At 40.4% G+C, this 56174-nt stretch carries 52 protein-coding genes; 17 read left to right on the top strand and 35 right to left on the bottom strand.

Annotation, left to right across the window (positions count from 1 at the left end; genetic code table 11):
* Positions 1 to 1312: 1312 nt before the first annotated feature.
* Positions 1313 to 2014, bottom strand: a complete 702-nt coding sequence (gene deoD, locus AAEY57_RS08115) for a purine-nucleoside phosphorylase (protein WP_008110728.1) — start codon at positions 2012 to 2014, stop codon at positions 1313 to 1315.
* A gap of 64 nt (positions 2015 to 2078) precedes the next feature.
* A complete protein-coding gene (locus AAEY57_RS08110; RefSeq protein ID WP_008110730.1) occupies positions 2079 to 3296 on the bottom strand; it encodes a phosphopentomutase in 1218 nt (405 codons plus the stop codon).
* 192 nt (positions 3297 to 3488) lie between these two features.
* Here AAEY57_RS08110 and udk point away from each other — a divergent pair, with 192 nt between their 5' ends.
* Entirely contained in the window at positions 3489 to 4118 is a 630-nt protein-coding gene (gene udk, locus AAEY57_RS08105) for a uridine kinase (RefSeq protein ID WP_008110733.1), read from the top strand.
* A gap of 17 nt (positions 4119 to 4135) precedes the next feature.
* The gene (locus AAEY57_RS08100; protein ID WP_350607377.1) at positions 4136 to 5359 is read left to right on the top strand and encodes a NupC/NupG family nucleoside CNT transporter; all 1224 of its coding nucleotides are present in this window, start codon (positions 4136 to 4138) and stop codon (positions 5357 to 5359) included.
* 497 nt (positions 5360 to 5856) lie between these two features.
* Here the strand turns inward: AAEY57_RS08100 and AAEY57_RS08095 are convergent, their stop codons facing one another.
* The 13 genes from AAEY57_RS08095 to AAEY57_RS08035 form a co-directional block, all read right to left on the bottom strand.
* Positions 5857 to 6615 (bottom strand): substrate-binding periplasmic protein, encoded by a 759-nt coding sequence (locus tag AAEY57_RS08095; protein ID WP_008110737.1) that lies wholly within the window; start codon positions 6613 to 6615, stop codon positions 5857 to 5859.
* A gap of 203 nt (positions 6616 to 6818) precedes the next feature.
* Positions 6819 to 7028 carry a cold-shock protein gene (locus tag AAEY57_RS08090; RefSeq protein ID WP_008467029.1) on the bottom strand — a complete coding sequence of 70 codons (210 nt, stop codon included), beginning with the start codon at positions 7026 to 7028 and terminating at the stop codon, positions 6819 to 6821.
* A 259-nt stretch (positions 7029 to 7287) separates the two neighbouring features.
* Positions 7288 to 7995, bottom strand: coding sequence for a hypothetical protein (locus AAEY57_RS08085; protein ID WP_008110739.1), 708 nt, complete (start codon positions 7993 to 7995; stop codon positions 7288 to 7290).
* Positions 7992 to 8732 (bottom strand): FTR1 family protein, encoded by a 741-nt coding sequence (locus AAEY57_RS08080; RefSeq protein ID WP_008110740.1) that lies wholly within the window; start codon positions 8730 to 8732, stop codon positions 7992 to 7994. Before AAEY57_RS08080 ends, AAEY57_RS08085 begins: the two co-directional genes overlap by 4 nt.
* Entirely contained in the window at positions 8719 to 9072 is a 354-nt protein-coding gene (locus AAEY57_RS08075; RefSeq protein ID WP_350607373.1) for a cupredoxin domain-containing protein, read from the bottom strand. Before AAEY57_RS08075 ends, AAEY57_RS08080 begins: the two co-directional genes overlap by 14 nt.
* Positions 9065 to 10366 carry an ATP-binding protein gene (locus tag AAEY57_RS08070; protein WP_350607371.1) on the bottom strand — a complete coding sequence of 434 codons (1302 nt, stop codon included), beginning with the start codon at positions 10364 to 10366 and terminating at the stop codon, positions 9065 to 9067. The genes AAEY57_RS08075 and AAEY57_RS08070 overlap by 8 nt, the downstream gene beginning before the upstream one ends.
* 62 nt (positions 10367 to 10428) lie before the next feature.
* On the bottom strand, positions 10429 to 11088 hold the full coding sequence (locus AAEY57_RS08065) for a response regulator (protein WP_350607368.1): 660 nt from the start codon (positions 11086 to 11088) through the stop codon (positions 10429 to 10431).
* A gap of 11 nt (positions 11089 to 11099) precedes the next feature.
* Entirely contained in the window at positions 11100 to 11747 is a 648-nt protein-coding gene (locus tag AAEY57_RS08060) for a tetratricopeptide repeat protein (protein WP_350607366.1), read from the bottom strand.
* 14 nt (positions 11748 to 11761) lie between these two features.
* Entirely contained in the window at positions 11762 to 12532 is a 771-nt protein-coding gene (locus AAEY57_RS08055) for an SDR family oxidoreductase (RefSeq protein WP_350607364.1), read from the bottom strand.
* The gene (locus AAEY57_RS08050) at positions 12529 to 13218 is read right to left on the bottom strand and encodes an iron-containing redox enzyme family protein (RefSeq protein WP_138570305.1); all 690 of its coding nucleotides are present in this window, start codon (positions 13216 to 13218) and stop codon (positions 12529 to 12531) included. The genes AAEY57_RS08055 and AAEY57_RS08050 overlap by 4 nt, the downstream gene beginning before the upstream one ends.
* On the bottom strand, positions 13211 to 14689 hold the full coding sequence (locus AAEY57_RS08045) for an AMP-binding protein (protein ID WP_350607362.1): 1479 nt from the start codon (positions 14687 to 14689) through the stop codon (positions 13211 to 13213). Before AAEY57_RS08045 ends, AAEY57_RS08050 begins: the two co-directional genes overlap by 8 nt.
* A complete protein-coding gene (locus AAEY57_RS08040; RefSeq protein ID WP_350607359.1) occupies positions 14686 to 15342 on the bottom strand; it encodes a thermostable hemolysin in 657 nt (218 codons plus the stop codon). Before AAEY57_RS08040 ends, AAEY57_RS08045 begins: the two co-directional genes overlap by 4 nt.
* Positions 15343 to 15429: 87 nt before the next feature.
* Positions 15430 to 16998: a sensor domain-containing diguanylate cyclase gene (locus AAEY57_RS08035; protein WP_502935492.1), complete on the bottom strand. Its 1569-nt coding sequence runs from the start codon at positions 16996 to 16998 to the stop codon at positions 15430 to 15432.
* 247 nt (positions 16999 to 17245) lie between these two features.
* Here AAEY57_RS08035 and AAEY57_RS08030 point away from each other — a divergent pair, with 247 nt between their 5' ends.
* The 3 genes from AAEY57_RS08030 to AAEY57_RS08020 all read left to right on the top strand — a co-directional run bounded on the left by AAEY57_RS08030 (position 17246) and on the right by AAEY57_RS08020 (position 21966).
* Positions 17246 to 19057 (top strand): glycoside hydrolase family 3 protein, encoded by a 1812-nt coding sequence (locus AAEY57_RS08030; protein WP_024602420.1) that lies wholly within the window; start codon positions 17246 to 17248, stop codon positions 19055 to 19057.
* Between the two features lies 1 nt (position 19058).
* Positions 19059 to 19793: a 5-oxoprolinase subunit PxpA gene (locus AAEY57_RS08025; RefSeq protein WP_024602421.1), complete on the top strand. Its 735-nt coding sequence runs from the start codon at positions 19059 to 19061 to the stop codon at positions 19791 to 19793.
* A gap of 154 nt (positions 19794 to 19947) precedes the next feature.
* Positions 19948 to 21966 carry a S9 family peptidase gene (locus AAEY57_RS08020; protein ID WP_024602422.1) on the top strand — a complete coding sequence of 673 codons (2019 nt, stop codon included), beginning with the start codon at positions 19948 to 19950 and terminating at the stop codon, positions 21964 to 21966.
* A 696-nt stretch (positions 21967 to 22662) separates the two neighbouring features.
* Here AAEY57_RS08020 and AAEY57_RS08015 read toward each other — a convergent pair.
* On the bottom strand, positions 22663 to 24264 hold the full coding sequence (locus AAEY57_RS08015; protein WP_013462827.1) for an isocitrate lyase: 1602 nt from the start codon (positions 24262 to 24264) through the stop codon (positions 22663 to 22665).
* A 239-nt stretch (positions 24265 to 24503) separates the two neighbouring features.
* Here AAEY57_RS08015 and AAEY57_RS08010 point away from each other — a divergent pair, with 239 nt between their 5' ends.
* Positions 24504 to 26696 carry a malate synthase G gene (locus AAEY57_RS08010; protein ID WP_350607355.1) on the top strand — a complete coding sequence of 731 codons (2193 nt, stop codon included), beginning with the start codon at positions 24504 to 24506 and terminating at the stop codon, positions 26694 to 26696.
* Between the two features lie 170 nt (positions 26697 to 26866).
* Here the strand turns inward: AAEY57_RS08010 and AAEY57_RS08005 are convergent, their stop codons facing one another.
* The 4 genes from AAEY57_RS08005 to AAEY57_RS07990 form a co-directional block, all read right to left on the bottom strand.
* Entirely contained in the window at positions 26867 to 27592 is a 726-nt protein-coding gene (locus AAEY57_RS08005; RefSeq protein ID WP_350607353.1) for a YebC/PmpR family DNA-binding transcriptional regulator, read from the bottom strand.
* A gap of 510 nt (positions 27593 to 28102) precedes the next feature.
* Positions 28103 to 28720, bottom strand: coding sequence for an HAD family hydrolase (locus AAEY57_RS08000; RefSeq protein ID WP_076922561.1), 618 nt, complete (start codon positions 28718 to 28720; stop codon positions 28103 to 28105).
* Positions 28721 to 28970: 250 nt separating this feature from the next.
* The gene (locus AAEY57_RS07995; protein WP_350607350.1) at positions 28971 to 29465 is read right to left on the bottom strand and encodes a DUF6702 family protein; all 495 of its coding nucleotides are present in this window, start codon (positions 29463 to 29465) and stop codon (positions 28971 to 28973) included.
* Between the two features lie 2 nt (positions 29466 to 29467).
* On the bottom strand, positions 29468 to 31912 hold the full coding sequence (locus AAEY57_RS07990; protein ID WP_350607347.1) for a M1 family metallopeptidase: 2445 nt from the start codon (positions 31910 to 31912) through the stop codon (positions 29468 to 29470).
* Positions 31913 to 32339: 427 nt separating this feature from the next.
* Between AAEY57_RS07990 and AAEY57_RS07985 the strand changes: the two genes are divergently transcribed.
* From AAEY57_RS07985 to AAEY57_RS07970, 4 genes are all read left to right on the top strand, one after another.
* Entirely contained in the window at positions 32340 to 32576 is a 237-nt protein-coding gene (locus AAEY57_RS07985; protein WP_350607345.1) for a hypothetical protein, read from the top strand.
* A 66-nt stretch (positions 32577 to 32642) separates the two neighbouring features.
* Positions 32643 to 33890 (top strand): exonuclease SbcCD subunit D, encoded by a 1248-nt coding sequence (locus AAEY57_RS07980; protein WP_350607342.1) that lies wholly within the window; start codon positions 32643 to 32645, stop codon positions 33888 to 33890.
* Positions 33887 to 37537, top strand: a complete 3651-nt coding sequence (locus AAEY57_RS07975; protein ID WP_350607340.1) for an AAA family ATPase — start codon at positions 33887 to 33889, stop codon at positions 37535 to 37537. Before AAEY57_RS07980 ends, AAEY57_RS07975 begins: the two co-directional genes overlap by 4 nt.
* Positions 37538 to 37546: 9 nt before the next feature.
* Complete coding sequence (locus AAEY57_RS07970; protein WP_076922557.1) at positions 37547 to 38203, top strand: class I SAM-dependent methyltransferase; 657 nt, start codon at positions 37547 to 37549, stop codon at positions 38201 to 38203.
* Positions 38204 to 38304: 101 nt separating this feature from the next.
* Here the strand turns inward: AAEY57_RS07970 and AAEY57_RS07965 are convergent, their stop codons facing one another.
* From AAEY57_RS07965 to AAEY57_RS07955, 3 genes are all read right to left on the bottom strand, one after another.
* Positions 38305 to 38514 (bottom strand): cold-shock protein, encoded by a 210-nt coding sequence (locus tag AAEY57_RS07965; RefSeq protein WP_007377377.1) that lies wholly within the window; start codon positions 38512 to 38514, stop codon positions 38305 to 38307.
* A gap of 184 nt (positions 38515 to 38698) precedes the next feature.
* Positions 38699 to 38908, bottom strand: coding sequence for a cold-shock protein (locus AAEY57_RS07960; RefSeq protein ID WP_008463923.1), 210 nt, complete (start codon positions 38906 to 38908; stop codon positions 38699 to 38701).
* A gap of 289 nt (positions 38909 to 39197) precedes the next feature.
* Complete coding sequence (locus AAEY57_RS07955; RefSeq protein WP_013462814.1) at positions 39198 to 39650, bottom strand: Lrp/AsnC family transcriptional regulator; 453 nt, start codon at positions 39648 to 39650, stop codon at positions 39198 to 39200.
* 114 nt (positions 39651 to 39764) lie between these two features.
* Between AAEY57_RS07955 and AAEY57_RS07950 the strand changes: the two genes are divergently transcribed.
* Entirely contained in the window at positions 39765 to 40409 is a 645-nt protein-coding gene (locus tag AAEY57_RS07950) for a LysE family translocator (RefSeq protein WP_350607336.1), read from the top strand.
* Positions 40410 to 40423: 14 nt separating this feature from the next.
* Here AAEY57_RS07950 and AAEY57_RS07945 read toward each other — a convergent pair whose 3' ends face one another.
* Together AAEY57_RS07945 and AAEY57_RS07940 are read right to left on the bottom strand one after the other, a co-directional pair.
* Positions 40424 to 40960: a DUF6942 family protein gene (locus AAEY57_RS07945; RefSeq protein WP_350607334.1), complete on the bottom strand. Its 537-nt coding sequence runs from the start codon at positions 40958 to 40960 to the stop codon at positions 40424 to 40426.
* A 1-nt stretch (position 40961) separates the two neighbouring features.
* A complete protein-coding gene (locus tag AAEY57_RS07940) occupies positions 40962 to 41417 on the bottom strand; it encodes a YaiI/YqxD family protein (RefSeq protein WP_058155619.1) in 456 nt (151 codons plus the stop codon).
* Between the two features lie 68 nt (positions 41418 to 41485).
* Here AAEY57_RS07940 and AAEY57_RS07935 point away from each other — a divergent pair, with 68 nt between their 5' ends.
* Complete coding sequence (locus AAEY57_RS07935; protein ID WP_350607330.1) at positions 41486 to 42019, top strand: lipocalin family protein; 534 nt, start codon at positions 41486 to 41488, stop codon at positions 42017 to 42019.
* 205 nt (positions 42020 to 42224) lie between these two features.
* Here AAEY57_RS07935 and AAEY57_RS07930 read toward each other — a convergent pair whose 3' ends face one another.
* From AAEY57_RS07930 to AAEY57_RS07915, 4 genes are all read right to left on the bottom strand, one after another.
* Positions 42225 to 42566, bottom strand: a complete 342-nt coding sequence (locus AAEY57_RS07930; protein WP_016899981.1) for a DUF3325 domain-containing protein — start codon at positions 42564 to 42566, stop codon at positions 42225 to 42227.
* Entirely contained in the window at positions 42563 to 44152 is a 1590-nt protein-coding gene (locus AAEY57_RS07925; protein WP_350607327.1) for a PepSY-associated TM helix domain-containing protein, read from the bottom strand. Before AAEY57_RS07925 ends, AAEY57_RS07930 begins: the two co-directional genes overlap by 4 nt.
* Positions 44149 to 44493, bottom strand: a complete 345-nt coding sequence (locus AAEY57_RS07920; RefSeq protein ID WP_262976778.1) for a hypothetical protein — start codon at positions 44491 to 44493, stop codon at positions 44149 to 44151. The genes AAEY57_RS07925 and AAEY57_RS07920 overlap by 4 nt, the downstream gene beginning before the upstream one ends.
* Before the next feature lie 888 nt (positions 44494 to 45381).
* The gene (locus AAEY57_RS07915; RefSeq protein WP_076922552.1) at positions 45382 to 45951 is read right to left on the bottom strand and encodes a short-chain dehydrogenase; all 570 of its coding nucleotides are present in this window, start codon (positions 45949 to 45951) and stop codon (positions 45382 to 45384) included.
* Positions 45952 to 46123: 172 nt separating this feature from the next.
* Between AAEY57_RS07915 and arfB the strand changes: the two genes are divergently transcribed.
* Positions 46124 to 46537 carry an alternative ribosome rescue aminoacyl-tRNA hydrolase ArfB gene (gene arfB, locus AAEY57_RS07910; RefSeq protein WP_013462803.1) on the top strand — a complete coding sequence of 138 codons (414 nt, stop codon included), beginning with the start codon at positions 46124 to 46126 and terminating at the stop codon, positions 46535 to 46537.
* A gap of 119 nt (positions 46538 to 46656) precedes the next feature.
* Here arfB and AAEY57_RS07905 read toward each other — a convergent pair whose 3' ends face one another.
* From AAEY57_RS07905 to AAEY57_RS07880, 6 genes are all read right to left on the bottom strand, one after another.
* Positions 46657 to 47706, bottom strand: coding sequence for a DUF2955 domain-containing protein (locus tag AAEY57_RS07905; RefSeq protein ID WP_350607322.1), 1050 nt, complete (start codon positions 47704 to 47706; stop codon positions 46657 to 46659).
* Positions 47707 to 47717: 11 nt separating this feature from the next.
* On the bottom strand, positions 47718 to 48782 hold the full coding sequence (locus AAEY57_RS07900; RefSeq protein WP_350607320.1) for an HlyD family secretion protein: 1065 nt from the start codon (positions 48780 to 48782) through the stop codon (positions 47718 to 47720).
* Positions 48783 to 48784: 2 nt separating this feature from the next.
* Positions 48785 to 49261 (bottom strand): MarR family winged helix-turn-helix transcriptional regulator, encoded by a 477-nt coding sequence (locus tag AAEY57_RS07895; RefSeq protein ID WP_262977357.1) that lies wholly within the window; start codon positions 49259 to 49261, stop codon positions 48785 to 48787.
* A 91-nt stretch (positions 49262 to 49352) separates the two neighbouring features.
* Complete coding sequence (locus AAEY57_RS07890; RefSeq protein ID WP_350607316.1) at positions 49353 to 50066, bottom strand: type 1 glutamine amidotransferase; 714 nt, start codon at positions 50064 to 50066, stop codon at positions 49353 to 49355.
* A gap of 71 nt (positions 50067 to 50137) precedes the next feature.
* The gene (locus AAEY57_RS07885; RefSeq protein ID WP_350607314.1) at positions 50138 to 51040 is read right to left on the bottom strand and encodes a spermidine synthase; all 903 of its coding nucleotides are present in this window, start codon (positions 51038 to 51040) and stop codon (positions 50138 to 50140) included.
* Positions 51033 to 51653: a fused MFS/spermidine synthase gene (locus AAEY57_RS07880; RefSeq protein WP_024602440.1), complete on the bottom strand. Its 621-nt coding sequence runs from the start codon at positions 51651 to 51653 to the stop codon at positions 51033 to 51035. The genes AAEY57_RS07885 and AAEY57_RS07880 overlap by 8 nt, the downstream gene beginning before the upstream one ends.
* Before the next feature lie 162 nt (positions 51654 to 51815).
* Here AAEY57_RS07880 and AAEY57_RS07875 point away from each other — a divergent pair, with 162 nt between their 5' ends.
* The 4 genes from AAEY57_RS07875 to AAEY57_RS07860 all read left to right on the top strand — a co-directional run bounded on the left by AAEY57_RS07875 (position 51816) and on the right by AAEY57_RS07860 (position 56051).
* Complete coding sequence (locus tag AAEY57_RS07875) at positions 51816 to 53891, top strand: TonB-dependent siderophore receptor (protein ID WP_350607312.1); 2076 nt, start codon at positions 51816 to 51818, stop codon at positions 53889 to 53891.
* Between the two features lie 252 nt (positions 53892 to 54143).
* Complete coding sequence (locus AAEY57_RS07870; RefSeq protein WP_350607310.1) at positions 54144 to 54752, top strand: hypothetical protein; 609 nt, start codon at positions 54144 to 54146, stop codon at positions 54750 to 54752.
* A 237-nt stretch (positions 54753 to 54989) separates the two neighbouring features.
* Positions 54990 to 55463 carry a hypothetical protein gene (locus tag AAEY57_RS07865; protein ID WP_350607308.1) on the top strand — a complete coding sequence of 158 codons (474 nt, stop codon included), beginning with the start codon at positions 54990 to 54992 and terminating at the stop codon, positions 55461 to 55463.
* Positions 55464 to 55475: 12 nt separating this feature from the next.
* Positions 55476 to 56051, top strand: a complete 576-nt coding sequence (locus AAEY57_RS07860) for a DUF6843 domain-containing protein (RefSeq protein ID WP_350607305.1) — start codon at positions 55476 to 55478, stop codon at positions 56049 to 56051.
* Positions 56052 to 56174: the final 123 nt, after the last annotated feature.

The following is a 56174-nucleotide window of genomic DNA, read 5'->3' as shown; positions in this document are numbered from 1 at the left end:
TTGAATCCTGAGAAAAAAGAAGAAATGCGGGCGGCATAAAATTTAACTTGAGGCGACAACTAACTTGAAAAACTCCGATACTTAATGACCTAAATCTGACGCGATATAAAATCGCTGCTACGAAAGACATTTATTACTAAAAACAATTTTTCACCACAGAGGTTCCCGAGGCGCTTTGCGCTACACAGAGGAAGATTGGTATTTTTTAAACATTTCTCTGTGAACTCTGTGTTCTCGGTGGTAAATACATATCTGACGCGATATAAAATCGCTGCTACGAAAGGCACTTACTGCTAAAAACATTTTTTCACCACAGAGGGTTCCGAGGCGCTTTGCGCTTCATAGAGGAAGATGGGTGTTTTTTAAGCATTTCTCTGTGAGCTCTGTGTTCTCGGTGGTAAATATTTATTTTTAATTAATGACTTTGCACGGCATAAAGCCCGCCTACATTAAATTCAGAAGGTAACCATATCAGTAGTCGGGAGTTTACCTCGCGTATTTGTGTTTAATATCCTAGACCTGACGCGATATAAAATCGCTGCTACGAAAGGCACTTACTGCTAAAAACAATTTTTCACCACAGAGGGTTCCGAGGCGCTTTGCGCTGCACAGAGGAAGATGGTTTTTTTTAAGCATTTCTCTGCGAGCTCTGTGTTCTCGGTGGTAAATATTTTTTAAATTAATGACCTTGCGCGGCATAAAGCCCCGCCTAAAGTAAATTTTGAAGGTAACCATATTAGTAGTCGGGAGTTTACCTCCCGCATTTGTGTTTAATATCCTAGACCTGACGCGATATAAAATCGCAGCTACGAAAGGCACTTACTACTAAAAACAATTTTTCACCACAGAGGATTCCGAGGCGCTTTGCGCTACACAGAGGTGGATTGGTATTTTTTAAGTATTTCTCTGTGAGCTGTGTGTTCTCGGTGGTAAATATTTTTTAAATTAATAACCTTGCGCGGCATAAAGCCCCGCCTAAAGTAAATTTAGAAGGTAACCATATCAGTAGGCGGAAGTTTACCTCGCGCATTTTAATCTGACATCTAAAGTCTAATTTCTTGTTTAAACACAGAGAAGTGAACGAGAGTAAATGAGAAAACAACGGGCTTCGAGTGACGAGCTGCGAGCTACTGCTAAAACCTTTGACCTAGTACCTGAAACCTAGGAACATAAAGCTCGTAGCCCGTAGCTCGCATCAAAATCTCAGGCATAAAAAAAGCCGCATAAAATGCGGCTTTGGGGGTTTAGTCTCACTTCACTTTGGGCGTGTCTCCAAAACTTAGTGAATACGTTACCAAGGAACTGTTTAAGACTAGATAGACTCTAATGCAATTTTAACCATTTCGTTGAACGTGGTTTGACGCTCATCTGCAGGTGTTGCTTCGCCGGTGATCACGTGATCGCTTACGGTGAATAATGCCATTGCTTTTGCGCCATACTCTGCAGCTACACCGTATAGGCCAGCTGTTTCCATATCAACCGCAAGTACACCTAGTTTGTCTAGGTCTTTGTAGAAAGTGTCATCAGCTTGATAGAAAGTATCGGTAGTAAATACGTTACCTACTTTTGCATCAATGCCTAAATCTTTAGCCGCATTAACGCCGTTTAAAAGTAAATCAAAGTTAGCAATCGCTGCAAAGTCAGTACCACGAACACGGGCACGGTTCACGTTAGAATCAGTGCTTGCACCTTGTGCAAAGATTACGTCGCGAATTTTAATATCGCTGCCAATACCACCACAGGTACCAATACGGATAATATTTTTAACGCCAAAACTAACAATAAGCTCACGAGCATAAATTGACATTGAAGGAATGCCCATGCCAGAACCCATAATGCTCACTGGCTTACCTTTGTAAGTTCCAGTAAAGCCGTACATGTTACGTACGCCAGTTACTTGCACTGCATCATCTAAAAAGTTTTCAGCAATATATTGTGCGCGTAGCGGATCGCCTGGCATTAATACTGTTTCGGCAAAATCACCTACGTTTGCACTGATATGCGGAGTACTCATTGATTGTTTTCCTTTTGTTTGGCTAAAAGCCCTATTACTTTAAAATAGCGAGCGTATTTCTAAGTTATTTAACTGTGTTCAGCTTATCAATAAAGCCATCACCATATTCTAACGCTTTAAGGTTAAACCATTGCGCAAGTGTTTGACCGATATCAGCAAAGCTATTGCGTTCGCCCAGTGGCATGTTGTTCATTCCTGGCTGGTAAGCAATAACTGGCACATATTCACGTGTGTGCTCAGACCCTGGAAAGGTCGGGTCACAGCCATGATCGGCGGTGATCATTAATAAATCATCTGGCTTTAGCTGATCTAAAATAGTTGGTAAGTAATCATCAAACTCTTTTAGCGCTTTAGCATAGCCAACAGGATTTCTGCGATGGCCAAACTTTTCATCAAAATCAACTAAATTGGTAAAAATTAAACTGTGATCCTGCGCAGTGGCCATCACTTCACTGGTTTTTTCTAGCAAGTTCATTAACCCTGGCGCTTTATGCTTTTGGGTAATGCCTTGGTGCGCATAAATATCTGAAATTTTACCAATACTGATTACTTCGCCACCGTCTTTTGCAAGTACATCAAGCAATGTTGGCGAAGGCGGTAATACTGAATAATCACGACGATTACCGGTTCTGGCAAAGTCTTGACTATTTGAACCCAAAAATGGCCGCGCAATCACTCGTCCTATATTCATTTCATCAAGCAGCGCCCGTGCGATTTCGCATACTTGATAAAGCTTCTCTAGACCGAATGATTCTTCATGCGCGGCTATTTGAAACACACTGTCAGCTGAGGTGTAACAGATTGGTTTACCTGTTTTTACGTGCTCTTCACCTAGCTGCTCTAAAATGGTGGTTCCCGATGCATGGCAATTGCCTAAAATGCCCGGAATACCTGTGCGAGCAATAAACTCGTCTACAAATTCTTGTGGGAAACTCGGTTGTGTTTTTGGGAAATATCCCCAATCAAATAACACTGGCACGCCAGCCATTTCCCAATGACCCGATGGCGTGTCTTTACCGCTTGAAAGCTCTTTTGCATAACCCCATGCACCTTGTGGCTCATTTCGGTCAGCAATTAAACAGGGTTCTTTACCAGCGGCTTCACATGCATCAACTAACCCTAATTTTGAAAGGTTAGGAAGCGAAAGCTTACTGCCAGTTTCGTCATAATATGCCTTGAGTAAATGTGCGAATGTATTAGCACCTACATCACCGAATTTATCTGCATCGGGTGCTGCGCCAATTCCTAAACTATCCGCCATTAAGATAATTGCTCTTGCCATTGTGACCTCACATCTGTTCTAGGTGGTTACTTTATCTGCTCTTCGATTTTTCCGTACAGGACATAAGTCCTGTTTCATAAAACCTAAACATTATAAATTTGCACTCTTAAGCGAAGCAAAAGAGATTAATCGTGTCTTTTTTGCTATTGTGATCTACCAACAATATATCCTTCTGTGTGGGTGAGAACTTTAGTGACACGAACTATTATAGCTATTGCAGGCGCATCGGCGTCCGGCAAATCTCTATTTAGCCAAACAATTTATAATGAATTGGTAAATGAGCTTGAACCAGGCGCTATCGCCATTATTGAAGAAGATGCTTATTACAAGGATCAATCGCATTTGCCGATGGCACATCGTACGCAAACGAATTACGACCATCCTGATGCATTTGAACACGAACTAATGCTTGAGCATTTAACACAACTTCGTAATGGCCACTCTGTTGAAGTACCAACTTATGATTATGCCCAACATACACGCAGCGATAAAACACGCCGTGTGGCTTCGGCTAAAATACTCATTGTAGAAGGTATTTTATTACTGAGCGATAAAGCGCTTAATAAAGAATTTGATATCAAGGTGTTTATAGATACACCGCTAGATATTTGTTTAATGCGCCGAATGCAACGCGACATGGAACAAAGAGGCAGAACATTACAATCTGTTGTTGAGCAATATCAAGCAACTGTTAGACCGATGTTTTATCAATTTATTGAGCCTTCAAAGCATAACGCTGATTTAGTTGTGACTCGAGGCGGTATGAATCGCGTTGCGATTGATATTATAAAAAGTAAAATAAAGTACATTTTACAAGAATAACAACGGGAAACGTTTGTATGACAACATTTATGAGCTTAGTAGGCATGATGGTGCTACTAGGCATTGCCTTTGCAGCCTCAACTAATCGCAAAGCAATAAAACTAAGAACCGTGGGTATCGCATTTTTAATGCAAATTGTGATCGGCGGATTTGTACTGTTTTTTGAAGCAGGCAAAAATGTATTAGCGAGTATGTCTCGCGCCGTTTCATCGGTTATTGGTTACGCCAACGATGGAATTAGCTTTTTATTTGGCCCATTAGCTTCGCAAGATACGCTAGGGTTTATTTTTGCAATTCAAGTATTGCCCGTTATTGTGTTTTTCTCAGCGTTGGTCGCTGTGTTATACCACCTAGGCATTATGGATTGGATTATTAAAATTTTGGGTGGCGGTTTACAAAAATTATTGAAAACCTCACGCACCGAGTCGCTTTCAGCCACAGCAAACATTTTTGTTGGCCAAACTGAAGCACCTTTAATTGTTAAACCGTTTATTGCAACCATGACCAAGTCGGAATTGTTTGCTGTAATGGTGGGTGGCTTAGCCACCGTAGCAGGCTCTGTAATGGCCGGTTATGTAATTATTGGTGTAGACCTTAAGTATTTAATTGCAGCCAGCTTTATGGCAGCACCAGGTGGTTTCTTAATGGCAAAAATGATAGTGCCAGAGACAGAAACACCTAAAGATGATTTAGCCGATATAGATTTAGGCGACGATAAACCGGTTAATGTTATTGACGCAGCAGCATCAGGCGCAGCAAACGGTATGCACTTAGCATTAAACGTAGGCGCTATGCTTCTGGCATTTGTTGCACTGATTGCGTTATTAAACGGTTTATTAGGCGGTATTGGTGGGTTGTTTGATTACCCTACATTAACGCTACAAGAAATTTTAGGCTACTTGTTTGCCCCTGTTGCATGGCTACTCGGTGTACCGTGGAATGAGGCAATTTTAGCCGGCAGCTTTATTGGTCAAAAGTTAGTAGTAAATGAATTTGTTGCTTACTTAGACTTTATAAATTATCGCGATACGTTAAGTGCGCATACACAAGCAATTGTTACTTTTGCATTGTGTGGCTTTGCTAACTTATCATCGATAGCCATTTTACTAGGTGGATTAGGCGGTATGGCGCCTAGTCGGCGAAAGGATATCGCACGCTTAGGGCTCAGAGCAGTGTTAGCAGGATCTATGGCTAACCTTATGAGCGCAGCAATTGCTGGGTTTTTCCTCTCGCTAGCTTAGAAACTTAATGAGATGATCCATCTGTTGCAAAACAATAGGATAGCGCTTTAAGGGGTTAAAGCACTATCTGACTTGAACGATACTTCACCAAGGGCCGCAAGGCCCTTTTATCGTTTTAGTACCTCTACTTTTTAAATCCTTTTAATATCTTCGTTAATTCTCACGTTCTCTCTACGATTAATACCAATTCGCTTAGTTAAGTAGTCTATTTTGAGGCTGGAAAACGTATTGATAGCAAGGCAGAAAATTTGTTATTTAGTTGTTCTCGGCAATTGCTCCTGCATTGCTCTACCTTCTGCATCCATGCAGTCGTAAATGAGAATTTTTTAACGCAGGTAGCGACACGTTTAGCCCCGTAAAATGATTAAGTATTATTCAGCACAGGCAGAGTGTTAAGGTCATTATGCCGTGCAGTTAATAACGGTGAAGAAATGCCTGAGAGACTAACGAGCAGTGAAATGCTATGCGTTTAGCTATGATGTCGGATAGCGATGAATTTAATTTTTAACGTAACGGTTAATGTAAGGTTTATACTCAGATTCAGCTTTAAGTTGCTTTAATGCTTGATTAAAACGTTCCACCACCACGGGTGAGGCAGCCTTATTAAAACCAATATAATTGCCTTTTAGCTCATCTACATGAATTTGTTTAAGCTTTACTACGTCATCCCTTGAATAGCCAAATGGTTCAGTTTGGTGGCCTATGGTAAAGTCAGATCCAATAATTAAATCGATACGTTTTTTAAAAAACAGACGCATAAATGAGTCTGCTTCACTAAATAGCAATAAGTTTTTATCAGCTACAAACCCAAGTCGACGCACCAGCATTTCATAAATATCGCCTCGTACTATGCCTAGCGAGTAGTTTTTAGCTTGGGTGATATCGTCCATGACAATATGTTCACTGGTTTTTAATTTATAAAAATAGGTTTGATTTGACACCAAGGGTCCAACCCATTTAAAAAGAGGCTCTCGCTCTTGCGTTTTTGCCAAAGAAAAAATGGCTGACTGCGGGTTACTTTGCACTAAGTGGTAAGCACGCTTCCAAGGTAGCATTATAAACTCGCACTCTAGCGCTGCACGGGCACAGGTATCTTTTACTATGTCATGATTGATACCCACCAATTGGCCAGTGCCATCTTGAAAGTTATACGGGGGAAAACTTTCGGTATAAATAACCAGTTTAGGCTCAGCAGCCTGAATTTTTTGGCTAAATAACAGCGCAAAAGCTAATAGTATAAATTTATAGATACACACCCCCTATGATTTAAGTAATAACTTTAACCTAGAAAACTCGTAGAGACTATTAATTTATAACGCTGTCTGTAATGTTAAAATAGCAGATGACTTAAATAGAAATAAAATGACGGGAATGTTAAAGCGGTGGTGTAATATTCTTAAATTTTGGGCACAAAAAAAGCGCCTTAAGCGCTTTTTTTCATTTTACTTAAAAAGTAAAATTATAGAGCTGTGATGTTATCAGCTTGAGGACCTTTTTGACCTTGTGAAAGAGTGAACTCTACACGTTGGCCTTCAGCTAAAGTTTTGAAACCTTCGCTTTTGATTGCTGAGAAATGTGCGAAAACGTCTGGACCATTTTCTTGCTCGATGAAACCAAAACCTTTAGACTCGTTGAACCACTTAACTGTACCTGATACGATGTTAGACATAGTATTATTCCTGATATAAAAATTAAATTGTGCCCTAGTGGGCGGTGTAGCAAAAAATGAGATGGTACTTAAAAACTTCAGGACGGTACTACAAGTATTACTTATACAACAACGAAATGGAGATTTATAAATTACATGCTTTCTTTCTAGCTGCGGCCTACTATATAGAGTTACAGTGACAAGTCAACCTTTTATGCAATTTAATTAATAAAATAACGCTCGTAACCCACTTTATACATTAAGTACTTGTTTAAGCAGCTTAAAACTCAAACTCTAACGCCATTCTAAAGCTATGATTCTTCTCTGACTGGCTGATTTCAGTAATAAAACCGGCTTCCCACTTTAATTGTTTTTGCCCATCAAAGCGGTGTAAACCAATAAACCCTGGACCAATACCCACAAAGTCTTCCCCTAAATACATTTCAATCGCAGGTTGAAATGCAGCACGATAGCGGTAACGATACTGCGCTCTAAACTCACTTTCCCACTCGTTTTCTATGTCTTGCCCCCACTCGTACACTAAAAAGGCATTAAGCGTTAAACTGGCGCGATCTATCTCTTTTTCAACTACAAATCCCGTTGTGGCTTCAAAAACATCTTTGGTGTGTTGTTTTTCTAGTTCAAACAAAGCGCCCCAATCGGCCCATAATCGGCCTTGTTCTATTAGTTGCCATCTAAGCTCCAATTCATATGCTTGTAAGCCAAAGTCGCCGTTGTCGTCTCGCTCACCCACTAAATAACCTTCTAGTGCCATGGTATCGTTAATTGCCCCGCCCAACCCTAAACGCTGCGCTAAAATATTGCCGCTGTCAGTTTGGTGCGATACGAATCGCCATTCGACCTCGCGTTCAAACGGTAAAACGTACGGGTGATATACTTTATCCACCACCATTCCGTCGGCGTGCGCGTATGTGGGTATCAATAAACCAATTAACATAGCACCTGCAAATAACTTCATTGCCTTCATGATTGTTCCTTAGCCATTGATTTAGGAATAAAATAACAAACAGATAAAAAGACCACGCTGCTTAGGATATAACTTAAAACACTGGTTAAATTAGGTGTGGCCTCATAACCAATAAACGCACGCAACATACGCCCAAACTCTGAATTTTCGGTTAAAATAGCACGTAAATCCCAAACCGTTGCGGTGGTTGCTATCACATCAATTTGACTGGCTAAATCCAGTGCTACCACTAGTTTTGCTGCACTATTTAGTGCTAGTAAAAGTAAAATAGGGGAAAGTCCGAAACGCTGTTTAATGGCACTCAATAAAAAGTACAGCAACACACTAAAACTACTGCATATTCCAAGCCCTAAAAAAGTGCCAATAAATAAGCTTTGTGCCGCTTCGTTGCTTTGCCAAAATCCAATTAAATAAATTATGTAATGACTCAAATAAAGCGTCATCACACTCATAATTGCGATAATAAAAGCAGCTGTTGCTCGTTTAACGGCGTAGTGCAGTGCACTGAAAAAAATTAAAATACACAAGCCAATCTGAGTATATTCTAAACCTTGGTAATCGAACCAAGGACTAATAATCGGGGCGCTTTTTACAAATAAAAATGTTAAGCCTATACCTAAACCAAGCATACCCAGCAACCGTAGCAAACTTTGCTTGGCAATCACTTGCAGCAAAATAAGTAAAATGGCCACCGGCAGTAACTGATTGAGGCTCATCACTAAACTAGTTATTAGCATTGGGTTGCTCCTTATCAGTGACAATAACAGCACCGCGCGCAGTATTTGGCGAAAACTCACCAAAAAATTCATAGCGGCCAGGTGTTAATGGCCCAATATAAATCACGCTTTTACGATTAGGGTAAAGCACTTTCTCTCGGTTGAGATCAAAGCTGTCGAATTCTTCAGGCGTACTATCTTGATTTTCGATTAACAAGCGTACCTTTTTATTAGCTGGCACGACGATTTCTGCGGGGTAAAACAAATGATCTTTAAGTACAACTAAATACTCTTTGCTAGCAACATTAAATGACAAAAATATGCAGCAATATAAGTAAGGGCTAATAAGTCGTTTAATCACATTTAGCTCCTGCAAAAACCACCTGCACCTTTAAGCCGCCCAAAGCGCTTTCCGTTAAATTAATCTGGGCGTTATAAATAGCGATAATATGCTGAACTATTGCCATGCCCAAGCCAGCTCCCTGCTCACCTGAAGGATGTTGATCGCCGCCAACGCGATAAAAGCGATTAAATACTCGTTTTTTTTGCTCATCCGTCATACCTGGGCCACTGTCTTCTATTTGCCAAATACGCTGCCTGTGCGTTTGATTTAGGGTTATTTTTATTTGTCCATTTGCTGGCGTGTACTTAATGGCGTTACTGAGTAAATTTGAAATCAACGTCACTAAGGTAAATTCATCACCATTAATAATAAAGTCATCCCCATCAAGGCTGATGGAATGATTTTTAGCCGCCAATTTATCATATAACTGGCTAACCACGGCTTGGCTAATGCCCAATAATGACTGTTCTTTAAATTGCTTTTGCCACTGCTCTGGCTGAGTGCGTCCGAGGATCAACATTTGCTCTACGATATTGGTGAGTCGATTAATACCTTGAGTCATGGCTTGTAACTCTTGGTTATCACCTTGCTGCGCCGCAAGATTATGCACATTTATTTTTAAGCTACTCAAAGGAGTACGTAACTCATGGGCCGCATCAGAGGCAAAAAAGCGTTCTCGTAAATAGGCGGTTTCTACGCGTTTAAATAAGTCGTTCAAGCGGCTGATCACCGGTTTTATTTCTTCATCGGTTACCTGCCAATTAATAGCAGTGAAGTCATTTGCTTGGCGCTGTGCTAGTTGCCTTGATAAGCGCGTTAATGGGGCTAATGCGTACTTCACAAAAAAGCTAATAAATAGCGCAAGCAAAGGAACCGCCCATAACATGGGTAACATGGCTGATAAAATCACCGCCTCGGCAAGCTCAAACCGCTTAGCAATCGGCTCGGCAACAATAACAGTGCGTAAAGAAGTAGCAAAAACGAATACCCGCATTCGCTGCCCTGCAATATTAAGCGTTTGAAAACCCGCTTGATATTGGCTCAAATCAAGATTTAATTCGTCAGAACCGCTAAGTAGCTCACCACTTTGCCAAATTTGATACAGTAGCTGGGCGCTTTCTTGCATTTTTGGCGCCATAGCGTTAATAGATAGAGGCTGTTGCATCAAGACTCCAGCCACCACTTTTAGCTCACTATCGAGTAATTGCTCACCATGGCTCATACTTTTTTGATAGCCTTTTACTAAAGCTAAAAAGCAGGTTAACACCATCATTGACAGTAAGATAAGTGTTAAACGCTTACGAATTGACATAGAGCATGGTTACCTTTGTAAATTCAAGTTTGTGCAATCTAGGGGGGGGTTAATCACGTGAGCTATCTCTTTCCCACAACATAGCCAATACCACGGAGAGTTTTAATAAAATCGCTGGGGAATTTTTTTCGTAGGTGATGAATATGCACTTCAATGGTGTTGGAGCCGACTTCTTCTCCCCACTGGTATAGCTTGTTTTCTAGCTGCTGTTTAGATTGCACTCTGCCTTGGTTTTCTAATAACGCTTTTAGCAGCATATATTCTTTGCGAGGCAAAGAAAGCGGTTCATTGGCTAAAGTGACCGTGTGTGCAGACGTATCCATGGTCACTTCACCACAGTGTAATAAACTTGACTGAGTTTGATTTACTCGCCGGCTCGCCACACGCAAGCGAGCAAATAACTCGGCGGGCTCAAACGGTTTAGCTAAATAATCATCAGCGCCCATATCAAGCCCTTGCACCTTGTCATCTATGCTACTGCGCGCAGTAAGTATCACCACCGGAATGATTTTTTTTTGCGACTTTATCTGCTTTAAAACTTGCGAGCCATCACCATCGGGTAAACCAAGGTCAAGTATCACCATTTCTATTTCGCCACTGCCTAAGCATTGCAATGCATGCTTAACCGTTGCGCTATGCTCTACACTATAACCTTCTTGGCGCAATGAGCGACAAAGCGCTTGGGCTACAAGGTGATCGTCTTCGACTAATAATAAATGCATTGTGGCGTGTGTTATCTCTTTAGTTTTTTATCAACTTTAGCTAATAATTGGCTAATGGCTTGCTGACGATATTTGTCCGCTTTGGGGCGAGTATCACGAATGCCCGCCGCTTGTGCAACTAACAAATGGGCTTTAGCTTGTTTGTATTGGCGTTCATCATATAAAAATTCACCATATAAGTAATTAGTATCAATGCCTTTTTGGTTAAAAGCGAGTGCTTGCTTAAATAATTTATCTGCGGTGTCATCATCACCAAAGCCAATAGGCCAACCGGGCACCTTACTGTATAAGGTTGCAAGGCTTGCATACGCTGAGCCCCCTAAAGCACTGTCGTCTATTTTAAGGGCTTGTTCTAATGACGCCTTTGCATCTTTAGCATAACCGAGCGCCCCTAAACCACCTTTTGCACCAGCAAAACTGGCCAGCACAATGCCATTCCACGTATAGCTATTTGCCGAATCCGGATAGTGTTTCGTAAACTCACTACTTTGCTCACTTAACGCTGTAAACGCTTTAATTTGGGCATCGTCTTTAAGTTCATAATTAGCCACCGCCCATTGCTGTTGGATTGCCAGTAAATCACTTTGCTCATCGGCCAGCACCGGTGATGAACTCACGCACGCTGCTATAAAATAGCTCACTAAATTAAATTTTTTCATCATAAGATCCTCTATTAACCTAAAAACTGCTTTATTTTAGGTAGTTGCTTTGCAATAGCGCTATCAACAACACGCGGAAATACGCCATTAATACGGGCAAATAATTTCTCAGGAAAACCAATAAATCGTCTGGTTTTATTTGAGTTTAATAACGCAACTAACTCATCTGCCACTAACTGTGGAGAGTCCATTTTGTTACCTAGCGCCTTATTCATTGCTCGTGTTTGTGCATTATTAATATCTGTATCGGTAGCTCTTGGTGCTAAATAGCTTACTTTAACGGGCGTATCTGAAAGCTCTCGAGATAGCGCTTCGCTAAAACCACGCAAACCAAATTTGCTCGCGCAATATAAAGTTTGATACGGATAACCTATGCTGCCAAACGACGAGCCGACATTAATAATATGCCCCTTCGATGCGTGCAACTGCGCTAAAAACAGCTGACATAACTTCATAGGAATAGCCAAGTTAGTGTTCAATATCTTGTCGATTTGTTCACTACTCGATGCACTTAAGCTTTGCATCACATTAATGCCTGCATTGTTTATCAGTAACTTAGCGCCACCTAGTTGCTTAGCTTTAATGGCTAATGCCAACATGTTTTCGGCAACCGTTAAATCGCCGACAAAAACCATACTGCCAGGACATTGGCTACTTAACGTATTGAGGGCATCACTATTTCGCCCTACCAAAAGTAACTGCCAACCTTGGCCGTGTAGTGTTTTGGCAATGGCTTGACCAATTCCACCTGTCGCACCAGTTAATACACATAAGCCGGTATTCATGCATGTTGCTCTTGTGCTGATGCTTTAAAAAACGGCTCGTCATCTAAAGCGCGAAAAATATCGCCGTACAAACGGTAAAAACATTTTGCGCCATGTAAAATAGCCTGCTGATCCGCCTCGTCAGTAATTTGATTCATTAGGTTTTCAAAAAACTTAACATGCTCTATATCAAGCGCGCCGTGAGAGGTTAAATAGCTAAACGCTTTTTTAGGAAGTCCTACTGCATTTGCTATGTTTGATGCGGCACCGTCGGCTAGCGCAATTGAAGTTCCTTCTAATACGTGAACCATGCCAAAAAAGCTAAGCGGATTTTTACGTGCAATACTATCGTAGGCATACGACACCATCATTTCAGTGGCGAATTGTGGCTGACTATGGCGCACACATTCTTTGTCAAACCCACAGGCTGCAATATCGTTTAGCACCCACTCTTGATGACCAATTTCTTCTTCAATATATTCAGCTACCGCTTCGCGTAACCATTCTTGCTCGTCAGTTAAACGTGCGCCAAGTGACATCATTAAAGGAACGGTGTGTTTTACATGATGATAAGCCTGCGCTAAAAACGAGGCATACTCTTCAAGCGTTGCTTGTCCGTTAAATACACGCTGTATAATTGGCGCAGCTAATAAGTACTCACGCTCGTTTTGAGTTTGTGCTTTTAATGTATTAAAAAAATCACTCATGGATCACTTCTCCAAGTCGGTAGAACTGTTCAAAAATAGGGCTATAGTGCTGACTAATTGCCGCTCGTTTAGGGCGATTATTAGCGGTTAATAATCCTTGCTGCTCGTTTAAAGGTTGGGCTAAACGGTGCCACTTTTTAATCTGTGCGTAGTCAGGAAGTTGCTGGTTTACTGTTTTTAAATGTGCTGTTAATTGCGCATCACTAAACTTGGGAGCCGCATAGATAAGCGCGCTTAAAAATGGCTGGCTTTCACCAAACACCACCGCTTGCTGTATCGCACTTTGGCTTAAAATTAATGATTCAGGCCATTCGGCGCTAACATTGCGCCCCATACTGGTGATGATCAGGTTTTTTACTCGCCCTTTGATGTACAGCTTATTATTGCGCTTAGTTACTAAGTCGCCAGTGGCGTACCAGGTATTTGGGTTATGCGGCGCTTGATTTAAATACCCTAAAAATAGCTCACCCTTTATGTACAACTGGCCTTTTTCGATTTTGGTTTGTATGTGCGGTAGTACAGTGCCGGCACTCTTTAAATCATCATTTTTGGGCGTATTTAAACTTACGACAGATGCCGCCTCTGATAATCCATACCCCTGATAAACAGGTAAATTAAGCTCTCTGGCGGTGGCAATTAAAGCATCACTCACGAGCGCTCCGCCAACTGCAATAAACTGTAATGACTTTGGCGGCTGCCAACCTTGTTTTGCAAACGCAATTAAACACGTTAATAACTCAGGCACTAAAATAAGGGTGTTAGGTTTTACACTATCGATTGCGCTAATGAGTTTGTTAGGGTTTTTTAACCCTGAGCCAACAAAACCTAATTCGTTTAATGGCATTAAATGTACACAACCGCCACTTAACAAAGGCGCATACACACCGGCTATATTTTCCAGTAGTACTGGCAGCGGAAGTAAGCATAAATGCACAGGATTGCTAATGTTTATTTGCTCACATAACGACTTAGCTACCTGCATCTGGCTTTGTGTTGATAAGCACACCCCTTTTGGCTCGCCAGTAGAGCCTGAAGTAAAGGTAATTTTTTGCGTACCAGTAAAATAGTCCACAGGCTCAATCGCATCGAGCTGATAAATATAAAGGGTATAATGCTCAAATAATGTTACTGACAGCGAATGCTTACCTAGCGAATGACGAGGCATATCACTAATAAAAAACTGCGCACCGCATTGAGCTAACACATACTGTGTTTGCTGCTGACTAAAAAAATGGGCAATAGGCACCGCAACCTTGTTGGCAGCGCTGGTTGCGGCATCCACAATCAGCCAAGCGGGTGTATTATCAAGCTGAAAGGCCATTGCACCAGAGTCTAAAGCGGTAAAAATAGCTGTCAGCTTATTGGTTTCTTGTTGTAACTCCAAAGCGCTTATAGGCAGTACCTGATTGGCTAAGTAGCTAACAACCACGGGCTCATTCGCTACCTTATTAATATTATTTAATAGGCTCATAAGCACTCCAACGCAGTCATCAATGCATTAATTTGTTGTGTGTTTTGCTGTTTAATATTTAACAGCATGGGTGTGTTTAGCACTTGCTGATGTGCCTGCGCTAAATCAACAATGCACACCGTTGGCTGGTTCTCATAATAACTACCCCAGCTTTTTGGCTGTTCTACTACACTGCCATTAGCCAGTGCAATTTCGTTGCAGCTTACACCTAGTAAACGTAATAAGGCGCGTACTTTATTGGTAGCACAAAACACTAAGTGGCTCGCGCCAAAGCCGCACAAAGCTTCATTTACAATAATAAAATGAGACAACGTGGCTTTTCTGTGTATTGAATAAAGATTACCTAACTCAAACACTTTACTGCGCTGTGTGCCCATTGGTAAAAACTGCTCAATGGGCGCTGCTAAATATTGTTCAATAAATAAAGGAGAAGTGGCGTTTCTAAGCCCTAATGTGCAATGCCCTTGCTGAATTTTATACTGACAGAGTAATGGCATAAATGAAGTTAGGCTGGCATTGTACGCAGCTAAAAAGCCTTGTTTTACTGTATCTTCAAGGCGCTGACGGTGTTCATCACATTCTCTGGCGCTCACAAACTGTGTGAACGACTGAAAAAGTGCTGATGATGACTGTTGTTGTTGAGCTAGTTGCATAAAAGCATCGCCTGTATTAAATCTATAGATAGAATTTAATAGGCGAAACTTAAATAAAACTTAAGGTAAATTAATTTTTTAAAAAATTTAATTTAGACTGGCTATCACGGTTTTATTTCGGCCCGTTTCTTTTGCATGATAGAGCGCTTTGTCAGCACATTTGTATACTTGATCAATATCATCACTGTGCTGCGGCCATGTAGCAATGCCGATGGAGACATTTATACAACCAACTTTGGCCATCGGTGTATTCGCCACTTCATTACGTAACCGCTCAGCAATAACAAACGCGCTATCGCTATTTTCGTTCGGTAATATAAGTAAGAATTCCTCGCCACCTGTTCGCGCGACAATATCATCTTTGCGAGATACCTGCTTGATCACACACGTTAAAGTTTTTAGTACCTCATCGCCCACATCATGGCCAAAAGTGTCATTAACCCGTTTAAAAAAGTCGATATCTATTTCTAGAACCGCAAAGGGGATCTGTTTTTGAATTAATTTATCTAACAATAAATACAAACCTCGCCGATTATGCGCACCAGTTAGCGGATCGGTGAGTGCATCTTGGCGTAATTGCCCCATTTGTAACTGCAATGTATTCACTCCCTCTAACATTGCTGCTTTAAGTTGCTGCGCTTCAAAATACCATGATTTAATGTCTTTTAATTTATTAACATTATTTTCGTCATTTAATAAATGTGAGCTGTCAGCTAAGAGCTTTAAAGGTCTTGAAATAAAGTGCGCTAAAAGAGCAATAGCTAGTAACATCATAAGTACTAAAGGAGTGATACGTTTAAAAATCTCGATCCCCAACACATCTAAATAGGCGAGTGTGTCTTTTAATGGACGCTGAGCAACTATTCCCCAGTTGGCTATTTCTACAGGGGCATACCCTGCTAACATAGATATATTGTCACTGTTTTTTACTAATTCTTTCCCTAAGGAGCCACTTAACACAGCAGTGATCACTGAATTATTATTGACCTGTTCACCAATACGTTTGCTATCAGGGTGGTAAATTAGTTTTTTGTTCGCATCTACAACATAAATGTACGAACCACCAGAATAGTAATGCTGCTCTAATAGTTCACTTAAAATATTAGACTCCTTTAAATATAGCGTTCCTCCAATATAGCCCATATATTTGCCGTTTTTATCAAAAAATGGACTTGAAATAAAAATCACTAAGTTATTTTCAAGTGAGATATAAGGGTAACTGACCAGTGGTTGTTTTTTTGCAAGTGCTTGCTGCGCACCAATAGAAGAAGATGTGACGCCGAGCACATTCGGTAAATAAGGTGAGGTTGCCACCGTTATACCATTTTTGTTAATAACAACTGAGTTAAAACTATTGGTTTGCAAATGAAGACGCTTTACTTCCTTCTCTAACAATACATTGTTATCAAGATCTGCTTCTATTATTTTTGCAGAATATGCCAACTGTTGAAGTGCAGACTCTAAAAAATTATTCGTTGCTGAGGCCAGTTTATTAGCATAAGCGTAATTACTTTTTAGGGTGTAATTAATCAACTGCTCTTTTTGTACTTGATAAGTAAGATAAAAACTACTGCCTAGCGCAATAACAACGGCCGAAAGCGCTAAAAATAAAATGAGTTGTCTTAATTTTAAGGTAGTTTGAAAAGGAAAACGCAAATTGAATATCACTCTGAGTAAATAAAACGACTGCTATATTGCACGCGCACATAATACAGAAATTAAACTAAGTAGCCTAATTTTTGTTATTTTTGGAATAATAAAATGACATTTATTATGTATGTTGAGTTTTGCAGTTAAGCTCAATAATAGTTAAGCTGCGTGTACTTTATTTTTATTTAGCTTGAGGTGTGTGTTGCTAAATAAGTATCTGTTGTCGTCTTCTGTTTTTTTAATCGGATGTTTTATGCCACTAAAATCTTCTTTTGCCGATCCTGCACTGTCACTTAAGCAGCAACTTGGGCAAAAGCTCATGCTCGATTTACGCTATTTTTGCCATCAAGGAAGCAGTGAGCGTTGTAGAACGGCACTCACTGAGCTACCTGATGAACTTGCTAAAGCAATTAGCCGTTATGATATTGGTGGGGTTATTTTATTTTCCGAAAACACCCAAAGCATAGAGCAAATAATTAACCTTAATCAGCAACTGCAACAAGCGGCGTCTCACTCTAAATCAGGCTTACCGCTTTTTATTTCAATTGATCAAGAAGGTGGACGCGTAGCACGACTGCCACGTGATGTGGCCACTTCATTTACCGGTAATATGTCAATTGGCGCCACCTATCCAGAGCATGGCACTTATTTCGCCACCCAAACCGCGAATGTTCTTGCCACGGAGCTTTCAGCATTGGGGATTAATGTAAATTACGCGCCAACCGTTGATGTAAACATGAACCCAGACAATCCTGTCATTAATGTCCGCTCTTTTAGTGAAAACCCAAATGATGTAGCAGTATTAGGTGCCGCACAAGTTAGTGAATTTGAAAAAAATGGCATTATTAGCGCACTAAAGCATTTTCCTGGGCATGGCGACACCAATGTAGATAGTCATACTGGCTTGCCTAAAGTGATGCATTCAAAAGAGGTGATTTACGCACAAGATTTAGCGCCCTTTAAACACATTATTGAGCAGCATAGTCCGGGCATGGTAATGACTGCGCATATTCAATACCCTGAGCTTGATAGCAGTACATTAACCAATGTAGACGGTAAGCAAATGATCAAGCCCGCGACAATGTCGCGTAAAATCATGACCGATATTCTACGTAAAGAACTTAACTATCAAGGTGTGGTGGTAACCGATGCACTTGATATGGCAGGTATTAGTCACTTTTTTAGTCCAACTCAAGCAATTATAAACACCTTTGCCGCTGGGGTTGATATTGCGCTGATGCCAATAGAGATTAGAACGCCAGATGACATTAAAAAGCTCGATGCTCTCATTGAGTCATTAGTCAATGCGGTTAAATCAGAGCAACTAAACGCACAGGAAATTGCGCATTCGGCACAGCGTATAACCTCACTTAAAAGTAAATTTAAATTAAACGCTTTTCCTGATCCCATTAAAGCATTAGCCAATGCTAAGCACATTATTGGTAATAAAGCACATCGCGAATTAGAAGCGTCACTGGCATTAGCGGCGATCACCCAAATAAAAAATAACAACAACACCTTGCCACTTAAGCTTACTGCTGGCCAACACATTCATATTATTATGCCCGATACGCGTAAATGTATGGCCATACAACAAGCCATAATGGCGCTCAGCTCACACGCATTAGTTTATAGCTGTAGCAGTTTACAAGGTTTTGACCCAATCGATGCTCAGCGAAATATAAACCAAGCTGATATTATTATTGCCGGAAATGCCACGCCTAATCAAAGCGCGGTGGAAATTGGCGGGATGGATGATTTAGCCGATAACCCAGACTTTGCCCTCAATAACGCAGAGCAACCTAAAGCACTTGAATCATTACTTAAAATGGCTAACAAGCAACAAATACCCACCGTGTTTATTAGTTTGCGAGCCCCTTATGATATTGCTCAGTTTGGCGATTCTGCCGATGCAGTATTAGCTTCATATGCTTATAATATTGACGTAGACAAAAACGAGCAAGTATCTGGGCCTGCATTTACAGCACTTGCTAAAGTATTACTCGGTCAAGCCCCTGCTAAAGGCAGCTTACCGGTAACTATTAAACAATCAAAGAGCCACTAATATGAAACTCAATTGTGACTTAGGTGAAAGCTTTGGCGCGTGGAAAATGGGGCTTGATGATCAAGTAATGCCGCATATTGATATGGCAAACATTGCCTGTGGTTTTCATGCGGGCGATCCTAGCGTTATGGCCAATACTCTTAAGCTCGCTAAACAGCATAATGTTATGATTGGCGCTCACCCAAGCTACCCCGATAAACAAGGATTTGGCAGACGCTCAATGAACCTGAGTGTGGCCGAGCTCACTCAGTGTTTACACTACCAAATAGCTGCTCTTGATGGCATGGCAAAGGCACAAGGATTAACCCTTCGTTATGTCAAACCCCATGGTGCGCTTTACAACGACATGATGAAACACCAGCCACTACTTAGTGCTGTGATGGGCGCGGTTGCCAGTTACCCTGCTGATCTAAAATTAATGATACTTGCCACGGCCGATGCTAAACACCACCATACAATGGCACGTCACCTTGGACTAACGCTTGTTTTAGAAGCGTTCGCAGACAGGCTATATACAGATCAAGGGCACCTCGTAGCACGAAATATAGCAGGCAGTGTGCATGATAAAGCAGCATTATTGGCACAAGTTAAACAGCTTTTGGCCAGTAACAGTGTGACTACCCAGTCAGGAAAATCGTTAAAACTTAACGCCGATAGTATTTGTGTGCACGGTGATAACGCCCAAGGTGTTGCGCTTATTGAAGACATTAAGGCACTTTGCAGCGCAAGCGTATAACTTCCTCTAAGCTGTAAACCCCCTTTACAGCTTTTACTTTCTTTTATCACCTTCATTCATTGGTAGTTTTAAATACTGGCTTCGTCGCATCTGACTGTTAATTATCCCTCTCCTACCCTATAAATAGAGCAGTGATTTAAAACAGGGATAAATAATGAAAACGCTTTTAGCTATGAGTCTTATACTGGGCAGCAGTCAATTAGCTGTTGCCAATACCGATACATTACAACTTCAAGATATCTTCAATCTTGAATATGCCAACCAAATAGACATAACAGAAGACGGTAAAACCGTGTATTTTGTCCGCAACCGCATGGATATTAAAACCGACCGTAAAGTAGCCAATATTTGGTCTGTTGATTACAGCACAGGGCAACTACAACCATTAACTTCTGGTGTATATATGGATTACTCGCCAGTAGTCTCTCCTGACGGACAGCGACTTGCTTTCATATCAAACCGAGATGGTAGCAACCAAATATATATTAAATGGTTAAAAACAGGGGCTATCGCTAAGGTTAGTAATTTAACTAGCAATCCAAGCTCACTAACTTGGACTCCTGATTCAAACCAGCTGGTGTTTAGTATGTTTGTTCCAATGGCGGCGTCTGCGCCTGTCAGCTTACCTGGAAAACCAAAAGGTGCCACGTGGGCAGAGCCTGCTAAATATATTGACGATGTTTATTATCGTGCCGATGGAGGGGGTTATACTGAAAAAGGGTTTAGTCAATTATTTACACTTGATGCCAATGGCGGTAATGCTCAACAACTCACCAACGATAATTTTAATAATGGTGGGGAAGTCAGCTTTAGTAAAGACGGTAAAACATTGTATTTTTCTGCTAATCGCAATGAAAATAATGAATTGAAGCCCACTAACACTGAGCTCTATCAACTCGATTTAGACTCGCTAGCCATTTTCCCTCTAACTGAGCGTAATGGGCCTGATCAACAACCTAAAGTGTCACCTGATGGCAAATACCTTGCCTATACAGGGTATGACGACAAGCGTACTAATTACGAAAACACCCAACTCTATATTCGCGATTTAAAAACAGGGAATACTCAAAGCCTAACCACCGATTTTGATAGAAGTGTTGGCCAAATTAAGTGGAGCGCGAACTCAAAAGGGCTTTATTTTAGCTATGCCGATGAAGGGCAAACTGCGCTGGCTTATCAACCTCGAAGTGGTAAACGTAAGGTGATTACCGAAAAAATAGGCAGTGTGGCGTTTGGTCGCCCTTATTCTGGTGGTGATTTTGATATTAGTGAAAATGGTGACATTGCGTTTACACTGGCTGATACCCAGCGCCCTGCTGATGTAGCTACAATAAAGAGAGGTACAGTAAAGCGTTTAACCGATTTAAACTCAGATGCACTACAAACTAAACAGCTCGCCAAGGTTGAAGAGTTATGGTTAAAATCAAGCCATGATGAGTTACCAATACAAGGCTGGGTTGCTTACCCGCCGGGTTTTGATAAATCAAAAAAATACCCACTGGTGCTTGAAATTCACGGTGGCCCTGTTGCTAATTATGGCCCGCACTTTAGTGCCGAAGTACAACTATTTGCCGCTAGAGGGAACGTGGTTTTATACATGAACCCACGTGGTAGTGATTCATACGGTAAAGAGTTTGCGCAAACCATCCATCATAATTACCCAAGCAATGATTACGATGATTTAATGACTGGGGTTGATGCGCTTATTGCAAAAGGGTTTATTGATGAATCTAAGTTATTTGTAACCGGTGGCTCTGGCGGCGGTGTATTAACTGCTTGGATTGTAGGTCATACAGATCGCTTTGCTGCAGCTGTTGTTGCCAAACCAGTAATTAATTGGATCAGCTTTGTACTCACTGCCGACTTCTATCCTTTCTTTGCCGATTATTGGTTTCCGGGCAAACCTTGGGATCATATTGAGCATTACATGAAACGCTCACCCATCAGTTATGTTGGCAATGTTAAAACCCCAACCATGTTACTCACGGGTGAGGCAGACTACCGTACGCCTATTTCAGAAACAGAGCAGTTTTATCAAGCCTTAAAATTGCAGGGAGTTGATACTGCGATGGTGCGTATTCCAAACGCCTCACATGGTATTACTGCCCGTCCATCTAACTTAATGACCAAAGTGGCATATATTCAATGGTGGTTTGATAAGCATTCGAAATAAAACGCAGAGTTATGAGTGACGAGCTATATAAGCTCGTTGCTCGAAGCTCACAAGTGTAAACCCCCTTTACAGCAATAATGTAAGTAACCCCTTACATACTCAAACTAAATATCGGACTTAGCTTCAGACTGAGTTGGTAAAAAATCGGTTTATAGAAGAAATAGTGCTGTGAGTTAGTAAAAAATCGGTTTGAGTCACTGTTTATAAGCCCTCAGTTAGTAAAAAAATGTTTTATAAGCTGCAGCAGTTAGTAAAAAATCGGTTTATTACTCTCTCGATACCTGCCTAAAACCTTTAAATTAATCGTTTAAGTGGTCAAATTGTGGGTTAGAAAGACAAATTCCCCTCTTTAATAATAAAAAATGGCCGTTATTAGCATGGTTAGTTAAAATCTGATCTGTATTAAGAGCAGCTAGTTAAATCGTGATCTGCTTTAACTCAGTTAGTTAAACTCTGATCTATATACGGCAAAAACAGTTAATTTATCGTGCTTATACGTGTTAAAGCGTAACCAGACTATCAAGCCCTCCAGCCGAGCATAAACATCCTTTAAATTTTATTTACACTTTTAACCTGCATTGCATTGAAAAATCTCACTAACCAAATGGCTAGTAAAATACTGATCTATTAAATTTTGCCTTTATGCAAGCATAAAAAAAGGGCCTTGCGGCCCTTAAGTAACACTATCTAGTTGAATTAAAATTGGTTCATGGTGTTAGCTTCACCACCGGCTTTAAGTGCATTCTCACCTGAGAAGTACTCTTTGTGTGTATCGCCAATGTTTGAGCCTGCAAGGTCTTGGTGTTTAACAGACGCTTGCTCACGACGGATTTCTTGACGCTGTACATCACGTACATAAGCCAGCATACCTAAGTCACCAAAGTAACCTTCAGATAGAATATCTGTGCTTAATGCTGCTGTGTGGTACGTTGGTAACGTGATTAGGTGGTGGAAAATACCCGCTTCACGTGCACCATCGCGTTGGAAGTTTTGTACTAATAAGTCAGCGGCTGCTGCAAGCTCTGTTGCATCCATTTCTGGAGCCATAAGCGCTTTGTTATCATCAAGACTTGGGTAAGCGCTCAGGTCACGACCTTCTTCCTGCCATTCTTGGTATACTTGCTCACGGAACTTCAGCGTCCAGTTGAACGATGGTGAGTTGTTGTATACTAATTTAGCATCTGGTACTTGCTCTTTTACGCGATTAACGAGTTCAGCAATTTGTTTTACATGTGGTTTTTCTGTTTCAATCCACAGTAAATCCGCACCTGACTGTAGGCTCGTTACACAATCTAGTACTACACGGTCTTTTTCAGTGCCTTCGCGGAACTGGTATAAACCATTGTCTAGGCGTGTTGGCTTACAAAGCTGACCATTAAGCTTCATTGCTGTTTCGCCTTCATTTAAGTCATCAACACTGTTTACTGGGGTTGTTTCTAAAAATGCATTGTATTGGCTTGCTAAGTCACCTGGTTTTTTTGAAACCGGTACTTTTTGCGTAAGGCTTGCACCTAGTGAATCGGTACGCGCAACGATAATACCGTTATCAATACCTAGCTCTAGGAACGCGTAACGCACTGCATTAATTTTTGCTAAAAAGTCTTCATGTGGAACCGTCACTTTACCTGCTTGGTGACCACATTGCTTAGCATCTGATACTTGGTTTTCGATTTGGATAGCACATGCACCCGCTTCAATCATCTTTTTAGCTAGTAGGTAAGTTGCTTCTTCGTTACCAAAACCGGCATCAATGTCAGCAATAATTGGTACAACGTGCGTTTCAAAGTTATCAATTTTGTTAAGTACTGCTTGAACGTCGCCGCCGTTTGCTTTTGCGTCGTCTAGTTCATTAAATAAGTGGTCAAGTTCACGTGCATCCGCTTGCTTTAAGAAGGTATAGATTTCTTCGATAAGTGCCGGTACTGATGTTTTTTCATGCATACTTTGATCTGGAAGAGGACCAAACTCAGAGCGAAGCGCTGCAACCATCCAACCGCTTAGGTACACGTAACTGCGCTTAGTTGTTTTTTGATGGCGCTTAATTGCCATCATCATTTGTTGGGCAGTAAAACCATGCCAACAACCTAAAGACTGTGTGTACTGGCTTGTGTCTTTATCGTATGCAGCCATGTCTTCACGCATGATGTCTGCTGTAAATTGTGCAATATCAACACCAGAGCGAAAACGATTTTGTAAACGCATACGTGTTGCGTATTCAGGATTAATTGTTTTCCATGCACTGCCTTGTGATTGGCATAATGTTGCTAGTGTATCTGTTTCGCCTTGATATGTTGTCATAATAAAGTCCTTCGAACGGGTATTAATATTTATTGTTGAGAGAGTGACTACATCACGTTAGCTCTGTAGCGCTTAATTAAACATTAGGCTTATTTTTTAGATTTAGTAAATTTATAGTTTTTATTGCGGCTATACATACAGTGAATGACTAAAAAGCATTCAAAGCCACTTTTTTGCGATATGGTAGGTGTACGCATATAAAAAATTGCACACTGTCGGACCGTTTAAGGATATTAATTATGAGCCACACTCTCACCCATTCAGGACTCAGCGTTGATAAGCAACTTGCTGAATTTGTTAAAAAACAATTATTACCTGGTACCCATCTTGATGAACACCAGTTTTGGAAAAACTTTGCCCACATAGTGCAAACACTTACACCATTGAACAAATCACTACTGGCTAAGCGTGAACAGCTACAAAAGCAAATTGATGACTACCACCTTGCAAATAAAAATGCTGACCAAGCTCAGTATCAAGCGTTTTTAAAAGATATTGGCTACCTAGTTGATGAGCCTGAAAATTTTAGTATTGAAACTCAAAATGTAGAGCCAGAAATAGCGTTGACTGCAGGGCCACAGCTAGTAGTGCCGGTTAGTAATGCACGCTTTGCACTTAATGCAGCTAATGCACGTTGGGGGTCGTTGTACGATGCTTTATATGGAACCGATGTATTAAGCGAAGACGACGGCGCCGAAAAAGGCAGCCAATACAACCCTGTTCGTGGCTTTAAAGTAATGGCTTACGCAAGGCAGTTTTTAGACAAAGCATTACCGCTTGAAAATGGCTCGCATATTGAAAGTACTAACTATTCTATTGTTGACGGCGCCCTTGCTATTACCCTGCGCGACAGTTCGCACACCACACTTAAAAACCCTGAGCAACTGATTGGCTATCAAGGTGAAGCACAAAACCCGAGTGTTATTTTACTTAAAAACAATGGATTGCATATTGAGCTGCAAATAGACCATCACCACCCTATTGGTCAAGCTGATAAAGCAGGGTTAAAAGATGTGGTGCTAGAAGCCGCACTAACAACCATTATGGACTGTGAAGACTCGGTTGCCGCAGTGGATGCAGAAGATAAAGTACAAGTTTACAAAAACTGGCTTGGTTTAATGCAAGGCAACTTGGTTGAAACGTTTAGAAAAGGCGACAAAATGGTCGACCGCACGTTACAAGCTGACCGACAATATACAGGTCTTGATGGCCAAAAAATGACCCTCAAAGGGCGCAGTATGATGTTTGTGCGTAACGTGGGACATTTAATGACAAATCCAGCCATTACCGATGTAAGCGGCAATGATGTGTTTGAAGGCATTATGGATGCCATGTTCACCGCAACAGCTGCTTTGCACGATTTAAACACTAAAAACACGATTAAAAATTCAACCGCGCAAAGTATTAATATTGTAAAACCGAAAATGCATGGCCCTGATGAAGTCGCCTTTGCTAATACCTTGTTTGGTATGGTTGAAGAGGCGCTGAGCTTGCCTAAAAACACCCTTAAAATGGGTATTATGGATGAAGAACGTCGTACATCAGCCAACTTAAAAGCATGTATTCATGCAGCAAAAGAGCGTGTTGTGTTTATTAACACTGGCTTTTTAGACCGCACTGGCGATGAAATTCATACCTCAATGCAAGCGGGTGTTGTGCTGCCGAAAGCGGCTATTAAAGCACAGCCTTGGATCAGCGCTTACGAAGATCGCAACGTTGATATTGGCCTAGCCTGTGGCTTAAGCCATAAAGCGCAAATTGGTAAAGGTATGTGGGCAATGCCAGATAAAATGGCAATGATGATGGAGCAAAAAATAGCGCACCCTCAATCTGGCGCAAATACCGCTTGGGTGCCCTCCCCTACTGCCGCCACATTACACGCAATGCATTATCATGATGTTGATGTATTTAGCCTGCAGCAAAGCATTGCCACGCGTCAAATAGCAAGCCTAGAGAGCTTACTTACACCGCCGCTCATGCCAAACCCTGAAACGCTATCAAAAGAAGATATTCAAAGCGAGCTTGAAAACAACGCGCAAGGTATTTTAGGCTACGTAGTACGTTGGATTGACCAAGGAATAGGCTGCTCTAAAGTGCCTGACATTAATCATATTGGTTTAATGGAAGACAGAGCCACCTTACGTATTTCAAGCCAACATATCGCCAACTGGCTACATCATGGTGTATGTAGCAAAGAGCAAGTACAAAAAGTGATGGCAAAAATGGCTAAGGTTGTTGATGGCCAAAACGAGCATGACAGCCTTTACACGCCAATGGCAACTAATGAGCAGACATTAGCTAAAAGTATTGCGTATCAAGCTGCTTTAGCACTGGTATTTGAAGGGGTTAGTCAACCGAGCGGTTACACAGAGCCGCTACTACACAGCTACCGCTTGAAATATAAAGCACAGCACCATAACCTAGCTGAATAGCTGAATAGCTGAATAGCTGAATAGCTGAATAGCTGAATAGCTGAATAGCTGAATAGCTGAATAGCTGACATTTATTTAACACTAAAAAAGCGCGTTTTGCCTACACAAAACGCGCTTTTTGTTTTATTAAGCGGCAAAATAGCTAAAATTCGCCTAGTTAAAACTACGAATTAATTTTTAATAGTCGCGTTGTGATAAACATTTTGTACGTCATCGCAATCTTCAAGCATATTGATAAATTTATCAAAGTTGGCAATGACTTCTTCATCAGTGATTTCAACATGTACTTGTGGCACAAAGGTAATTTCATCAACTTCAAAGTTAATGCCTTCAAATGCCTCTTCCAGTACCGTTTTAGCTTTAAAATACTCAGTATGCGGTGCAAACACCGATACCTTGCCATCTTCGGCTTCTACATCGGTTACATCAACGTCAGCCATCATCAGCGCTTCTAACACAACTTCGTCGTCATCGCCTGCAAATCCTAAAACAGCAAGATGATCAAACATATGTGCAACACACCCAGGCGTACCTATTTTTGAGTCTGTTTTAGTAAACGGTAAGCGTACATCTTTAATTGTGCGGTTTGGGTTGTCGGTTAAACAGTCAACAATCACCATACAATTACCAGGGCCGTAACCCTCGTAACGGGCTGAAGAGTAATCTTCCCCTGCCCCACCGGCTGCTTTTTCAATTGCTTTTTCGATTACGTGCGCAGGAACTTGGTCTTTTTTGGCTTTTTCAATTAAGCGGCGCAATGTTTGATTTACATCGGGGTCGGGTTCACCACTTTTGGCTGCAACGTAAATTTCTTTACCATACTTTGAATTTACTTTAGTTTTTGCGTTGGCGGTTTTAGCCATCGAACTTTTGCGGACTTCAAATGCTCTGCCCATCTTGTGCCTCTATTGAATACATTCGGTTTGCGATATTTTACCAATTCAAACCGTATTGGGCTAGTGGTTCAACATGCTATGCTGTGCAAAAGCAGCTGGGTATTAATTTAAATAATACCCGTTATCTTATTGAATAAACAAAACAAAGCTCAATTTAACATAATCAGGATCTGTTAACCTTTGCGGATTGATATTTGTTCAAACTAGGGACAATTTAATCGCGGCGCGAGATTTGTAACCTAGTGGGCTCGATAACTGCTCCTGCGTTATTCTACTGACTTACATCCATGTAAGAATAAGTCAAAACCGAGCAAAGCTTCCGCGTCCTGCTCACGCCCCTTACCTACATCCATGTAGGCAACAAAGAGTTAATTGCCCCTAGGCAGAACCCTCCGGGCAACGCCTGTTTGGCATTGATGCTGCGTTATCGCCTATTTATGGGGAATACACCACATAGGCTCTGCCTTGCCTAAATACCAAACAGACTGCTGCAAATTCAACCTTGAAAGGTCAACAGACCCTCACTTTTTCAGCGTAATTGTCAATTAATGACACCAACTCATCAAACGCATGAATAACAAAATCGGCTTGTTCGGCATACCCGGGGGTTACATCAGGTGCATACAAACAGGCACGCATATTGGCATTGTGCGCCGCTTGTATGTCATATAAATAATCACCAACATAAATCACATTATCAACCGGCATTTCCCATTGAGTTGCAACCGTTAATAAAGCGCTCGGATCGGGTTTTGCTGGTGCGTCTGTTCGGGTGAGTACTGTTTCTATTGGTAGTGGGTTATTCTGTAACTTTAATGTCGCCGCCTTATCAAAATTACGTGTAACAATAGCCATAGGTATGTTTTTAGCTTGTAGCGCTTTAACAGCCTCTACAACGCCAGGTAGAAGTTTAGCCGATTGTGCATCTAATAACTCATGCTGATGCACTATATTCATTGCTTCTTCACGCATATAGGGGGAAGGCAATTGTTCTATGTAATCGAGTAAGTCTTGCTCTGCAGGGCAACCTACTTGGGCTTTTATCAATGAAAAGTTTAATTCTGAAGATACTAAAGTTCCGTCTAAATCAAAAATAACACCTTTGATTGCCTCAATTTGCGTTTTCATTTCATTCCTTGCGCTAAATAATTAGCTCAGTATGCTAGGTTTGGCTTAGGTTAGCTAAACCTTTAATAAAAAGTATATCAATAAACATATAAAAACAGCTCAGTCCATTGAAATTTAATTATAGCTCACTTGATAACGTAATAGTTTGGGTTTGTATAACTGGTATAGTAAAGACTGTACGATGCAATTAATTAACTCGATCAGCTATAAAGGAAAGTGCGCACCCTCTAAAGGTGCGCAATAATAGTGGTTATTTCGGCTCAAATTTCGCTTCAAGCCAGGTATCGTCTTGGCTAAAGTTTAAGGTTTTGATCTGTCCTCGCCCTTCAACGTTCACTATATTCACTTGTGCAGGCCACAAATCACGCAGTGCACCATGACTCATTCTAATGCCCTCAATCTCATCGGGAATAGCAGCTTCTTGGTACACCCAAAAAAACTTACCATCCACTTGTGCACCTACATAATTAAGGGTGAGGGGCTCACCGCTCAAGGTTTGTAAGGCAACATGAGATTCAACATACTTGGCAAAGCGTTTTTGGTCACGCTTGTTACTCATAATATCAACTTTGCCTTGAAACAAGTTACCAACAGCATGCTCTGTGTCATGTAAATAAAAACGATGCATCAATTCAATATTGTGCGTACGCTGATTAAATAACACCGTTGTAACGGATGATTTTAATTGATGCGCCATACTTGGCGCAGCAATTAAAAAACAAACAATAATAAGCAAAAAACGCATTATTATTGATCCTCGTCGTTATTTTTTTCGTCTTTTGGCTCGTCTTTTTTCAGCTCTGTTTTGATATCTTGCATAATATCGCGGCTTACTTTTGCCTTACTCTTTTCACGTTTATACACTTCAATACGCGAAGGAATAATACGACGTGGGTAGTGGTTATTTTCTACATCAACATCTGCTGTTTCCCAGCCTGGATCAACCGTTACTGAGGTAAGCGGTTTGTTTTTGTCGGTAATAATCAGCTTTTGTACGTTTTTGTGATTACGACGCCAAATTTCTGCAGGAATATAACGTTCCTCTTTAGTGCCATCTTCATACGTTAGCTCTAAAAGAATTGGCATCACTAAGCCACCGAGGTTTGAAAATTCCATCACGTAGTAGTTTTTGTCTTCTTCTAGCGCGCGATCAAGTGTTTTACGCTCCCACGGCTTTAAGCCTTTTAAAAACTTATTGTACGTATTACGCTCTTTGTTTGTAACGGTAAAACGATCGTTTTCGTCATAAAAATCTGTCACATCTGGATTTTGTTCAACCCACGTTTTTTTACCTTCAGCGCGATTACGCTCAACAAATAATGAACTTGGCTTATTCGCTTCAATATCACGTAAACGTTTAAAGTCGATATCTGGATTTTTGGTGTCTAAACGTAATTGATATACTTTATCAAGCGAGATATCGACATGGTCTGTGGTGTAGAACCAACCACGCCAGAACCAATCTAAATCAACACCTGAGGCTTCTTCCATAGTACGGAAAAAATCAGCCGGAGTAGGGCGCTTATATTTCCAGCGCTGAGCATATTCTTTAAACGCAAAATCAAATAATTCACGCCCTAAAATCACTTCACGTAAAATATTTAATGCCGCAGCTGGTTTAGTATAGGCGTTAGGGCCTAAACGAAGCACACTGTCTGATTGCGTCATGATAGGCACTTGAGTCTCTGACTTCATGTAAGCAACAATGTCACGTGGTTCAACACCCCATGGAATGGTTGGATCCCATTCACGCCCAGCAACACCGTCTAAAAAGCTATTTAAGCCTTCATCCATCCAAGTCCATTGGCGCTCATCTGAGTTTACAATCATTGGAAAGTAGATATGACCTACCTCATGGATAACAACACCAATTAAAAAGCGTTTTTCTGCTTGAGAGTAAGTGCGTGTACCATCGTCTTGTAAATCTGTACGTGGGCCATTAAAAGTGATCATTGGGTATTCCATACCCCCTACAGGGCCATTAACTGACTGCGCAGTTGGATATGGGTAATCAAATGAATACTGTGAATACACTTCCATCGTGTGTACAACCGCTTCAGTTGAGTATTTCTTCCATAAGTCGCCACCTTCTTTAGGGAAGAACGACATCGCCATAACGAGTGGTTGTTCATCACCACCTTGCTGGTAACCTTTAGCATCCCACATAAATTTACGTGATGATGCCCAAGCAAAGTCACGAACATTTTCTGCTTTAAAATGCCATGTTTTTGTTTTGTCTGTACCGGCTTTTTCGTTTTCGAGCGCTTCTTCTTCGGTAACAACAAACACAGGGCGTTTTGCTGTTTCAGCTTCTTTTAAACGCTTGCGCTGAGTGCTGGTCAATACCGAGCTTGGGTTATCAAGCTTACCAGTTGCCGATACAATATGATCCGCAGGAACCGTAATTTCAACATCGTAGTCACCAAACTCTAAAGTGAACTCACCACTGCCTAAAAACGGTTTGTTTGTCCATGCTTCGTAATCGGTGTAAGCCGCTAAGCGAGGAAACCACTGTGCAACCAAGAAAATATCGTTACCGTCTTCTTCAAAATGCTCGTAACCTGCACGTGCGCCTACCGCGTCTTCTTCAACGAGGTTAAACGCAAAGTCCATACTAAACTCAACATCCTTACCGGGTTTAAGTGGGGTATTTAAATCAATGCGCATTAAGGTATCAACCACAGTCACGCGCAGCGCTTTACCATCTTCATCTTTAACATTGCTAATGGTGTAACCCAGTTCATTATCGTCCATAAATTGCTGACGACGTAAATCACCTAAGCTTAACTTAGCAGGCTTTGCATCTGGCTCGTTCTGTAGGGTACTTTTAAATGTTTGCGTGGTTTCTGCAATTGAGTCATTTTTAAAAATATTTTGATCAAGCTGAAGCCATAAATACTTTAATGTATGCGGAGAGTTATTTTTATATTCAATTGTTTGACTCCCCGTTAAGCGACGCTTTTGCTCATCAAGCTTTACATCAATATCGTAATCAACGCGTTGTTGCCAATAATTTTCAGCAGGGGCACCAGCTGCACTGCGGTAAACGTTAGGCGTAGGTAAAGCTTCATCTAGTTGACGAAACTTATCAACATAGCTGCCTTTAGTTTGCTCAACAGATGAGGCAAGCACAGAGCTTGCCATTGCCAAAGGCAATACAAACGCGCTCAGTGTAAATAAATTTTTCTTCATTGTTAATCCTGATCGATTTTAGTAACGCTACTGTGACAAATTTAAAGCTTAGCTTCAATAAAATAGCGATAAAACCCTGCTTTTATAGGGTGATATTCCCCACCTTTTTGTAAATACAATAAATAGCGTTTTATACAACAAAAAAGAACGGACATTTCGTCAGAAATTGAATAAAAAACAAAGGCCATTAATACGCTAAACAAAACTGTAAAGGGGGTTTACAAAATAGACTGGCTATCACTAAAAGTAGAGATAAAAGCAAAAAACACAGCTATTTTCATTAAAAAAGCTAAATAACGCAGTTTTAGGTTGATCTTTACTATGGTTTGTAATTAGAATCGCCCACTTTTTTAATTTGAGAGCATTTTTTTAGCGTTTCTCTCAAATATTTTTTGTTCTAACTAATCGTATTAAGTGTGGTGAGTTTATGGATTTTTATGTCCTAAAAAAGCAGCAAAAACTAATTGCAATACCAGCAGACGTGCAAAATTGTAAGCAGTATATAAACTCGGGTTATCTGTATATTGATAAAGTCGCTGCTTGTAATGAAACTAATGCACTGCAAGTATTACAAGCTAAAAAAGCCAAAGCATTAAAGTGGCCTTTAACAATTTCGCTCGCTGCTTTGCCCGTTATTTTTATAGCTTGGTATACTTTAACCTAAAGCGATACTTGCATCTTTAATTGCCTTGGGTATATTGGCGCTCTTATGGTTTTTTAAGAGCGCAAAATGAAAGTTCTTCACACTTCAGACTGGCACCTAGGTCAGCAATTTTATGAACATGATCGCCGTCATGAACACCATGCTTTTTTCTCTTGGCTGTTAACCACCCTCGTTAACCAACAAATCGATTTATTGCTTGTTGCAGGTGACATTTATCATACTGCCACACCGAGTGCTAGCGCCGAAAACCAACTCTATCAATTTATAAAAAACGCCAAAGCCCAGTGCCCACAATTACATGTTGTTATTATTGCGGGTAATCATGACTCCGCTAATCGTATTTTGGCTGCACAGCCCTTATTAGCCCAGTTTGATACTCATGTGGTAGGGCGGTTTGATCCTGCTAAACCCAGTGACGTTGTAATAACGATTAATAACGATGATAAACGCGCTGTGGTACTCGCTATGCCTTTTTTACGCACCAGTGACATAAGCACGCTTATCCAAACCGAAAATGGCCCCAGTTACGCACAGGGCGTTGCAAAAGCCTATGAACTTGCTCTTGAACATGCGCTAACACTTAACGCTGAAAATACGCCTTTAATTGTTATGGGTCATTTGCATGCAAAAGGCGGTAATATTTCCGGTGACTCTGAACGTAATTTGGTCATTGGCGGTGAAGAAGCTATTTCAGCGTCGGTATTTGGTAAGCAAGCCAATTACGTCGCACTAGGCCACTTACATAAAGCCCAACTAGTGGCTAAAAATGAGCAAATACGTTACAGCGGCACGCCTATTCCAATGTCGTTTTCAGAAAGAAAGTATACCCATCAAGTAAATGTGGTTGAATTTAGCGAGCAAAAAAACCAACCGTTAAACACCACTGTAAACCCCCTTTACATTCCGCGCTTAGCTGAAGTCATTGTTCTTCCTGAAGGAGAATGTGTGCCTTTAGCGCAGCTGTGTGAGCAAATAAAAGCACTCGATACAGAGCAATACGACATTGCTCCTTACTTGCGAGTAAAACTTAAATCAAGTGATATCGATACCACCTTTCGAGAACAAATCGAGCAAGCACTTAAAGGAAAACAGGTTAATTTTTGTGGCATAGAGCGAGTTCGTGACCAGCAAATGAGTAATTCCTCAGAAACGGTATTTGAAGATTTAAGTTTTGTGGAAATGCTCAACCCAATTAGCTTACTCGAACAAGCATTTAATAATGATAAAGATATGGCCGCAGCGACCGTGCCCAATGAATTAAAAGCACTGTTAACCGACGTAATTGAAGAACTTGAACAGGAGCAACTGCTATGAAAATAACGGCTGTTCGTATTCATAATTTAGCCTCCATTGCCGATGCCGAAATCGACTTTTTAGCCTCGCCACTCAAAGACGCAGGCCTCTTTGCCATTACAGGTGATACCGGCGCAGGAAAAAGCACCGTACTCGATGCTATCTGCTTAGCACTTTATACTAAAACTGCGCGTTTGAAAGGCGATAAAGGTAACCTAATTGATTTTAATGGCGATAACATTAAGCTTAACGATGCCCGCAATGTATTGCGCCGTGGCAAATGGGAAGGGTACGCCGAAGTAGATTTTAGTGGCCAAGACCAACAGCTTTACAGAGCACGTTATAGTATTCAACGTACGCATAAAAAAGTAACCGGCAAACTTAAAGCGGCCGAACATACTTTACATAGCCTACCCGATGAAACCTTAATTGCTGACAAAAGTGGCACCTTAAAAGCCATAGAAAATAAAATAGGTTTGACCTTTGAGCAGTTCTCGCGTGCGGTGTTACTAGCACAACATGAGTTTGCCGCCTTTTTAAAAGCCACTGGCGATGAGCGCGCACAGCTTTTAGAGTGCCTGACTGGCACCGATAAATTTAGTCGAATAGGGCAGCGTATATTTGAGCGCAACAAAGCTATTAAAGATAAATTTGAATTACTAACGGCAAGTTTAGCCAGTTATACGTTATTGTCTGACGATGAGCTGAGTGAAAAACAACAAACGCTGGCTGATTTAAAACAACAAATTGAACACACTAAAACAACTTTAGCAACGACAGAGCAAGGCGTTAATTGGTATAAGCAAGCACATAGCTTAGAGCTGACATTAAAAAATGCTCAGCAAAACGAGCAACAAGCACATGCCGCACTCAATGCTGTTAAAGCGCAAACTGAGCAAGCAAAACAAGCGCAAAGTGCGCTTGAAATTAAAGATAACCGCCAGCGCTGTGAAAGCTTAACAGCGCAAAATAGCCAGTTAAATACACAAATAAAACAATTAAACGAGCTTGATCACAACGCGCTGATCACCGAGCAAGCCAGTAACGTTAAAAAACAGCAAAACGAATTAGATACAGCAAAACAACAAAAGCTAACAGCAGAGCCTCTGATTGCAAAAGCGCGAGAGCTCGACAGCCAATTAGCAATATATAACCAAACTATAAAAAGTCTGACTCAACAAAGTGCCAAAGAGCAGCAACAATTAAGTGATGTACAACAGCAGCTACAACAAAACAAAATAAGCGCAGAGCAAGCCACAACTCAAATCACAGGCCATCAGCACTGGTTGAACGAGCAGAGTCAATTAAAGCCATTGGCAACTGATTGGAACTATTTTCATCATAGCTTTAAGCAGTTTTTTAATACTCAGACACAACTAAAAACAACCCAGCAGCAAGCTCAGGCTCACGCAGAGAAACAAACAATACTCACAGCAAAACTTAGCGAGCAAAATAAACAACTCGAACAAGCAGAGCAAACGCTTACAACGCAGCAGCAAAGCCTAAATAAGCTAAACCAGCAGCACGCTCAATTTAACATTGAACAATGCGACAGTAAGCTTAAAAACATTGATTATTTAAAAGATCAGCGCACACGCTATAAGCAGTTTAACCAAGAATTAAAACACACGATGCAACAGCAACGTGATGTGGCAGAAAAGCTCAGCCACAGTGAACACACTAAAACTACGCTGCTTACGCATTTAACCAGCAAAGAGCAGGCACTTAAACACGCAGATCAAGCGCTTAATCAAGCGAGGCTTCGTGCCAGTGAGCATGTTGAGCATTTACGCGCACAACTGGTTCCAAATGAGTCGTGTGCCGTTTGTGGGGCTACAGAGCACCCGTTCGCGAGCAATCAAAGCCAACCTTTTACAAACCTAATAACCGACTTTGAAAATGCATATAATAACGAAAAGCAGCAACACCAAGATGCTCAAACACAGCTTCATCAGCACCAAACACAACACGCGGTTTTGGTGGCAGAGCATGCTCAGTACAGCCAAGCCATTAGTGATGCACAAGCCAAAATGCTGGAAATTAAAAATACCATGCAGGCGGCTAAAACCGAGCTTAATGAGTTAACAGTTGAGCAGCTTGATGAAACTTATAAGCAATTAAGTGAACAAAAAACACAGTATTTTTCGGCGCAAAAACAGCTCAGTAATTTGCAAGAAACTGTTAACCAGCTGCAAAGCACAGTTAAAAAAGAACAAGCGACACAGCAACAATTAAATACACAGCATGTTGAGCTGAGCAATCAGCAATCTCAGCTTAATAACAAATGCGATGAACTAGCAACTCAAAGCGAAGCGCTTATAAAAGAGCTCAATTTACATTTTGAACACAGTGATTTTTGGCACGCATTGCAAGCAGGATCGTTAACGCTTAGCGATTTAGCTCAGCAGGTAGAACAATATCAGCAAATCCAAGCACAGCTTGAACAAAGTCAAAAACAATGCGACAGCGCCAATGTACAGTTACAACAACTAACACCGCTTATAACCAAAGCAGAGCAGCGAGTTAACACGCTCAATGAAGAATTAACTCAAACACAGCAACAGCACAATAATACGCAGCAACAGCGCTTAGCCTTATTTGATAACCAAACTATTAGCGCCGATGACTACCAAGCTAAACTGTCAGCACAGCTAGAACACTGCCAAAGCCAATTAAGTGCCAGCCAACAAGCACACGACAGTGCCGTAAAACAGCGCGATGAACACGCCATCACGCTTAAAAACCTTGAGCATCGTCTGGCAGATAACCACCAAGAGTTAGTGATGCTTGAAACGCGTTACAACGACTGGTTTAAAGAATTTAACATCCTTCATGGCGATATCAGTCATGAGCAAGTCACATTTTTACTAACTATCAGCAACGACGATATTAAAACTCAGTTAAAACAAGGCGAGCAACTATCGCAAGCAGTCGTTGATGCCAGTGCCGCGTTAAAACAACAGCAACAAACTAATGAACAGCATCAACAAAATAATCAGCCAACGCAAAGCGAAGCACAGCTAATTGAGCAACAAAACCACTTAAATACCCAGCAAACACAATTGCAAAATAGCTTACTCACCATCAACACCGCGATTGAGCAGCACAACCAAAATGCAAAAGCGCTTGAGGGCAAACAAGCTGAACTGAGCCAGCTCAAGCAACAGGTTGACCAATGGCATTTACTTAATAAAGTACTCGGTGATGCCACAGGTAAAACAATGCGTAATTTAGCGCAAACACAAACACTCAAAATATTGCTGCATTATGCTAATAGCCATTTAAAAACCCTTAACAAGCGTTATGAGCTCACTGCAATTGCTGAGTCACTTGATATAGCCATTATCGACCGCGATATGGCCGATGAACAACGCTCGGTCAATACGCTATCTGGCGGTGAATCGTTTTTAGTATCGTTGGCATTAGCACTGGGACTTGCCTCACTATCTTCGAACAAAGTGCAAATTAACTCGTTATTTGTTGACGAGGGCTTTGGAACACTAGATAGTGAAACACTCAGTATTGCCATGGACGCGCTAGATTCATTGCAAGCGCAAGGTAGAAAGGTCGGTGTAATTTCACATGTAAGTGAAATGAGCGAACGCGTTGCTACGCAAATTCATGTCGCTAAAAAACCGGGTGGATACTCCACCATAAACGTAATTTAAGGAGACAGCATGCCCACTTTCACAGGCGAAGAAGCACAAGAATATGATAACCGCATTACCCGTTTAGTCCCAGGCTATGAGCTACTTCATCAACTAACCAATGCACAACTGCAAACCACGTTAAGCGACGATGCACACATTTTAGTGATTGGTGCCGGCACAGGTAAGGAAGTATTAGCATTAGCAAAAATGAATCCTAAATGGCAGTTTACTGCCCAAGACACCTCTAGTGATATGCTCGATATTGCAAAACAACGCTTTGCAGAGCAAGGTATTGATAGCCGTGTCACTATTGAATGTAGCCCAGTTGATAAAATAAAAGCGAAAGCAGACGCCGTATTATGTTTACTGGTGATGCATTTTGTAGAAGATAACGGCGACAAAAAACAAATTCTTAAAAGCATTAAAGCTAACCTTAAAAAAGGAGCGAATCTTTATATTGCTGATTTAATGCGCCCAGAAACAACATTTGAACGTGAGTCACAATTAAACACCTGTGCTCAATTAGGCCTAACTGAAGCAGGCAAAACTCAAATGGGGCATAACCTCGAAAGAGAGTTTTACCCCCTAGATCGTATGCGCTTTAGTGAACTACTGAATGAATGTGGATTTGGTATTCCAAAGCTTTATTTTAAAGCACTTGGCTTTAGCGGTTACGTTGTATAAATTTTTGTCAAAAAAAAGCTAATATCATAATGATATTAGCTTTATTGCTTAACACGAGTTTAAGCGGGGTGAGTGCGCTTTAAAGCCCACTCCCTCTATAATTAGATGCAAACGATGTTTTCAGCTTGCGGGCCTTTTTGACCTTGAGTAACAGTAAACTGTACACGTTGGCCTTCAGCTAGCGTTTTAAAACCGTCGCCAGAGATAGCACTGAAATGTGCGAAAACGTCTGCGCCAGATTCTTGCTCGATAAAACCAAAACCTTTTGCTTCGTTAAACCATTTTACTGAACCAGTAGTTGTATTAGACATAATATGTATCCTAAAAATTAATTAAAGTGTGCCTGAAAAGAGGCGATTGAGCCGAAAAAATAGTTAACTTGAGGATATCGCGTAGGATTATTACTAAAACAACGGGGTACTAACAAATAAAACAAAACTTCTTTCAAACTTATAAATATTGATGGGTTAACACTAACCCATCAATTAAAACTATTTAGATGCAAACGATGTTTTCAGCTTGCGGGCCTTTTTGACCTTGCGTTACAGTAAACTGTACTTTTTGGCCTTCGGCTAATGTTTTGAAACCGTCGCCAGAGATAGCACTGAAATGTGCGAAAACGTCTGCGCCAGATTCTTGCTCAATAAAACCAAAACCTTTTGCTTCATTGAAAAATTTTACTGTACCAGTAGTTGTATTAGACATAATAATATCCTAAAAAAATAATAAAAAATTTGCCTTAAAATAGGCGTTTAACAGGAAGAAAACAAACATTTAACTTGAGGATATCGCGAAGGATTATTACTAATAACAACGAGGTACTTACAAATAAACAGGGCTTTCTATCAACCCGATGGCAAGCAGAATAACAGCAATACACTTTATAACAAGCTTTATTTACACTTTATTTTTACCTATTTAGGCAAAGCCCGCTGCCATAGGCTTTGCAGCGTCATCGCCTTAACTTTTTAAAGTTCGTGTAAAACATAACCTGTTAAAAGTGCAAGTTACGCGCTCTTACAATATCTTTCATCACAATGGTTGAGGTTAAACGTTGTACACCCGGTAAGGCTGATAGCTTGTCATCGTAGAGTTGCTGAAACGCGGCTAAATCTTTAGTTACAACATGTAACAGGTAATCAGGGGTGCCAAATAAGCGTTGTGCATTGGTGATCTGAGGGATAGCATCGACTGCTTGCTCTAATTTGCTTAATGACGCTTTATCACCTTCTTTAATAGTAATAAATACTAACGCAGAAAAGTTTAAACCCACTTTTTCAGGTGATATTTCAGTTCTGTAGCCAACAATTGCTTTGCTTTTCTCAAGCTCTTTTACACGACGATGACAAGGTGACACGCTTAGCCCAACACGATCAGCCAATTCAGAAAGGGTGAGCCTGCCATCAACTTGCAACTCAGCAAGAATTTTCCTATCTATGGTATCCATAGTTGATTATTTCCTAAAATGAACGCTTATGTCAGTAAAATACAGTAACTTTTACTCATCAGAAAGAAATAAAATAGCAGCTCACTTATTTTGGGTTTTAGCGCATGGATACGTATGGATATTAATATTATTTTTTCTTTTTGGCTGGTATCAATCTTGTTTGTACTTACCCCCGGTGCCGATTGGGCTTATACAATCAGTGCAGGTATAGCGGGTGATAAAATCATTCCTGCAGTAGCGGGGTTAATACTTGGGCATTTAATGGCTAGTTTGATTGTGGTGATAGGGTTAGGCGCGTTATTAGCGTCGCATGCCATGTTTATAAAGCTGTTAACCTTATTTGGTGCTTTGTACATAATTTGGATTGCCGTATCACTGTACCGATTTCCTCCAATGCCTGCAGCCTATAACGATGGCCAAGAACACACCTCAGACACGCCTCTAAAGTGGATGAGAAAGGGCTTTATAATTAGTGGCTTGAATCCCAAAGTGATACTGTTATTTTTAGCCTTATTGCCGCAGTTTGTTTTACCAACACTGTCATTTTCTATTACTGAACAATTGCTGGTACTTAGCATTATTCATTTAGTTGGCTGTGCGCTGGTATATTGGTTAATAGGGGTAAGTGCCAGAAAAATCCTCAGCAATAATCCGGCGCTCTCACTAAAATTTGGCCGTGCATCGGCCTGCATCCTATTTATTTTGGGATCGCTCATGCTAGTTGATAGCGCTAACACACTGAGCGTAACACTTACCTAAAAAACGAAAGTGGCTTAGATTATTCGCAACTGAGCCACTAATTCACTCAAACGGGCAATTTTAATATTACTCAGCTGCCTATAATCAAAATAGGGGCATACAATAATATTCTGGCTTTTATCTATAGCAAACTCATCATCAAGCCAATCAAGTTGGGCGTTTAACTTACCTTGTTGTATCAAGTTTTTAGCGTGAGTTCGCCCAGCAATAATGTGCAATTGATTTTTATGCTCAGTAAGCACCGGCACACTAAAGAGTAATGCAGTACCGTTATGCTTTTGTAACAACAGCTCATCGCGATATGCTTGCCAACTCACGGCTTGTTTAGCAAAAGCGTAATATTCGCTTGGCAGCGCAAACAACACCTTGGCGTATACATTAAAAACTTTTCGCCAGCCATTGCCACAGTGCTGGTTTATGCTATTTATTTGCCCACTAACTGCAGGCTCTAGCTGCGCAAGTGTTTCAAAGTAAGGCATAGGGGGCGCTTTTGCTACATACACAGCAACACTGAATGAGTCATCACCTAACCCTATTAACTGGCTGCTCACTTTAACTGCTCTTATTTTGCACTAAAATACGATCAAGATTGTTAGCAAAGTTTTGTCTGTCACTTTGGCTTAATGGAGGCGGCCCACCACTCATTTCTACACCACTTGAGCGCATAGTATCCATAAAATCGCGTACATTTAGTAATGAACGAATGTTTTCAGTGGTGTAAAGCTCACCGCGCGGATTAAGTGCTTGGCCGCCATTATCAATCACTTCACTTGCCAGTGGAATATCTCCTGTGATCACTAAATCGCCTTTTTCAATCCGTTTTACTATTTCATCATCAGCCACATCAAAGCCCGATGACACTTGTAGTCGGCTAATAAATTTTGACGGTGGGATGCGCATGGCATGATTTGCAACCAGTATTGTTTCTGTTTGCGTACGCTCTGCGGCTCTAAATAAAATTTCTTTTATTACCACCGGACAAGCGTCAGCATCAACCCAAATTTTCATGCTAAGTTCTTTAAATTGCTTTAGTATTAAGGCGATCCTATAGCAATTTCTAAAGAAAAGGAAACAACATGAAACAGGCTTTTAAAACCGCATTATTTATTACCACCGTGTTTTTACTCAGTGCCTGTACCAGCGCACCCGAAGGAATAACCCCTGTTAAAAACTTTGATTTAGAGAAATACCAAGGCAAGTGGTATGAAATAGCACGATTAGACCACTCTTTTGAACAAGGAATGGAGCAAGTAACAGCCACTTATTCAATTAACGATGATGGAACGGTAAAGGTATTAAACAAAGGGTTTATTAGTAAAGAACAAAAATGGGACGAAGCTGAAGGCTTAGCTAAATTTGTAGAAAACGCCGATACAGGGCATTTTAAAGTGTCATTTTTTGGCCCGTTTTATGGTGCCTATATTATTTTTGAGCTCGACCAACCTGATTATCAATATGCCTTTATTACCAGTTATAGCAAAGATTACTTATGGTTTTTATCGCGAACACCTACAGTGAGTAAAGAGCTCAAGCAGCACTTTTTAAGCCAAGTAAAAGCGCTTGGTTTTGCAACAGATGAGATTATTTGGGTAAATCAAAAATCGCTGTAAAGGGGGTTTACATGCCCCTAGGTTGTAATAAAACGTTCACTTTACTGTAAGGTAAACTAAATAAAGAGGGGCTATATTAGCCCCACTTGCAAAAGGAAAGGCAAGTACAAGACATAATGACAATCCCCCTTTTTTATTGGCAAGCTTTCGCTTGCCATTTTTTTACCTCAATTTAGCCTATTCTTTGGGATCAGGTTTTTACTAACTAAAGCCCATTTAAACCAAAAAATAACGTACTCGTGGCCAATATCAATAATACAAGCAAGTTAAAAAGCTTAGTTAGATTGACTAAAAAACTATAAAAAATCATTATAATTAAAGCACTTAACGACATAAACCCGCAAAACTGTAGAGCGCCATAGCCGTGTAATTCGCTAACGCAAAGCAGCAAACTTAGTAAAATACTGATCCAAGCAACACTCAATAAAATTAAACGCTGCTGATCAGTCGGGCGCTTGTTAAAAACATCCTTAAAATGATTAAACTTAGCCAGTGCAAAGCAGTTAAAAGCCACCAAACATAAACTAAAAGGGAGCAATGCCATCATACTTTTTGCTCCTGAGTGTTTATCGGACTAGGTTTTTTAGCTTGCAGCGCAGTACGTAATTTTTCGGTTTGTAACAAAAACAGCAAACCAAACAGTAAAAAGAGACTATCAAACATAAATAAAGCCCACTGTTCATTACGTAAATAACTGATTATATTCCCTTGTGTTGTTAGCGCATTAACCACTGGCACACTAAAACAAGCAATGCTGTTTATGGCAGCCATAACACACCACTGCAACTTGTCACGCTTTACAAAAGCGATAATAAGTACACACAGCCAAGTTAAAAAGAAGGCAAGTATCTCTTTATCCGCGCGCTCCATTGCGCGTGTGCTGATTAATCGGTTTGCTAAAAAGAACGCAGACGTTGCCAAGGGCAATCCCATTAAAGTTCCTAAATTAAGCGCTTCGACGAGTTTTAAACCCCATGATGGCTGGGCATTTTTTTTCATTCGCTCTCGAATGCGCTTCGCCCACATAATACAGCCCGTGGCTATCATTATGCAGCCAGCAATGCCGCCTAAAAAGTATAAAACACGTAATAATGGCTCTGCTAAACGCCCAGTGTGCATTGAATTTAGTGACTCATACAGCGCTTTACTGCTGGTGAGTTCATCATCAGTTTGAGCAACAAGCTCACCACTCGCTCCACTAAATATCAAACGCGGTGCTTGATCCCTTAATGTTTTTCCAGGACTGACCAAAACCATAATAGTCGCAGCGGCCTTATTCGGCTTATTTATAATCACCCGAGTTATATCAGCCTCTGGCCACTTAGTATAAACCTGATCCAAAACAGTATTGATAGGCACTAACGGCGCAGTGCCTTGCAACGACTCTGTTGCAGGACTACTTGGCGAAACATCATTAAAAAAGCCTCGTATTCCATCCTCATAAACGGTTTGCGCGGGGTAGGGGAAAATCATAAATATCAGGGTAATAATGCCCGTATAAGTAATCATTAAATGAAACGGTAAGGCAAATACCGAACTTAAATTATGCACATCTAACCAGCTACGGCTGCCTTTATTAGCTCTAAAAACAAACATATCTTTAAAAATACGTTTGTGAATAACGACGCCAGATATCAACGCAATGAGCATAAATAAACTAGCAAAGCAGACAATCCAACGCGCCGTTTTTACATCAATATAATGCAAATCAAAATGCAGTCGATAAAAGAAATTACCCCCTCGGGTATCTACAAAGGGTGCTAAAGGCTGCATAGTATTTGGATTTAAACGGGTATTTTCAAACTGCGCTCTGCGTTGTCCAGGATCTTTTGGTTTTGCATAACCATACGTTAAATAAGGTATACGCTCCTCAGGAAGCGTTATACGCCAATTAGGCGCATTAGGTGCTTGCGCATTTAAATACTCAACACCCGACACGATTTGTTGCTTTTGCGCGCCAATACGATCTGCCTGCTGCTCAATATTATGGACACTTGGCTGATTCCATAAGCTCACTTCATCTCTAAAAAAGCTAATAGTGCCTGCAAAAAATATTAAATACAGTAACCAACACACGAGCAAACCCACCCATGTATGTAACCACGTCATTGAACGAAAAAAACTCCCTTTCATAACCATCCCTTCAATAGCGACAACACGACAAGTTGCGCTGCAATACTTAGTAAAATACTGATCCAAACAGTTTTTAATGAATGAATATAAAAGCTATAAATAAACACTAGGGCATAAATTAAAATACTCGCAGACACACTAAGCAAAACCGCGTCAACTTTAGGCACAGGCACTACTATACTTAATAGCGCCACACTAACGGCTGTAAAAAAATACCCGCCAACAATGGCAATAAAAAAACGCGATAAAACCGCTAATTCATAGCTAAAGCGTTGCATAAATTGCCATAACATAGAAAAAACGGGTTTGGGAAAGTCTAAAAGACGGTTAGAGGCCTGCATAAACTGCAAATTCCTTTTAAACATAGCTAAAAAAAGATGGCGATATTATAACGCCAACAAATACAAAAGATAGTAGTTCTTATTTGCATTTGAATAAAATAGGCTCTTTTAATACTGTTAGTTAAATAGTGATCTGAAATAAGGCACCTGAACAAACAGTTATAACCGCTGCAAACGGCTATATAGCGATGCTTTAGTTCCATTATTTGCTATTAACACACGTGCCCTTTGGGATTACTACTATTTTAGCTTTATAATACTTAAGCCTAACCACCTAATTTATAATAACTTTATTTAAAAACACCGAAAGGATCACGATTTTACTAACTACTTTTCAAAATCGTTAAAATAAACCGATTTTTTACTAACTCAACCGTGTACAAATTAAAAAAGGCTAATAAACAAACAAAAATAAGCTAGCTGAAAGCAAATATACCGTCATTTACTACTTAAGTTGATAAATGGCTGATCCGTATAAAACAACAACTAGTGAGTAACAACTAACTTAATACCAATTGTGTTAAGTTACTGACCATTTATAGCGACAGATAAATGGAGTGATAACAAGGCGTAAATTTTGACATGTGGTTGTTCTACTTGAAAAAATTATAACGCAGTTAGCGCTTTATTTAGCTCGCTAGAATGGTTAAATATTTAAGTCGATTGGTATAACTTCAGCGTCAAACAAAACGTAGCCTTAGCGTTAGTAAAATTAAGGTTTATTTATTACTTTTTATTTTTTAGCGTTAGCGAAATAACGCCTTAATCATAGCCGTAAAGGGGGTTTACAGCATTAAAACTGAGGCCATTGTTTAAACTTAAAATACATGAGACTGGGAAAGTAAGTATAAAAAAGGTGGTCAATGCCACCTCTATAAACAATAACTTTTACAACATTGAAAACAGCTTTTTAAGTTGTGGCATGTATTCGCTCACAAGTGCTAGGTTATTTTCACTGACTACAGGCTCTGCCGATTGGGCTGCGCTTGATGCATTGCCAAACGACCCCATTAATGAACTAACACCTTTGTCTTTACTGCTTTGCATACTTTGTAAGCCACCCATTAATTTATTGGCGGTTTCTTTATGTTCATCTGATAAACCTGATTTCAGGTTTTCAATGTAAGCCATTGAAACTTCTGATCCTACAGCAATTAATTGTTCAGGCGTAAAACCATATTGGCTAGTTACGTTGGCAAAGCTTTTATATAAGTCTTGCTGTTTGATCATGCTAAGTGCGCTGTTGGCTAACGAGCTTTGCTCAGTGACCGTTTGATCTGCCGATGCGCCCAGCATACTCGCTAAATCTAAGCTTTCTAACGACGCTTGATTGCTTGCCCAACTTGTAACCGCAGGTAATGCCTTAATATAGCTTTGTAATTGACCTTCATTGATGTCTTGTGCAAAGCTTGAGAAGCTCATCGCTAACAAGCCGATTGATAACAGTAATTTTTTCATTAAGCATTTCCTAATAGTAAAGTAGCGTTAATTAAAAACTAATTAACGGCTATTGCCAATACAAAGCGTAAATTTATAAATTATTATTAACTCAATTGTGAGTTTAAGTTGATTCACCACAACGCAATGTACTGATGATATAATACATTTTTTGCAAAAAGAGCGGGGCACTATGTTAACTATTTCAAATACCGTAACCATAGATGAATGGGAAGTAGAGCTCAGCGCTATTCGCTCACAAGGTGCAGGCGGGCAAAATGTTAATAAAGTAGCCAGTGCTATACATTTACGCTTTGATATTAATCGCTCTAAATTACCTGACTTTTATAAAGAACGATTACTTGCTTTAAAAGATTCAAGGATCACCAAAGAAGGGGTATTGATAATTAAAGCGCAAAGCCACCGCACTCAAGAGCTCAACAGGGAAGATGCATTAAAACGGCTAAAAGATTTAATTTTAAGCGCGACTAAAGTTAATAAAGCACGTCGTGCTACCAAACCTAGCCGTAACTCACAGCGTAAACGCATGGACAAAAAAACCAAACACGGCCAAACCAAAGCCCTACGCGGTAATATCAAGCTATAACTTAAGTAATCTGAACTCTAGATAATAAATCTATCTTAAGCAGCTATTTTCAGCGCTAACTGCGTTGAATTTACTTGCAATAGGCTAGTATAAAAAAGGCTGCGAATGCAGCCTTTAATTTAATCATAAGTATGATGGCGGGTAACGCTAAATCGGTTGAGGATTCGATGCACCACATACACTGCACTTAAGCTTACTGTTACTGCAACAGCCACCGAGCTAAATCGATACATGGCGCTGTATATTAAATCTTGCCCTGGGCCTAACGACTGACCAAATAAAATGCCAAACGTGGTTAATACCCCAAACCCAACACCCGGTGGACCGCCTCCTAAAATATGAAAACGACTGAATATAAAAGACAAAATCCATAATATAGCCACCGGAAAAAGCAAAACGTCGGTATGGTTATACAAAAACAACTGCGCAACTAAAGCAGCATTACAGCCTATCAGTGTACCAATAATACGTTGCCAACTTGCGGTGCCCGCTGCCTTAAAACACAACGAAAACAAAATTAAAATAGACGCCGCTTGCGCCGAAATTGAATCTTGTAAATCAAGCACCTGAAAAACCACAAACGACAAAGTCGCAACGCTAGCGCATAACAACACCTCGTGACGAATACTTTCTTTATCCTTGTGTGGCACAGCGCGCATGGGTCGCGCTGTCACATCAGGAAACAAGCCATGCATCAAGAGCGCAATAATAATAGTAATAAAAATAGCCACACCATTACTTAAAATAAGTGGGTAAATGCTGCTTCCTTGATCAATATGGCTGGCAAAGTGCAACTGAATCGATAAACTCACCGCACCTAACGCACCAAATAAAAACGCACCACCAGAGCTCATTAAGTAAAACAATATACAAAAGCTGGCAAAAATAATGAGCGTCATTAACACCGGCAAGTGTGAAAATAAGCCCTGTAAAATAAGCACTATAAACGCACTGTAGGCAGCACTGGCAACAAATTGACGGATCACGCCTTTGTTAATACTTGGCACTAAACCGAGTAATAACATAGGGTAAACTGTAAAAAATATTCCATTGGGCCAATTCATTAACTTGCACAAAGTAAAACCAAAAGTGCAGCCGCCAGCAATCCGTAGCGCTTGGCGTAAACCATTTGAATCGAGTTGTGGCGCTTGGCTAACATGTTGTGTCATTACTCGCCCCACTAATAAATGTAATGTAACCAACTAATAAAGCGGATCTGTACTGTTCCCAACCATTGGCCTATAGCTGATTGTGGAAGTAACTGCACAGTGGCACGCGCACCACTGGGCATATTATTTATAAGCTGAGTGTTATTTGGCAGCACTAAATGAATACGTTGACGCTGCGCGTCACGAACCCAGCGGTTGCTGGTTTCGGTGGTGCTAAGTAATCCATTCGCACTAAGTTGCCCGTCACTGACACCGGCCTCAAAAGTTTCAATTTTAGCGTCGAATACTTCACCTGGTCGGCTGTCAAACACTACTTTTGCTAAACTGCCTGGCTGCATATTTAATAGTGACTTTTCACGAAAATCAGCCACTAAATCTGCTTTTCTTGCCACAATAGCAAGTAATGGCTTACCCGCAACAGCATAGGAACCCTCAAGTAACTGTAAATTAGCTACAACGCCATCACTTAAAGCCCGCACTTGCGTATAGGATAAGTTAAGCTCAGCTTGTGCTAACTGATTGGCCGCATGGCGCAGCGCTAAATTATTTTGCCCCGAGTCGCCACGCGCCAAAACAGCTTCAGCAAGCTGTGCTTCAAAGGCGGCTAAATTTGATTGGCTTGCTGCAAAATTTGCACGAATGCTTTCAAGCTCTTGTTCCGAAATAGAGTTTTGTTTATAAAGCGTTTCGCCACGCTTTTTTAATAGCTGCTGCTCATGCAATTTAGCGTTAGCTGCACTTATTTGTGCCTCAAGCGCTTTTACATTGGTATCAAGGCGTTTATTTTGTAGTTTGGCATCGTCAAGGGCAAGCTGTGCTTGCTCAAGTGCTAGTTGGTAAGTATTTTTATCTATCTCAAATAATACATCACCCGCTTTAACCGCTTGGTTATTACTGACCAATACATCGGTAACACGGCCATTTATTTGCGGTGATATTTGCACAACCGGATGATAAACCCGTGCTTGTGGCGTAACCGGCAACCACACATCGGCAACAATATAATAAAAAAAGACAACAATAAAACCAACAAGCGAAACTTTAACGTAGCGGGCAAATTTTTGATCAGGTGTCATACTTATTTATCTCCAGATAAGCTTGCAATACAACGCCGCGCGTTTTCTTCCATTTGCACTAAACTGTGCGCCATACCATCAAGTTGCTCAGTACTTAAACCGGCATATAAACGCTGTTTAATATCGCTTGTTAGCTCTTTTAAATGTTCTAATAACTTTATACCCTCATCGGTAAAGTACAATTTTTTACTGCGTTTATCGTGTTCATCAACTTGTCGAATAACCAGATTTTGCTGCTCTAATTGCTTAATGGTGCGCGTTAATGAGGGCATTTCAATACCTAAACTGGTCGCCAACGCTTGCTGTGTTGCCCCTAAAGGTAAATGATGTAAGTGGATCATTACCGTCCAGCGCGACTGAGTTAAACCTAAGGGTTCAACCGCCAGTGTCACCGCTTCTCGACATAAGCGGTGCACTCGGCCCATATTGCCGCATAAGGTTAAATCGAGTGTTTCATGAAAAGGAATAGTGCTACTCATAGGAACTCTTACTTGTGAATATCCAGCAAATTTTAGCATTAGTTAGCAGGCTAAGTAAATATTTGGTATTTTAACTTCACGTAAATAAGTATTATTTAGATAAATAGTGTACGGCAAGCTTATCTAAGAAAGTATAAAGCTTATTGTTCATTTCACTATAGTCGTGACTTAAGAGCTTTTCGGGCTGTTCAACAAAGCGGTAATTATGGGCATTGGTTAAATCATCGTTGGCAATGAGGAGGGTAACCACCTCGGTGGTCAATTCCATGTGGCATTGAAAACCAAATACTGAATCGCTATAAGCGACTATTTGCCTTGGACAACCTTCGCTATAGGCAATAATACTGGCCGTAGCAGTCAGCCCTGGCATATCGTTATGCCAATGCCCCACATTAAGCTCACTGCCAAAATGGCTAAATAACGGATGATTCAAACCTGCATCAGTGAGGGTAATAGCAAACTTACCAATTTCCTTTTCTGGACTAGGTTGATAAGCCGCGCCTAACGCTTCACCAATTAATTGCGACCCCAAACAAACGCCCAGCACTACTTTGTTTGCCGTGATCATGCTGGCAATAAAGGCTTGTTCTTTTTTGCTATCAAAATAAGCGCATTTTGCAAGCGATGTAGCGGGCGATTGTGGCCCACCCATTACGATTAAAAAGTCTATATCATCAGCATGTTGCGGTAAGTTTTCAGCTAAATAAATACGGGTATAAGACAGCGTATGACCATTCATTTTAGCCCAGGTTTCATAAGCGCCTGGCGCTTCAAAATGTTCATGAATAATAAAGTGAATGTGCATTATCGCTTCCTTAAAATATTATCTTTTTAATAAGTAATGGTCACCGGATATAAGTGACCATGTAACAGCTACTAAAAGTTAAGTAAATTTGCTGGAGAGTATTGATCAGTCAGCACCTTAGTATCACTTGGCCAGTCCTTACCATCTTTAGTGAAAAACATACGTTGGCTAATTGCCTCTATATCGACATCATAAGGAGCAAGTAACGGAACTAGCTGCGTCACCCGCTGCGCTATTTGTTGCTCTGTAGGGATATTGCTATAACCAGCTAAAATAATACGATTACTATTATTATTATTATTGGCTGTTACATTAATAAAATCGCCAAATACCGCATGATAGGTTGCCGACTCATGCTCATAGAGTTTACTTGATGAAAACGTGTTAGCAGCAACAATTCCGCCTACGGCTAATACGCTTTTTATCTCTTCAAAAAACTCTTTTGTGAGTAAGTGCTCAGGAATGTAATCGCCATTAAACGCATCTAAAATAATCCAATCAAATTGCTGTTTTTTAAGCGCCGCACGTTTAATAAAAATACGCCCATCTTGCACTTTAGCAGTTACGTTATCGGTTTCTATAAAGTTAAAATAATCGCGCGCCACTTTAATTACCGCAGGATCTATTTCTACATTTTCAATATGCGCACTCGGGTATAGCTCGTGAATCATATTAGAAAGCGTACCGCCACCTAAACCTATAATGAGCACATTTTTAGGGTTATCAATCAGTAACAAACTAGAAAAAGCCAGCTTAGTGTAGTTAAACACGAGTTTTTTAGGGTCGCTAATGTACATGCAACTTTGGCTGCTTTGTCGGGTTTTTTCATCAAACTTTAAACAGCGTAAATCGCCAGTTTCTTCAACGAGTAGATTTCGATACAAGGAGCGCTCTTTATGCACAACATTAGCTGCACTGTATGATGAAAGCAGTAGCGCCGTAATACAAACAAACAGGGATTTAAACTTAAGCATAAACGGCCTCTCGTACTTTAAGTTTGTCAAAGGTAATAGCAATTAGCCCAAGCGTGCCCAATACACCAGCAAAACCTAAAATAATGGCGTTAACATCAAACGCGAGCACCATATAAAATGAGGTAATAATAGTGCCCAGCGCACTGCCTAAGGTACTGACAAAATAAAGGCCGCCAGCCACTTGGCCGCTGCGTTCACTATTGGTAACCAGCAAACGTACGGAGTAGGGCGAGATCATGCCTAAAATAATGGTGGGTATAAAAAATAACGCAGTTGAGGCGAGTAACGAGCCATAGCGACTGTCTTCAATATGCGAAAAAATAAATGCCATAATAGGCTCAGCAAACAAAGCAATGGGTAGTACCATAATACTGGCAACTAAAAAGATTAACCCATATTTGGTCAACGAAGGATGACGAATAGACAGCTTACCCCCCAGTAAATACCCAAATGATAAGCTAAGCATAAATACAGTAATAATACTGCCCCAGATATGCACACTACTGCCAAAGTAAGGCGCTAAAATTCGCCCACCTAATAGCTCTATTCCCATAATACTAAAGCCACTACTAAACGCTAAAAAGTAAATTAATGCATTTGTTTTTGTTAACATTATATTGTTCTTATTGTGTTATTTTTATCCATCTTAACGTGATAGCTGTATAGCCGCTAGTGTAAAAATTAGAAGCACACATAGAGCGCAAAAAAACATTTTGTTATAAAGTAACACATGCTACAGTTTTGGTTATAATATAACGTTACCAAAAAGCATTTTATGAAGTACTCATTAATTTACTTAGCCTGCTTAAGTGCAAGCACACAAAGCCTTGCCCAAAGTCAACCAATAGAGAAAATTGCGGTTACATATAAACAAGCTTACCGAGGCGATATTCCTCAAAAGCAAATGCCACAATCAATCGAAACCCTCGATAACGCGGTACTTGATCAAAAAGGAATAACTCAATTACAAGATGCGCTGGATTTTTCTGCCAGTATTTCACGTAAAAATAATAGTGGCGCATTATGGGATAGCTTTTCGATTCGTGGATTATCGGGTAACGAAAACATGCCATCGGGTTACTTAATTAATGGTTTTAGCGGTGGGCGCGGGTTCAGCGGCCCTCGTGATGTATCAAACATTGAGTACATTGAAGTATTAAAAGGCCCAGGCTCCGCACTTTATGGCCGCTCAGAGCCCGGCGGTACAGTAAATATCGTGACCAAAAAACCTCAATTTGAGCAACAGGGTGAGCTAAAGCTTAGCTTAGGTAGTGATAACTTTAATCGCGTTGAAGGTGACTATACAAACGGCATTAACGATAACACAGCATTTAGAATAAATGCCGCATGGCAAGATAGCGATAGCTACCGCGATGAGGTGTACACCCATAAAAAGGTAGTTACGCCATCTATTTATCATCAAATAAACGCTTCAACCAGCATCACTTATGAATTTGAATACGTTGATTTAGCCCAGCTATTTGACCGTGGGGTTGTTGTACTTAATGATAATTTTAATACTGTCCCTAACTCGCGCTATTTAGGCAATCCAAACGATGGTGACACGCAAGTATATTCTCGTGGTCACCAAGTGACTTTAAATCATGATATAAACAATGAATGGTCACTCGTTGTAGGCGCAAACTACCGCAGCTCTACACTAACTGGGTTTTCGTCTGATGCTGAACTTGCACCCTTGCGCCAATCATTATTCGATGATGGCCGCACACTTACCCGCCAACAGCGCTACCGCGATTATGAAGTTGATGATACCAGCCTTAAATTTGAGCTAAGCGGGCATTTTGATACCGCAGGCATTACCCATCATTTATTAATGGGAGCCGACGCATACAAATACGACTTACGCACTGGACTTTATCGTTATCGCGGCGGTAACGGCACCTACACAGTTGATATTTATCAGCCAAATTATAACGTTGCGCGTCCTGAAGTAGGTTTGCTCTACGAAAACAACGAACAACAAGATGCTTATGGTATATACGTTCAAGATCAAATGGATCTGACTGATAAATTTAAGTTATTAGTTGGCCTTAGGTTCGATAGCGTAGATCAAGACATTTTAGAAACCAAAAGTGCTGTGCTTTCAAGTAGCTCACAGAGCCAGGTAAGCCCGCGAATAGGCTTAGTATACGAGCTAAACAACGCTGTAACCTTATACAGCAGTTACTCTGAAGGCTTTTTACCATTAAGTGGCACAGATGCAAGTGGCGACCCATTTGGCTTTGAATACAGTGACTCATTTGAAGTAGGCGCTAAATTTAGCTACCAAGGCATAACGGGAACCCTAGCATTATTTGATGCCACTAAAAGTAATATGTTAGTAGCCGACCCTGTAAACGTTGGTTTTTCAGCGCCTATTGGTAAAGCAAATAGTAAAGGTGTTGAACTCGATTTAAGTACTTATATTACTGAGGATACAAAGTTTAATTTATCTTACGCTTATATAGATGCCAGTACGGCAAACGACATAATAAATGCTGATTGGGGCGTGCCAATCAAAAAAGGCAGCCCATTAGTCAATGTGCCTAAAAATAACTTAAACCTAACGCTTAGCCATCAAACAACCTTGCTTGGTAAAGAGCTTGAGCTAGGGGCTAGTTATCAGTACACCAGTGAACGATTAGGCGATGCCGCCGATTTAACATTTAACTTACCGAGTTATCAACTAGTTGGTATTTTTGGGCAGGTAAACTTAACCGAGCGCACCAAGTTAAATATCAGTGTTAACAATATTTTTGATGAAGAATATGCCCAAAGTAGCTACAACGCATTATGGGTTTACCCCGGTGCGCCTACTCAATTTAAGATGTCATTGGCCTATCAATTCTAACAATTTCATAGTCCCGATTAGCTATTTTAACCCGACTTTGGTTATTTAGCTTTTCATCCAAAGCGTCTTAATGTAGTGGTTAAGGCGCTTTTTTTGGATAATAAGTAGCTGCTTACCATCTTTAAAGATACTTTTACTCTTTTAGGTAGCTATCTTGTTTATAACATTTTAGGTACGCTGCATTTTAAATTATGTTATAAATATTACACTAAAAATACAGCGACTCCGGTTAGATTTAAAGGACAAAAATAAATGGATAAAAGCAGCAATAATGTCTCGTTAATTATCTTTCTTATTACGGCATGTTTATTGTTACCCTTTCTGGAGAGTATGCATGGTGGAGCGCTTTGGGGTTTAAATTGGCACTCTCCACGGCTTATGGATACATTAAGCCATAATCTACTTTATATAAAATTGGTGTTGGTAATTACAGGTTTAATACTGCTTTTCACCAAACCTAAAAAAATTAAAAGCATAATTAGAAATAAAATAGCCCAGTGGTTGTTCTTTACCATTTTCACACTAGTCGGTGTAATACAAATTCCTTTTTTGTGTTTAGGGATTTTATTCAATGGTTCTTCATTATCAACCCCTGATTACATTCACAAACAAAGCACGTTTAATGATCGCACTATTTATATTTATACAGCAGACCCTGGGGCAATGGGGAAAGCCTATCATTATGCGTATTTAAATTGCCCACTGCTTTTTGGCCGTTATGAGCTAAAGCGAATTGCTAAACTCAATTGGATGCGCGAATACACGTTTTACATTGAAAAGAATAATCTGATAGTAATTGATAAAAATTCTGATGGTTTAACGCATACTTTTGATATGAGTGATGTAACCTGTTCGAGCTGATACCTCCTTTTTATAATTAGCTTAGGTTTCTCGTGTTGAATACGCATGCCATAAGTGCCTTTAGTAAACCAATATTGATTTAAACGCACTCTTTTGAAAATGTATGCATAGTTTTATTGAAAGATATGAGCAGTAAAAAAATTATGGGGGCGTGTTACCCTAAAAGAAAAACCTCCAACTAATAATAGTATTTATCAGTATCGGTTAGACGGCCAATACGGGGGAGTTAATCACGCAATGCCTGGCTCACCTCAGATACAAGAAAGATTAGACTTTTCATACGTGCCAACTTTAAATGTTAAGTATAAAATTATTATAGACATTGATACTGTTAGCGGTCACATGGATATAGTTACTTATATCACTGGCGATGCTTTTCCTAATTGTGAAGCATTTATTGTTGGTCCTGGTGGGCGAGCTATCTCTCTTGGTATACATGTTCGCAAAGGTGCGCCACCACTAAGCTTATCTCTCAACGCTGATTACCCAATGATTGTAAGCGCACTCCGCTTGCCTCTCAACAATAATGGTAGTTTTAAAGGGACCGTAGGCGATGAACTATTTAGACAGGCAAATAAATACCCCAAATTAAGCTTTCATAAAATAGCGGATTGGAATTATCGTTTTACTTCTATTCCAGCAAATAGTGGTCATTGTATGCTGCTTGAAAAAGCGAGTTTAGAAAACTGTTTTAATGGCTTACTTAAGTAAAAAGGCGACTCGATGAAACTCTTCTTTAAAGCACACTTTTTTAAAATATTGTTTTTTGGTTCAATGATATCGTTATTATCAGCCTGTACAGAGGTAAAAAAAAGTGAACCCGTAATTTACCTTATACCTGAAAATTATGTTGGCTCTCTATACATAATATTTAATGCACCAAACGGGCATCCACCGAAATACGAAGATGGCTCTCGGGTATATGAAATACCACCATCCGGTATACTCGTTACACAAATGGATGCCAACGAGGGCTGGATTGAAAACAGTCAAATACAATACTTTGAAGTGAGTAATACGAATGAAAGAACGCCCATAAGCGAAGACTCTTCATTAAAAGATAAAGATACTACAGACGATGGAGAAACAAGAACTGTGTATGTGGGTGGCCTAGGTGAATCGGGTCCAATATATGGCTGTACTGTGATTAATCAAAATTTTACGGTTGGTACAAACGCAGAACAGACCGACAGGAAAAATTTATTCAGTATATACGATGCTATTAAGCGCAAAAATATAGATGAAAAACTTTTCAAAGGTATGTGTAAGAATAGTAAAGATGTTACATCACCCCAATAATAAAATGTAGTTACTTTTTCAAAATGCCAATATCCGACGTATTACTGTATCCGTCCGGTGATCACCGCCTAGCCTTTAAAATTCCACGGTAATAGACTATCGATATCAGGTGTTGATTGGCAC

The sequence above is a fragment of the Pseudoalteromonas sp. MER144-MNA-CIBAN-0113 genome (assembly GCF_040308965.1).
Classification (GTDB): Bacteria; Pseudomonadota; Gammaproteobacteria; order Enterobacterales; family Alteromonadaceae; genus Pseudoalteromonas; species Pseudoalteromonas tetraodonis.
Note: the sequence above shows the minus strand (reverse complement) of the source record. Positions and strands in the feature narration are given on the sequence as shown.

What these genes read in the sequence shown, in the direction of transcription:
- deoD (WP_008110728.1), bottom strand. Translation starts at nt 2,014, where the DNA reads ATGAGTACTCCGCATATCAGTGCAAACGTAGGTGATTTTGCCGAAACA.
- AAEY57_RS08110 (WP_008110730.1), bottom strand. Translation starts at nt 3,296, where the DNA reads ATGGCAAGAGCAATTATCTTAATGGCGGATAGTTTAGGAATTGGCGCA.
- AAEY57_RS08100 (WP_350607377.1), top strand. Translation starts at nt 4,136, where the DNA reads ATGACAACATTTATGAGCTTAGTAGGCATGATGGTGCTACTAGGCATT.
- AAEY57_RS08090 (WP_008467029.1), bottom strand. Translation starts at nt 7,028, where the DNA reads ATGTCTAACATCGTATCAGGTACAGTTAAGTGGTTCAACGAGTCTAAA.
- AAEY57_RS08085 (WP_008110739.1), bottom strand. Translation starts at nt 7,995, where the DNA reads ATGAAGGCAATGAAGTTATTTGCAGGTGCTATGTTAATTGGTTTATTG.
- AAEY57_RS08080 (WP_008110740.1), bottom strand. Translation starts at nt 8,732, where the DNA reads ATGCTAATAACTAGTTTAGTGATGAGCCTCAATCAGTTACTGCCGGTG.
- AAEY57_RS08070 (WP_350607371.1), bottom strand. Translation starts at nt 10,366, where the DNA reads ATGTCAATTCGTAAGCGTTTAACACTTATCTTACTGTCAATGATGGTG.
- AAEY57_RS08065 (WP_350607368.1), bottom strand. Translation starts at nt 11,088, where the DNA reads ATGCATTTATTATTAGTCGAAGACGATCACCTTGTAGCCCAAGCGCTT.
- AAEY57_RS08060 (WP_350607366.1), bottom strand. Translation starts at nt 11,747, where the DNA reads ATGAAAAAATTTAATTTAGTGAGCTATTTTATAGCAGCGTGCGTGAGT.
- AAEY57_RS08055 (WP_350607364.1), bottom strand. Translation starts at nt 12,532, where the DNA reads ATGAATACCGGCTTATGTGTATTAACTGGTGCGACAGGTGGAATTGGT.
- AAEY57_RS08050 (WP_138570305.1), bottom strand. Translation starts at nt 13,218, where the DNA reads ATGAGTGATTTTTTTAATACATTAAAAGCACAAACTCAAAACGAGCGT.
- AAEY57_RS08045 (WP_350607362.1), bottom strand. Translation starts at nt 14,689, where the DNA reads ATGAGCCTATTAAATAATATTAATAAGGTAGCGAATGAGCCCGTGGTT.
- AAEY57_RS08040 (WP_350607359.1), bottom strand. Translation starts at nt 15,342, where the DNA reads ATGCAACTAGCTCAACAACAACAGTCATCATCAGCACTTTTTCAGTCG.
- AAEY57_RS08030 (WP_024602420.1), top strand. Translation starts at nt 17,246, where the DNA reads ATGCCACTAAAATCTTCTTTTGCCGATCCTGCACTGTCACTTAAGCAG.
- AAEY57_RS08025 (WP_024602421.1), top strand. Translation starts at nt 19,059, where the DNA reads ATGAAACTCAATTGTGACTTAGGTGAAAGCTTTGGCGCGTGGAAAATG.
- AAEY57_RS08020 (WP_024602422.1), top strand. Translation starts at nt 19,948, where the DNA reads ATGAAAACGCTTTTAGCTATGAGTCTTATACTGGGCAGCAGTCAATTA.
- AAEY57_RS08015 (WP_013462827.1), bottom strand. Translation starts at nt 24,264, where the DNA reads ATGACAACATATCAAGGCGAAACAGATACACTAGCAACATTATGCCAA.
- AAEY57_RS08010 (WP_350607355.1), top strand. Translation starts at nt 24,504, where the DNA reads ATGAGCCACACTCTCACCCATTCAGGACTCAGCGTTGATAAGCAACTT.
- AAEY57_RS08005 (WP_350607353.1), bottom strand. Translation starts at nt 27,592, where the DNA reads ATGGGCAGAGCATTTGAAGTCCGCAAAAGTTCGATGGCTAAAACCGCC.
- AAEY57_RS08000 (WP_076922561.1), bottom strand. Translation starts at nt 28,720, where the DNA reads ATGAAAACGCAAATTGAGGCAATCAAAGGTGTTATTTTTGATTTAGAC.
- AAEY57_RS07995 (WP_350607350.1), bottom strand. Translation starts at nt 29,465, where the DNA reads ATGCGTTTTTTGCTTATTATTGTTTGTTTTTTAATTGCTGCGCCAAGT.
- AAEY57_RS07990 (WP_350607347.1), bottom strand. Translation starts at nt 31,912, where the DNA reads ATGAAGAAAAATTTATTTACACTGAGCGCGTTTGTATTGCCTTTGGCA.
- AAEY57_RS07985 (WP_350607345.1), top strand. Translation starts at nt 32,340, where the DNA reads ATGGATTTTTATGTCCTAAAAAAGCAGCAAAAACTAATTGCAATACCA.
- AAEY57_RS07980 (WP_350607342.1), top strand. Translation starts at nt 32,643, where the DNA reads ATGAAAGTTCTTCACACTTCAGACTGGCACCTAGGTCAGCAATTTTAT.
- AAEY57_RS07975 (WP_350607340.1), top strand. Translation starts at nt 33,887, where the DNA reads ATGAAAATAACGGCTGTTCGTATTCATAATTTAGCCTCCATTGCCGAT.
- AAEY57_RS07970 (WP_076922557.1), top strand. Translation starts at nt 37,547, where the DNA reads ATGCCCACTTTCACAGGCGAAGAAGCACAAGAATATGATAACCGCATT.
- AAEY57_RS07965 (WP_007377377.1), bottom strand. Translation starts at nt 38,514, where the DNA reads ATGTCTAATACAACTACTGGTTCAGTAAAATGGTTTAACGAAGCAAAA.
- AAEY57_RS07960 (WP_008463923.1), bottom strand. Translation starts at nt 38,908, where the DNA reads ATGTCTAATACAACTACTGGTACAGTAAAATTTTTCAATGAAGCAAAA.
- AAEY57_RS07955 (WP_013462814.1), bottom strand. Translation starts at nt 39,650, where the DNA reads ATGGATACCATAGATAGGAAAATTCTTGCTGAGTTGCAAGTTGATGGC.
- AAEY57_RS07950 (WP_350607336.1), top strand. Translation starts at nt 39,765, where the DNA reads ATGGATATTAATATTATTTTTTCTTTTTGGCTGGTATCAATCTTGTTT.
- AAEY57_RS07940 (WP_058155619.1), bottom strand. Translation starts at nt 41,417, where the DNA reads ATGAAAATTTGGGTTGATGCTGACGCTTGTCCGGTGGTAATAAAAGAA.
- AAEY57_RS07935 (WP_350607330.1), top strand. Translation starts at nt 41,486, where the DNA reads ATGAAACAGGCTTTTAAAACCGCATTATTTATTACCACCGTGTTTTTA.
- AAEY57_RS07930 (WP_016899981.1), bottom strand. Translation starts at nt 42,566, where the DNA reads ATGATGGCATTGCTCCCTTTTAGTTTATGTTTGGTGGCTTTTAACTGC.
- AAEY57_RS07925 (WP_350607327.1), bottom strand. Translation starts at nt 44,152, where the DNA reads ATGAAAGGGAGTTTTTTTCGTTCAATGACGTGGTTACATACATGGGTG.
- AAEY57_RS07920 (WP_262976778.1), bottom strand. Translation starts at nt 44,493, where the DNA reads ATGCAGGCCTCTAACCGTCTTTTAGACTTTCCCAAACCCGTTTTTTCT.
- AAEY57_RS07915 (WP_076922552.1), bottom strand. Translation starts at nt 45,951, where the DNA reads ATGAAAAAATTACTGTTATCAATCGGCTTGTTAGCGATGAGCTTCTCA.
- arfB (WP_013462803.1), top strand. Translation starts at nt 46,124, where the DNA reads ATGTTAACTATTTCAAATACCGTAACCATAGATGAATGGGAAGTAGAG.
- AAEY57_RS07905 (WP_350607322.1), bottom strand. Translation starts at nt 47,706, where the DNA reads ATGACACAACATGTTAGCCAAGCGCCACAACTCGATTCAAATGGTTTA.
- AAEY57_RS07900 (WP_350607320.1), bottom strand. Translation starts at nt 48,782, where the DNA reads ATGACACCTGATCAAAAATTTGCCCGCTACGTTAAAGTTTCGCTTGTT.
- AAEY57_RS07895 (WP_262977357.1), bottom strand. Translation starts at nt 49,261, where the DNA reads ATGAGTAGCACTATTCCTTTTCATGAAACACTCGATTTAACCTTATGC.
- AAEY57_RS07890 (WP_350607316.1), bottom strand. Translation starts at nt 50,066, where the DNA reads ATGCACATTCACTTTATTATTCATGAACATTTTGAAGCGCCAGGCGCT.
- AAEY57_RS07885 (WP_350607314.1), bottom strand. Translation starts at nt 51,040, where the DNA reads ATGCTTAAGTTTAAATCCCTGTTTGTTTGTATTACGGCGCTACTGCTT.
- AAEY57_RS07880 (WP_024602440.1), bottom strand. Translation starts at nt 51,653, where the DNA reads ATGTTAACAAAAACAAATGCATTAATTTACTTTTTAGCGTTTAGTAGT.
- AAEY57_RS07875 (WP_350607312.1), top strand. Translation starts at nt 51,816, where the DNA reads ATGAAGTACTCATTAATTTACTTAGCCTGCTTAAGTGCAAGCACACAA.
- AAEY57_RS07870 (WP_350607310.1), top strand. Translation starts at nt 54,144, where the DNA reads ATGGATAAAAGCAGCAATAATGTCTCGTTAATTATCTTTCTTATTACG.
- AAEY57_RS07865 (WP_350607308.1), top strand. Translation starts at nt 54,990, where the DNA reads ATGCCTGGCTCACCTCAGATACAAGAAAGATTAGACTTTTCATACGTG.
- AAEY57_RS07860 (WP_350607305.1), top strand. Translation starts at nt 55,476, where the DNA reads ATGAAACTCTTCTTTAAAGCACACTTTTTTAAAATATTGTTTTTTGGT.